The 56,305-nt window shown below is 56.3% G+C and carries 57 protein-coding genes and 1 tRNA gene (1 of these 58 cut by a window edge); 36 read left to right on the top strand and 22 right to left on the bottom strand.

Annotated elements, in window-relative coordinates:
• From AAC076_RS01300 to AAC076_RS01275, 6 genes are all read right to left on the bottom strand, one after another.
• A protein-coding gene (locus AAC076_RS01300; protein WP_339842543.1) for a phosphonate dehydrogenase crosses the window boundary here: on the bottom strand, positions 1–533 show its 5' portion. Its footprint begins 487 nt before the window's first position; only the first 533 of its 1,020 coding nucleotides appear in the window; it begins with the start codon at positions 531–533; its stop codon lies off the left edge, out of view.
• Between the two features lie 9 nt (positions 534–542).
• Complete coding sequence (gene phnE, locus AAC076_RS01295; protein WP_339842645.1) at positions 543–1,343, bottom strand: phosphonate ABC transporter, permease protein PhnE; 801 nt, start codon at positions 1,341–1,343, stop codon at positions 543–545.
• A 40-nt stretch (positions 1,344–1,383) separates the two neighbouring features.
• Positions 1,384–2,244: a phosphate/phosphite/phosphonate ABC transporter substrate-binding protein gene (phnD, locus tag AAC076_RS01290; RefSeq protein WP_339842542.1), complete on the bottom strand. Its 861-nt coding sequence runs from the start codon at positions 2,242–2,244 to the stop codon at positions 1,384–1,386.
• Positions 2,241–3,095, bottom strand: coding sequence for a phosphonate ABC transporter ATP-binding protein (phnC, locus tag AAC076_RS01285; protein ID WP_339842541.1), 855 nt, complete (start codon positions 3,093–3,095; stop codon positions 2,241–2,243). The genes phnD and phnC overlap by 4 nt, the downstream gene beginning before the upstream one ends.
• Before the next feature lie 292 nt (positions 3,096–3,387).
• Positions 3,388–4,833, bottom strand: coding sequence for an EAL domain-containing protein (locus tag AAC076_RS01280; protein WP_339842540.1), 1,446 nt, complete (start codon positions 4,831–4,833; stop codon positions 3,388–3,390).
• 97 nt (positions 4,834–4,930) lie between these two features.
• On the bottom strand, positions 4,931–5,686 hold the full coding sequence (locus AAC076_RS01275) for an alpha/beta hydrolase (RefSeq protein ID WP_339842539.1): 756 nt from the start codon (positions 5,684–5,686) through the stop codon (positions 4,931–4,933).
• A 257-nt stretch (positions 5,687–5,943) separates the two neighbouring features.
• Between AAC076_RS01275 and AAC076_RS01270 the strand changes: the two genes are divergently transcribed.
• From AAC076_RS01270 to AAC076_RS01250, 5 genes are all read left to right on the top strand, one after another.
• Positions 5,944–6,750 (top strand): enoyl-CoA hydratase-related protein, encoded by an 807-nt coding sequence (locus AAC076_RS01270; protein ID WP_339842538.1) that lies wholly within the window; start codon positions 5,944–5,946, stop codon positions 6,748–6,750.
• Between the two features lie 86 nt (positions 6,751–6,836).
• The gene (locus AAC076_RS01265) at positions 6,837–8,564 is read left to right on the top strand and encodes a diguanylate cyclase (protein WP_339842537.1); all 1,728 of its coding nucleotides are present in this window, start codon (positions 6,837–6,839) and stop codon (positions 8,562–8,564) included.
• Between the two features lie 213 nt (positions 8,565–8,777).
• Positions 8,778–9,707, top strand: coding sequence for a dienelactone hydrolase family protein (locus AAC076_RS01260; protein WP_339842536.1), 930 nt, complete (start codon positions 8,778–8,780; stop codon positions 9,705–9,707).
• Between the two features lie 187 nt (positions 9,708–9,894).
• Positions 9,895–10,677: an SDR family oxidoreductase gene (locus AAC076_RS01255; RefSeq protein WP_339842535.1), complete on the top strand. Its 783-nt coding sequence runs from the start codon at positions 9,895–9,897 to the stop codon at positions 10,675–10,677.
• Positions 10,678–10,822: 145 nt separating this feature from the next.
• A complete protein-coding gene (locus AAC076_RS01250) occupies positions 10,823–12,094 on the top strand; it encodes a cation:proton antiporter (RefSeq protein ID WP_339842534.1) in 1,272 nt (423 codons plus the stop codon).
• A gap of 47 nt (positions 12,095–12,141) precedes the next feature.
• Here the strand turns inward: AAC076_RS01250 and AAC076_RS01245 are convergent, their stop codons facing one another.
• On the bottom strand, positions 12,142–12,537 hold the full coding sequence (locus AAC076_RS01245; RefSeq protein ID WP_339842533.1) for a hypothetical protein: 396 nt from the start codon (positions 12,535–12,537) through the stop codon (positions 12,142–12,144).
• A gap of 97 nt (positions 12,538–12,634) precedes the next feature.
• The gene (gene ppnN, locus AAC076_RS01240) at positions 12,635–14,002 is read right to left on the bottom strand and encodes a nucleotide 5'-monophosphate nucleosidase PpnN (RefSeq protein WP_339842532.1); all 1,368 of its coding nucleotides are present in this window, start codon (positions 14,000–14,002) and stop codon (positions 12,635–12,637) included.
• A gap of 365 nt (positions 14,003–14,367) precedes the next feature.
• On the opposite strand from ppnN, the gene AAC076_RS01235 reads away from it, so the two are divergent.
• Positions 14,368–14,916, top strand: coding sequence for a PRC-barrel domain-containing protein (locus AAC076_RS01235; RefSeq protein ID WP_339842531.1), 549 nt, complete (start codon positions 14,368–14,370; stop codon positions 14,914–14,916).
• A 148-nt stretch (positions 14,917–15,064) separates the two neighbouring features.
• A complete protein-coding gene (locus AAC076_RS01230; RefSeq protein WP_339842530.1) occupies positions 15,065–16,474 on the top strand; it encodes a dihydrolipoyl dehydrogenase in 1,410 nt (469 codons plus the stop codon).
• A gap of 18 nt (positions 16,475–16,492) precedes the next feature.
• Here AAC076_RS01230 and arsJ read toward each other — a convergent pair whose 3' ends face one another.
• From arsJ to AAC076_RS01205, 5 genes are all read right to left on the bottom strand, one after another.
• A complete protein-coding gene (gene arsJ / locus AAC076_RS01225) occupies positions 16,493–17,719 on the bottom strand; it encodes an organoarsenical effux MFS transporter ArsJ (RefSeq protein WP_339842644.1) in 1,227 nt (408 codons plus the stop codon).
• 20 nt (positions 17,720–17,739) lie between these two features.
• Entirely contained in the window at positions 17,740–18,744 is a 1,005-nt protein-coding gene (locus AAC076_RS01220; RefSeq protein WP_339842529.1) for an ArsJ-associated glyceraldehyde-3-phosphate dehydrogenase, read from the bottom strand.
• Between the two features lie 35 nt (positions 18,745–18,779).
• Positions 18,780–19,175: a metalloregulator ArsR/SmtB family transcription factor gene (locus AAC076_RS01215; protein ID WP_339842528.1), complete on the bottom strand. Its 396-nt coding sequence runs from the start codon at positions 19,173–19,175 to the stop codon at positions 18,780–18,782.
• A gap of 67 nt (positions 19,176–19,242) precedes the next feature.
• A complete protein-coding gene (locus AAC076_RS01210) occupies positions 19,243–20,151 on the bottom strand; it encodes a CHAD domain-containing protein (protein ID WP_339842527.1) in 909 nt (302 codons plus the stop codon).
• 258 nt (positions 20,152–20,409) lie between these two features.
• Positions 20,410–20,685, bottom strand: coding sequence for a hypothetical protein (locus AAC076_RS01205; protein WP_339842526.1), 276 nt, complete (start codon positions 20,683–20,685; stop codon positions 20,410–20,412).
• A gap of 105 nt (positions 20,686–20,790) precedes the next feature.
• Between AAC076_RS01205 and AAC076_RS01200 the strand changes: the two genes are divergently transcribed.
• Entirely contained in the window at positions 20,791–21,072 is a 282-nt protein-coding gene (locus tag AAC076_RS01200; protein ID WP_339842525.1) for a peptidylprolyl isomerase, read from the top strand.
• Between the two features lie 35 nt (positions 21,073–21,107).
• Here AAC076_RS01200 and AAC076_RS01195 read toward each other — a convergent pair whose 3' ends face one another.
• From AAC076_RS01195 to AAC076_RS01185, 3 genes are all read right to left on the bottom strand, one after another.
• A complete protein-coding gene (locus AAC076_RS01195; RefSeq protein ID WP_339842524.1) occupies positions 21,108–22,013 on the bottom strand; it encodes a CAP domain-containing protein in 906 nt (301 codons plus the stop codon).
• 136 nt (positions 22,014–22,149) lie between these two features.
• Positions 22,150–23,040 carry an EamA family transporter gene (locus tag AAC076_RS01190; protein WP_339842523.1) on the bottom strand — a complete coding sequence of 297 codons (891 nt, stop codon included), beginning with the start codon at positions 23,038–23,040 and terminating at the stop codon, positions 22,150–22,152.
• A gap of 147 nt (positions 23,041–23,187) precedes the next feature.
• Positions 23,188–23,379, bottom strand: coding sequence for a CsbD family protein (locus AAC076_RS01185; protein ID WP_335605343.1), 192 nt, complete (start codon positions 23,377–23,379; stop codon positions 23,188–23,190).
• Between the two features lie 168 nt (positions 23,380–23,547).
• Here AAC076_RS01185 and AAC076_RS01180 point away from each other — a divergent pair, with 168 nt between their 5' ends.
• A complete protein-coding gene (locus tag AAC076_RS01180) occupies positions 23,548–23,775 on the top strand; it encodes a hypothetical protein (RefSeq protein WP_335605342.1) in 228 nt (75 codons plus the stop codon).
• Between the two features lie 11 nt (positions 23,776–23,786).
• Here the strand turns inward: AAC076_RS01180 and AAC076_RS01175 are convergent, their stop codons facing one another.
• Positions 23,787–24,215 (bottom strand): universal stress protein, encoded by a 429-nt coding sequence (locus AAC076_RS01175; RefSeq protein ID WP_335605341.1) that lies wholly within the window; start codon positions 24,213–24,215, stop codon positions 23,787–23,789.
• A 181-nt stretch (positions 24,216–24,396) separates the two neighbouring features.
• On the opposite strand from AAC076_RS01175, the gene AAC076_RS01170 reads away from it, so the two are divergent.
• Positions 24,397–24,726, top strand: coding sequence for a GNAT family N-acetyltransferase (locus tag AAC076_RS01170; RefSeq protein WP_335605340.1), 330 nt, complete (start codon positions 24,397–24,399; stop codon positions 24,724–24,726).
• A gap of 252 nt (positions 24,727–24,978) precedes the next feature.
• Positions 24,979–25,683, top strand: coding sequence for a TorF family putative porin (locus AAC076_RS01165; protein WP_335605339.1), 705 nt, complete (start codon positions 24,979–24,981; stop codon positions 25,681–25,683).
• Between the two features lie 187 nt (positions 25,684–25,870).
• Here the strand turns inward: AAC076_RS01165 and dcd are convergent, their stop codons facing one another.
• Positions 25,871–26,437: a dCTP deaminase gene (gene dcd, locus AAC076_RS01160; RefSeq protein WP_339842522.1), complete on the bottom strand. Its 567-nt coding sequence runs from the start codon at positions 26,435–26,437 to the stop codon at positions 25,871–25,873.
• A gap of 97 nt (positions 26,438–26,534) precedes the next feature.
• Positions 26,535–27,629, bottom strand: coding sequence for an iron-sulfur cluster carrier protein ApbC (apbC, locus tag AAC076_RS01155; RefSeq protein ID WP_339842521.1), 1,095 nt, complete (start codon positions 27,627–27,629; stop codon positions 26,535–26,537).
• Between the two features lie 175 nt (positions 27,630–27,804).
• Here apbC and AAC076_RS01150 point away from each other — a divergent pair.
• Positions 27,805–27,899 (top strand) — tRNA-Sec (locus AAC076_RS01150).
• Between the two features lie 16 nt (positions 27,900–27,915).
• Here AAC076_RS01150 and dctP read toward each other — a convergent pair.
• Positions 27,916–29,070, bottom strand: coding sequence for a TRAP transporter substrate-binding protein DctP (gene dctP / locus AAC076_RS01145; RefSeq protein ID WP_339842520.1), 1,155 nt, complete (start codon positions 29,068–29,070; stop codon positions 27,916–27,918).
• An 86-nt stretch (positions 29,071–29,156) separates the two neighbouring features.
• Between dctP and AAC076_RS01140 the strand changes: the two genes are divergently transcribed.
• From AAC076_RS01140 to AAC076_RS01130, 3 genes are all read left to right on the top strand, one after another.
• Complete coding sequence (locus AAC076_RS01140; protein ID WP_339842519.1) at positions 29,157–29,903, top strand: TRAP transporter small permease; 747 nt, start codon at positions 29,157–29,159, stop codon at positions 29,901–29,903.
• A 30-nt stretch (positions 29,904–29,933) separates the two neighbouring features.
• Positions 29,934–31,214 (top strand): TRAP transporter large permease, encoded by a 1,281-nt coding sequence (locus AAC076_RS01135; RefSeq protein WP_339842518.1) that lies wholly within the window; start codon positions 29,934–29,936, stop codon positions 31,212–31,214.
• A gap of 207 nt (positions 31,215–31,421) precedes the next feature.
• Positions 31,422–33,140 carry a methyl-accepting chemotaxis protein gene (locus AAC076_RS01130; protein ID WP_339842517.1) on the top strand — a complete coding sequence of 573 codons (1,719 nt, stop codon included), beginning with the start codon at positions 31,422–31,424 and terminating at the stop codon, positions 33,138–33,140.
• Here AAC076_RS01130 and AAC076_RS01125 read toward each other — a convergent pair.
• Entirely contained in the window at positions 33,103–33,771 is a 669-nt protein-coding gene (locus AAC076_RS01125) for an alpha/beta fold hydrolase (RefSeq protein WP_339842516.1), read from the bottom strand. The two genes, AAC076_RS01130 and AAC076_RS01125, sit on opposite strands and share 38 nt — an antisense overlap.
• 366 nt (positions 33,772–34,137) lie before the next feature.
• On the opposite strand from AAC076_RS01125, the gene ccoN reads away from it, so the two are divergent.
• The 14 genes from ccoN to AAC076_RS01055 all read left to right on the top strand — a co-directional run bounded on the left by ccoN (position 34,138) and on the right by AAC076_RS01055 (position 47,123).
• Positions 34,138–35,565, top strand: coding sequence for a cytochrome-c oxidase, cbb3-type subunit I (gene ccoN, locus AAC076_RS01120; protein WP_339842515.1), 1,428 nt, complete (start codon positions 34,138–34,140; stop codon positions 35,563–35,565).
• Between the two features lie 11 nt (positions 35,566–35,576).
• Positions 35,577–36,185, top strand: a complete 609-nt coding sequence (gene ccoO, locus AAC076_RS01115; RefSeq protein ID WP_339842514.1) for a cytochrome-c oxidase, cbb3-type subunit II — start codon at positions 35,577–35,579, stop codon at positions 36,183–36,185.
• Positions 36,186–36,190: 5 nt separating this feature from the next.
• Entirely contained in the window at positions 36,191–36,400 is a 210-nt protein-coding gene (locus AAC076_RS01110; RefSeq protein ID WP_339842513.1) for a cbb3-type cytochrome c oxidase subunit 3, read from the top strand.
• The gene (gene ccoP / locus AAC076_RS01105) at positions 36,397–37,296 is read left to right on the top strand and encodes a cytochrome-c oxidase, cbb3-type subunit III (protein ID WP_339842512.1); all 900 of its coding nucleotides are present in this window, start codon (positions 36,397–36,399) and stop codon (positions 37,294–37,296) included. The genes AAC076_RS01110 and ccoP overlap by 4 nt, the downstream gene beginning before the upstream one ends.
• Positions 37,297–37,432: 136 nt before the next feature.
• Positions 37,433–38,845 (top strand): cytochrome c oxidase accessory protein CcoG, encoded by a 1,413-nt coding sequence (ccoG, locus tag AAC076_RS01100; protein WP_339842511.1) that lies wholly within the window; start codon positions 37,433–37,435, stop codon positions 38,843–38,845.
• A 6-nt stretch (positions 38,846–38,851) separates the two neighbouring features.
• Positions 38,852–39,367 (top strand): FixH family protein, encoded by a 516-nt coding sequence (locus AAC076_RS01095; protein WP_339842510.1) that lies wholly within the window; start codon positions 38,852–38,854, stop codon positions 39,365–39,367.
• 3 nt (positions 39,368–39,370) lie between these two features.
• A complete protein-coding gene (locus tag AAC076_RS01090) occupies positions 39,371–41,821 on the top strand; it encodes a heavy metal translocating P-type ATPase (protein WP_339842509.1) in 2,451 nt (816 codons plus the stop codon).
• Positions 41,818–42,072, top strand: coding sequence for a cbb3-type cytochrome oxidase assembly protein CcoS (ccoS, locus tag AAC076_RS01085; protein ID WP_339842508.1), 255 nt, complete (start codon positions 41,818–41,820; stop codon positions 42,070–42,072). The genes AAC076_RS01090 and ccoS overlap by 4 nt, the downstream gene beginning before the upstream one ends.
• Positions 42,069–42,815 (top strand): sulfite exporter TauE/SafE family protein, encoded by a 747-nt coding sequence (locus tag AAC076_RS01080; protein ID WP_339842507.1) that lies wholly within the window; start codon positions 42,069–42,071, stop codon positions 42,813–42,815. Before ccoS ends, AAC076_RS01080 begins: the two co-directional genes overlap by 4 nt.
• Before the next feature lie 106 nt (positions 42,816–42,921).
• Positions 42,922–43,653, top strand: a complete 732-nt coding sequence (fnr, locus tag AAC076_RS01075; RefSeq protein ID WP_339842506.1) for a fumarate/nitrate reduction transcriptional regulator Fnr — start codon at positions 42,922–42,924, stop codon at positions 43,651–43,653.
• Positions 43,654–43,675: 22 nt separating this feature from the next.
• A complete protein-coding gene (locus tag AAC076_RS01070; RefSeq protein WP_339842505.1) occupies positions 43,676–44,221 on the top strand; it encodes an adenine phosphoribosyltransferase in 546 nt (181 codons plus the stop codon).
• 64 nt (positions 44,222–44,285) lie between these two features.
• Complete coding sequence (locus AAC076_RS01065; RefSeq protein ID WP_339842504.1) at positions 44,286–45,161, top strand: ion transporter; 876 nt, start codon at positions 44,286–44,288, stop codon at positions 45,159–45,161.
• A complete protein-coding gene (locus AAC076_RS01060) occupies positions 45,151–46,344 on the top strand; it encodes an MFS transporter (protein ID WP_339842503.1) in 1,194 nt (397 codons plus the stop codon). Before AAC076_RS01065 ends, AAC076_RS01060 begins: the two co-directional genes overlap by 11 nt.
• Before the next feature lie 134 nt (positions 46,345–46,478).
• The gene (locus tag AAC076_RS01055) at positions 46,479–47,123 is read left to right on the top strand and encodes a response regulator transcription factor (protein WP_339842502.1); all 645 of its coding nucleotides are present in this window, start codon (positions 46,479–46,481) and stop codon (positions 47,121–47,123) included.
• On the opposite strand, the gene AAC076_RS01050 is transcribed toward AAC076_RS01055, so the two are convergent.
• A complete protein-coding gene (locus AAC076_RS01050; protein WP_339842501.1) occupies positions 47,120–48,922 on the bottom strand; it encodes a hybrid sensor histidine kinase/response regulator in 1,803 nt (600 codons plus the stop codon). The genes AAC076_RS01055 and AAC076_RS01050 overlap by 4 nt on opposite strands.
• A 165-nt stretch (positions 48,923–49,087) precedes the next feature.
• Here AAC076_RS01050 and AAC076_RS01045 point away from each other — a divergent pair, with 165 nt between their 5' ends.
• The 7 genes from AAC076_RS01045 to AAC076_RS01015 all read left to right on the top strand — a co-directional run.
• The gene (locus AAC076_RS01045; RefSeq protein ID WP_339842499.1) at positions 49,088–49,645 is read left to right on the top strand and encodes a hypothetical protein; all 558 of its coding nucleotides are present in this window, start codon (positions 49,088–49,090) and stop codon (positions 49,643–49,645) included.
• A gap of 147 nt (positions 49,646–49,792) precedes the next feature.
• Complete coding sequence (locus AAC076_RS01040) at positions 49,793–50,830, top strand: NADP-dependent oxidoreductase (RefSeq protein WP_339842498.1); 1,038 nt, start codon at positions 49,793–49,795, stop codon at positions 50,828–50,830.
• A gap of 78 nt (positions 50,831–50,908) precedes the next feature.
• The gene (gene ybaK / locus AAC076_RS01035; protein WP_339842497.1) at positions 50,909–51,412 is read left to right on the top strand and encodes a Cys-tRNA(Pro) deacylase; all 504 of its coding nucleotides are present in this window, start codon (positions 50,909–50,911) and stop codon (positions 51,410–51,412) included.
• A 30-nt stretch (positions 51,413–51,442) separates the two neighbouring features.
• Complete coding sequence (glpK, locus tag AAC076_RS01030; RefSeq protein WP_339842496.1) at positions 51,443–52,924, top strand: glycerol kinase GlpK; 1,482 nt, start codon at positions 51,443–51,445, stop codon at positions 52,922–52,924.
• 138 nt (positions 52,925–53,062) lie between these two features.
• Positions 53,063–54,175, top strand: a complete 1,113-nt coding sequence (locus AAC076_RS01025) for a GTPase (RefSeq protein ID WP_339842495.1) — start codon at positions 53,063–53,065, stop codon at positions 54,173–54,175.
• Complete coding sequence (locus AAC076_RS01020; protein WP_339842494.1) at positions 54,153–55,703, top strand: GTPase; 1,551 nt, start codon at positions 54,153–54,155, stop codon at positions 55,701–55,703. The genes AAC076_RS01025 and AAC076_RS01020 overlap by 23 nt, the downstream gene beginning before the upstream one ends.
• A 391-nt stretch (positions 55,704–56,094) precedes the next feature.
• On the top strand, positions 56,095–56,305 hold a 211-nt coding region (locus tag AAC076_RS01015), incomplete at its 3' end, for a hypothetical protein (RefSeq protein WP_339842493.1).

Here is a 56,305-nt window from a genome sequence, read left to right as displayed (position 1 = left end):
GGGATATGCTCGGTATAGATGACCTTGGCTCCCCATCCCTGTAGCCGCTTGGCTACCGCTCTGCCGATGGCGCCCATACCAAGAATACCGATGGTCGAACCCTCGATCCCAGTACCGTAGAAGCGCGGCTGCCAGCCCTGAAATTCCCCAGAGCGAACAAAGTGATCAGCCTCGAGCACGTTACGCATCAAACCTATGGTCAGCCCGACAGTAAGCTCCGCAGTGGGAACTGTTAAGAGATCGGGAACAAAGGTCAGCCACACCCCATGACGAGTACAAGCCTGGACATCAAAATTGTCGAAGCCCTTGAGCGCGGCTCCCACGACCCGAAGTCTGGGACATTGGGCAAGGAAGTTTTCGCTTACACGATCGGGCATAAAGGCCATCATGGCATCAGCCCCTGAGACCCGCTCAAGCACCTCGGCTTCGTCAAGCGTGCGTGATGTCTGATTGGTGACCAGTTCGCAGTGAGGCGCCAGCAGCTCTAGCACCTCCTCGTGCACGGGGTGAGTTAGGACCACAGTTGGTTTCATCATCAATCCTTATTTAAAACGTTTACGCAGCCGTCCGCTGAGCGCATCGACCAGCGTGACCATGACCAGAATAACTATGAGAATCGCGCTGACTTCCTGGTACTGCATGATGCGCAATGAGCCCATCAGCTCGAAACCTATCCCACCCGCGCCGACCATGCCCATGACAGTGGAAGCACGAAAGTTGTATTCCCAGCGGTAAATGGCGACGTCAGCGAATTGCGGCAGCACCTGTGGGAAAACTGCGTGGTAGAGCACCTGCAGCCGCGTCGCACCAGCGGCGGTGGCAGCCTCTACCGGAGCTTCATCCACATGCTCGATGGCTTCGGCGAAGAACTTGCCTACCATCCCTATGGAATGCAGCCCGAGGGCCAGCACACCAGGCAATGCGCCAAAGCCCACTGCGGCCACAAAGATGATCCCCATGATCAGCTCCGGGACCGAGCGCAGGGCGTTCAAGGTGGTGCGGGTCAGGTGATATACCACGGGGTGTGGAGAGGTGTTGCGGGCCGCGAGAAACGCCAGCGGCACAGAAGCTATAACCGCAATGGCAGTACCCGCAATACTCATGGCCAGGGTATCGAGCAACGGATAGACCCAGTCCATTATGTTGCGAAAATCCGGTGGGAAGGATTCCGCCATCAGAGTGCCAATCGCCGGAATACCGTTAGCCAGCGTTCGGAAATCCAGTAGGTTGACGTACCAACTGGCCACCAGAATGACCGCAAACAACCCCAGAGTCTGAAACAGTTTGCGGCGCCAGGCGTGACTGTATTGATCGAGCATCGCCTGACGCGATAACGGCGGCATGATAGCCGCCTCTCCTGTGCGCATCTTCATGGGGTATCCCTTACAGCTTGGAGAAGTCGAGGTTGAGCAGACCGCCCATATCCCGGATAACGTCGTAGGCTGAATCATCTATCTCGACGAAACCTTCTGCCTTGAGGTTTTTCAGAATTTCCTTGTCGTCGATGGCAACAAAGCTCGCCTGGATCTTCTTCTTCAGTTCCGGGTCGAGGTTGGAACGCATGGCCCAGGGGTACTGCGGGAATTCGTTGCTGTAGCCAAGCACGCGTACCTTGTCACGGTCGATCAAGCCGCGATCCATCACGTGCTTGAAAATCACTTCCGACAGCCCGCCTGCATCTGCATTGCCGTTGGCGACGTTTACCGCTACCGCATCGTGGGTACCTACAAAGTGTGCTTCATAGTCCTCGCCAGCAGTCAGGTTGGCCTGCTCGAGCAGCACGGTTTTCGGGATCAGGTGGCTTGAGGTGGATGCGCGATCGCCATAGGCCATTTTCTTCCCGCGGATGTCGGCATAGGACTCTACACCCGACTCGACATTCGCTATCAGAATGGACCGATAGGTGGGTTTGCCATCCACCAGCATGGCGGCGAAAGGCTCTATGTCAGTCTTGCTCTTGGCCATGACATAGGACAAGGGGCCGAAATAGGCCAGATCGATCCGGCCAAAGCGCATGGCCTCGATCATCGAAGAGTAATCGGTGGTCACAATCAGTTCGATATCCTTGCCGAGGGCATCGGCCAGATAATCCTTGAGGGGCTGGTTACGCTTGATCAGCTCGGAGGCATTCTCATCGGGTAGTAGCGCAATTTTCAGAGTGTCGGGATCACTGTCAGCAGCCAGTGCGAAGCTGGTGGTAAGCATCAGGCCGAGGGCCAGCATCAGAGAGGTCAGACGTTTCATTGGGCTATCTCCAGTTTGGTGGTGGTCAAGCGATCAGGCGTGGTCCGCTCCGAAGTCTTGCTCTGTGACTCGGCAGCGGAATGGGTGTGCAGCGGGGTGTCGCGGTAGATCCGGGAGATCTCGGTTTCCGTCAGCTCCTGAGGAGCGGCGTCAAACACGATTTCAGCATTGGCCAGGCCGACAATGCGGTCGGCGAAATGTTTGGCATAGTCGAGTTGATGGAGGGAAACAACGGCAGCAATTCCATCCTCACGACAGATATCTCGAAGCAGGGTCAGCACCCGCTCGGACGTCGCGGGGTCCAGACTGGCAACGGGCTCATCTGCCAGGATCAGAGAGGGCTCCTGGGCTAACGCACGGGCTATGCCCACGCGCTGTTGCTGGCCGCCGGAAAGCTGATCGACGCGCGTCAGTGCCTTGTCCGCCAGCCCGACCCTTTCGAGGCAATGCATGGCCAGTTCCAGGTCTCGCCTGGGCAGAGGGAACAGACTACGCAAGGTATGGTGATAGGCCAGACGCCCTATCATGGCGTTCTCGAGGGCGGTGTGCCGCTCAATCAACTGATGATGCTGAAACACCATGGCGGTCTTGCGTCGGTGCTGACGTAAATTGGATGGGGATTTCAGATTGCCAAACTCCGCCGACATGACACGGCCGACAGACGGCGTTACCAAGTGGTTCAGGGCTCGCAGCAGCGTGGACTTGCCCGCCCCGGACAGACCGAGCAGCACAGTAAACTGGCCCCGATCGAAGGCAATGGCCGTGGGCTTCAGGGCCAGCACGGCGCCGGGGTAGGTTACCCCGAGCCCCTCGGTCCACAACATTGCTGATTCTCTGGGTGAAGATGCCATAGCATCACCTTTTGCAATTCAAGTATTCGCTGAATTACGAATCTCAATGCAAACGGTAGGCTTCCAACGTGACATGACCATGGCGGATATATGACCAGCAGATGAATTGTCGGTTTATCCAAAACATCAATAGAGGATTACTGTCCGACGTATACAGTACTGCGGATGGCTATTACCTGCTCTTCACTAGTCCGGCTAGCGAAGCTGAAATGCAAGCGTAGGTTGCCGGGATATTTGTTGCGAACAGCAAGATCTGGATTTTGCGGCGAAGGCTAAGACCAAGAACTCGCATTCAGGCGGTTTTAGCGCAGGCCAGTTTGCCCACAAAGTCCTTCGCAGGAAGTGGATGTCCTAACAGGTAGCCCTGAAGCACATCACAATTCATCGACGCCAGGAACGACCTCTGCTCTGGTGTTTCGATGCCCTCGGCCACAATGCGCAAACCCAGAGCCTGCCCAAATTGAACCAGCGCCGAGATGACCGCCCTGTCACGTGGGCCATGTTGCAGTCCATTGACGAAGCCGCGCGCCGTCTTCAGTTCTTTGACCGGCAGGTCTTTCAGATGCAACAGGCTTGACTGACCAGAACCAAAATCATCAAGAGACACATCCACGCCCAAGTCAGCAAGGGCATGCAGGACGTCGATGTTGGCGCCGAGCTCACGCAGGGCCATGATCTCGGTTATTTCGATGATCAGGCTCCCCGCCGGCAGGGCATTGTCTTCCAAAGCCGATTTTACGCTATCGACAAACCCCACCTGCGAAAGCTGCATCGCCGATACATTCACAGCGATGCACCAGTCGGTATAGCCTTCGGAGCGCCAGATTCCCATCTGCTCACACGCTTGCTGCAGCACCCATCTGTCGATCTCGACAATCAGGCCCGACTGTTCGGCCAGACTGATAAAAACGCTTGGCGCAAGCAGTCCGCGGGCGGGGTGATGCCAGCGCAGCAGCGCCTCGGCGCCCACCACGTGCCCGCCCCTGCCAGCAAATTTAGGCTGATAATACAGCTCGAACTGCTCTTGCTGCAGCGCACGCCGCAGGTCCTGCAATAAATGCAGTTGATCAACTGCTTCAGCGTTCATGGCGGAGTCGAAAAAGCTGAATGCATTTTTGCCATTGACCTTGGCGTGATACATCGCTGCATCAGCGTTGGTCAGCAACGTCTGTTGATCAGAACCGTCAGTTGGATACATGGCGATACCCAGGCTGGTCGTCAGATGCAACGCGTGTTCGAAAACCTGAAAGGGGCTCCTGATGAGCTTGGCGGTCAACTCAGCAATGCCCGCTGCGTCATCAACACTATCCACCTGTGCAAGCAGCACAAACTCATCACCCCCAACCCGTGCGACTGTATCGGAGGTGCGCAGGCGCTTGGTCAAACGCTGTCCGACCTGCCTGAGGAGCTCATCCCCAACACGGTGACCAAAGCGATCATTGATTGCTTTGAATCCGTCCAGATCGAGGAACATCAGAGTGAACATCCCATTCAGGCGGCTGCTTTTGTTGATGCTTTGCTCGATTCGATCTTCAAGCAGCAGGCGATTTGGCAATTTGGTCAGGGTGTCATGCAGCGCCAGGTGCGTAAGCTCTTTGGTGGACCGCCTCATGGCACCGCCAAGCAGTTCCTGATCAGAGCTGACGCTTTTATCAAGTAGCGTAGTAACCACTGCTATGCCCAGGGTAAACAGGGCCAGAACCAGTAACGCGGTGGTCAGATCGTAGCTACCAATCAAAATGATTCCTCGGTCAGTGTAAAGTCGGTATGAGCCCTTTAATTACTTCGGTAGGTTTAATCGCCACATCACCGAAACCCTGACCACGCCTAGTTAACTAGTTAATAAAATCCACAATTGCGTTCTGGAAACTCGGCTTGATCAGTACAGTGCTGTGATCGCCAGAGACAATCTTAAGTTCCGCACCATTTATCGCCTTTTGCAGCTTACCCGGCTGTTTGGCGAAAGGATCCTTGTCACCTGCGACAATCAGCGTCGGCGCGGTAATCTGCTCCAGCGGGATCTGCTTTGAGTGGAACGCGAGGGCCTGCGCGGCCATTGCCTTGCGGTCAGCCAGTACCATATCAGCCAATAGTCGAAAGCCTGCCAGTGTGGGGTTGCGAATACCCCAGCGGCTGCCCAACATGGCCCCAGCCAATGCTTTTTTCCCTTGGTTACGACTCGGACTATCGAGATGCAGGATATCGCCACCCACACCACCGGCAACCAACCGATGAATCCGCGACTCCTGAGTCGCGGCCAATAGCGCGACCGTCGCGCCCATTGAGTAGCCAACAAGATCGACCTGATGCAGACCCAGCTCATCCAGCAGACACGCCAGATCCTTGACCATCAGCGACTCACCGTATGCATTGGGATCATGGGGCTTACCTGACCGACCATGCCCCCTGGCGTCAAAGGTGATCACATACCTTCCGGACCGGGTCAGACGCCGGACGATACCGGGAATGACCCAGTTCACCCGCGAGTTGGCCACGTAGCCATGATGCAGCACTACCGGCGGCTGATCCGATTGGCGCCCCCATGTCTGGTAGTAGATATCTACCCCATCAAACGTCTTGAATCTGCCCATAAGATCCTCCGCTGGAGTGTTTGGAATATCGGTTCCAGTATTCAGCTGTGACAACCCTGATTCAAATTAGTTTTGTGTGTTTTTTTGATACAGAGATAACTTATGGATCGGAGACCACCCCATGAACGCTATCGAACTTCTCAAGGCAAAGGCTTGATCTGCAACCGGCCTGACCTGCTGTTGGCATGTGCCGGGGCGGATGCCATGCGGGGTGGGAGCTTGTATATTAAGGCCATGTTTTCTAACAAGGATTTTCCATGACCACCCCAAGCTCCAACGGCATCGTTCTGGCCGAAACATATGGCGCCACCCGCGTTTTGACACTTAACCGGCCAGATAAACGCAACGCGCTGGAAACAGCCACCTACATTCTGATGGAAAAATATATAGACGAGGGGCTGGCTGATCCGCAGATTGCGAACTTTGTTCTTAGGGGTGCGGGGGAGTTCTTTTGTTCAGGTGGCGACTTGCGCTCCCTTGAAACCCGCGCCGCTTTGCCTGTCGAGGAGCGGGCTGCGCTGATCCAGCGCCTGCATGACCTGGTCATCAAGCTCAAGTTCTGCCCAAAACCTGTAATCGCGGCAATCGAGGGCGGGGCAGCTGGGGCTGGGGCCTCACTGGCATTTGCCGCTGATATGATCGTCGCCGCGCAGGGAAGCTATATATCAATGGCTTACGTCAAGGCTGGCCTGGTGCCCGATGGTGGAGGCTCGGCGTTCCTCGCGCTATCACTGCCACACCAGTTGGCCGCGGAGATGGCCTTGCTCGGCGGTCGATTGCCAGTGGAACGCTTTGCCCAGGCGGGCGTGGTAAATCGTGTCGTGAAACCGGGTACCGCTCTCGAAATTGCATTGGAGCTGGGTAAACAAATGGCTGAGGTCGCACGCGAATCGCAAAGCGCTATCCTGCAGCTACTTGATGGCCCTGACCGGGAAACATTCGAGCGCCAACTGGATCGAGAGAAAGCCCTCATGGCAAAGGCCCTTGGCGCTCCGGAAGCTGCGGAGGGCATAGCTGCGTTCAAGGAAAAACGCGCGCCGGCCTTTACGCAAAATGCTGACTAAATAGTCTCAGACCAAGCCATTGAGCTTGGTCTTGGACGGCTTCTTGGTTACCATGCAGTAGCTTTCAACACTCTAGCGGCACGTAGATGGATCTACATTACAGACAATTATTCCTCCTGCTGGTGTTTCTGCTCCACGCAACCGGCGTCCTGGCGGAGTCACGCGTCGTAATTGACCAGCCTGACGTCAGCCTCACCGACTTCCGCATGGGCTATTTGATTGATGACGCCCAGTCACTGACGTACACCGACGTACGTAATGAATCTTTTACCGAGACCGGTAACCGTACCACCTTGGGTACCAGTGCCAGAGTGACCTGGTTCAAGGTCATTCTTGATAATACGTCAGCCCAGGAACGGGAACTCTACGTTCATCTGCCCCATGCCTATCACGTCAAATCAGTCGGGTTCTTTGAAGAACGCAATGGTCAGCTGACAAACAGTCAGAAACTGGATATGGACCATGCTGACGAAGACGGTCTGATGTACCGTGGCATTGGGGTTTATCCCATCAGCCTTTCGGCTGGGGAAGTCGCAACGCTTTACTTACGCAGCCATTCCTTTTCCCACCAATGGTTTGCCGTCGAGGTCCTTGATCTTGAGGCATCCAGGCGCGCGTTGATCAGTATCAATACCGACATTGCGTTGCTGGTTGGAATGATGCTTGCTCTGGGCTTCTACAACGGCCTGTTGTATTTCGCTTCAAGCAAGAAAGAGAACATCTTTTACTCGTTTTATCTGCTTTCCGGACTGGTCTGGATTGCATTGTCCTACGGTCTGATCGCGAGCGTATTTGATGTATACGGCACCGCGGTGTTCAAACTGAATATCTCATTGATCACCATGCCGATCTTTCTGATGCTGTTCATGATGGCGGTCTTCGAAACACGCAAGTTCTACCCCACCGAACACCGGATTCTCCAGATACTGCTGGCTGTGCTGATCGGTGTGCTGGTCTGGGGCATGTTCGATATCTCCGCCGCGCTGAAACCCGCGAGCACGCTGGCTGCGATAATGATGGCAGTAACCTATTCGGTGAGTATTTCGTTGTATCGCAAGGGTAACCCGCTGGTGAAGTACTTCCTGGTGGGGCACACCTTCTTTGTGGTGTTCAACGGTTTTGCGGTGCTGTTCTACAAAGGACTTGTGGAACCCAGTTATCTCAGCAGCCATGGTGTAGGCATCGGCATAATGCTCGAGGCGCTGACCCTGGCGTTCATCATCTCCTACCGGATAAAGATACTGGAGGATATTCGAGCCTCTCAGGACGAACTCAAGAAACAGGCAGCAACGGATCCGCTTACCCGCTTGTACAATCGCCGGTTCTTTGTCTCCGAGGCCGATTATCTGCTTGAATTGGCCAAAAGCAGCAACACGCCCCTTTCCGTGATGGTGATCGATATAGATCACTTCAAGCGGGTGAATGATACCCATGGTCACGGAGTTGGTGATCTGGTCATCGTCAGCATGGCTCAGACACTGAAAAAATTCAGTCGCTCCAAGGATCTCGTTGCGCGTTTCGGAGGCGAAGAGTTTGTCATGTTGTTGCCCGAAACGGCTCTGGAGGAGGCAACCGGCTGTGCTGAGCGCATCCGCGTAGCAATCGAAAACCTCCAGACCCCCTTTGAAGGCGGGGAAATCAATTGCACCATCAGCCTGGGAGTCGCCGCGATAGATGTTCGCAACGAAAGCATCGAGTCTGCCCTCAACCGGGCCGACAAAGCGCTTTATCAGGCCAAAAATACCGGTCGAAATCGCATATGTACTCACCAACAGAACGGCGACATCCATGGAGTGCCGGTCGTTTCAACCTGACCTCAACCGTACTAAGTGACATTATTCGAAAATATCTCGCAATCGCCCAAAAAGGTGTAATGGCTCTTTCTGTGGGCGATTTCTTATTTTAGAGCACAAATGGTTTCAACCATGACGGGCAAGGATTAAAACATGTCCGGTCAGTTGTCCTGCCCCCCCAAGCAGGCCGCTGCTCCATAGCTCTTAATAAGAATTTGCAAACCTGGAGTCACAATGAAGACAAAAACCTTCTCCCAGTCCGCCCTGTCGCTATTGGCCGCCGGTGCGTTAATGCTCTCCGCCAGCGCGATGGCGATGAATCCGACCCCTCCACCACCGACCAACCCTGGCCCTACGCCCGGTGAGCCCAGCCCTTTCCAGCGCGGCCCGAACCCAAGCGTTTCGTTTATTGAAGCATCCAGTGGTCCTTATTCGGTCCGCACCAGGAACGTGTCCAGCTTTTCCAGCGGGTTTGGTGGTGGCACTATCCATTACCCCACAGGCACCTCAGGCACCATGGCCGCAATTGTTGTGATTCCTGGTTTTGTGTCAGCTGAGTCGTCGATTGACTGGTGGGGTCCCAAGCTCGCCTCCCACGGTTTCGTAGTAATGACTATCGATACCAACACTGGCTTCGATCAGCCACCGAGCCGTGCACGTCAGATCAATAACGCTATGGACTACCTGCTCAATCAGAACAGCTCGCGCTTCAGCCCCGTCAGAGGCATGATCGACGAATCGCGCCTGGGTGTGATTGGCTGGTCGATGGGCGGCGGCGGCACTCTGCGTGTAGCAGAAGAAGGTCGTCTTGATGCTGCCATAGGGCTGGCACCATGGGACACCACCAACTTCCGTGATGTACGCACCCCAGCTCTGATCTTCGCCTGTGAATCAGATGTTATTGCGCCAGTATTTCAACACGCATCACCCTTCTATAATGAAATCCCGAACAGTACGCCCAAGGCGTTTGTCGAGATCAATGGCGGTAGCCACTACTGCGCCAACGGTGGCGGCGTCAATAACGACGTGCTGAGCCGATTCGGGGTGTCCTGGATGAAACTCCACCTGGATCAGGACGAACGCTACAGACAATTCCTGTGCGGCCCGAACCACGAGTCAGATCGCGACATCTCCGAGTATCGTGGCAACTGCTCCAACTACTAAGTAACACGTAACAGGCATCAGCCTCTGAATGCCGGATCCGGAAACGGGTCCGGCATTTTGCTGTCTGGCCTGCCAATACTGGTCATAACCGCAACCACGGTAATCTGATCAGCGTTTGTGACAGTGGCGGACAACCAGGTTCCAACGCGCTAGCCTGCAGCTTCTATCACAGCATTCGAGGCACAACATGACTCAGGCAGCAGGCAGGCAATCGATTTTTATCACCGGAGCGGCTTCAGGTATGGGCCGTGAGACGGCACGGCTTTTCTCCCAGCAAGGTTGGTTTGTCGGCGCAATGGATGTCGATGAGGCAGGCCTTGATGCATTGCAGGCAGAGCTGGGCACGGCCAATTGCCTGGTACATAAACTCGATGTAAGCGACAAGGTTCAGTTCGAAGCCGCGGTTACTGCGTTCTCTGACGCCACTGACGGCCGCATGGATATCCTGTTCAACAATGCTGGTATCGCCATGCGTGGCTTTTTCGATGAAATGCCCCTTGAGGATCAGCTGCGTATGATCCAGGTAAACCTTGTGGGCGTGCTCAACGGTATCTACACCGCGCTTCCTCTGCTCAAAGCCACGCCGAATGCGCTCTGTTTTACTACCTCGTCGTCCTCCGCCACCATGGGTATGCCACTGATTGCCGTATATGCCGCCACCAAGCACGCTGTGAAAGGTTTGACCGAAGCGCTTTCGAACGAGTTTCGCCGTTTCGACGTGCGCTGCGCCGACGTGTTACCCGGCCTGATCCGCACGGGCATGCCCTCTGACGACCTGCTGGAAAGCGCGCCACCCACCGGCGCCTTCAGGGTAATCGAAGCCATCGAAATCGCGCGCACAGTCTGGGAGGCGTATAGCTCTGAGACCCTGCACTGGTTCGTTCCGGCGGAACTGGCGGACCTGGACAAGGCTGCCGGCAACACTCCGGAGATCCTGCGCGACAAGCTGGGCAAACACATGCAGGTGTAGCGCGTCGACGCCTGTGCAGAGCGGCCATGAAAACAGGGTTTATTGCGCAGGGTCTGCACAGGCTTTACGGTGGAGTGTTAAACCCTGATCCTGGGGTCAATCGCATCTATTCGAATTTAATAGGTTAGCCACCAGATGTCCCCATATGCAGCAACTTGATATCGTATTCACCGTCATGGGACTCACCGTGGTGGGGATTGCCCTGATATCTTCGTTTGTTCACCGTAACCCCCTATCCGAAATTATGCTCGCAACCGCCGTTGGGGTTGCGGTAGGACCGTTCGGCCTCGCCTGGCTGGACCTCGCAAGCTGGGGCAAAGACTCCACAATATTAGAGCAAAGCTCGCGTCTGGCATTGGCTATAGGTCTGATGGGTGTAGCACTGAGAATCAAGCCCGCAAGCGTGACTGCATTGCTGCGCCCCGTCATGGTTATGATCACTCTTGGCATGCTGGGTATGTGGCTGGTGTCATCGGCGCTGGCAGGCTGGATTCTTGGTTTACCGTTATGGACAGCACTCCTTTTGGGAGCAGTGATAACGCCGACTGATCCCGTAGTAGCCAGTTCGATTGTCTCCGGCAACTTTGCCAACAGACACCTGCCCCTGAGGCTGCGCGACGGCTTGTCATTGGAGTCAGGAGCGAATGACGGGCTTGCATACCTGCTAGTCATGCTGCCTGTACTCATGCTCGGCCAGACATCGGATCAGGCCTGGTCGAGCTGGTGGATGGAGTCGCTGCTGATGGGCGTGGTATTGGCCGCCATAGCAGGCTGGCTTATTGGGCTCGCGGCAGCCAAACTTCTCAAGCTGGCCGAACACTACGAATTGGTCGAAACCACTTCGCTCCTGGGTTATACGCTGGCTTTCTCCATATTTACGCTGGGCGCTGTCACATTGCTGGGAGCCGATGCCATCGTTTCGGTCTTTGTTGCCGGACTGACCTTTAACGTTTGCAGTGATCGTAGAGAGGAACACGAAGAGGAAAAAATTCAGGAAGGTGTAGCAAAGCTGTTTACGTTACCCATGTTCGTTATCTTTGGTATCGCTTTGCCATTCGGGGACTGGGCAGCCCTTGGCTGGCCACTTTTAGCCCTGGCCACAGCGATTCTGATACTGCGTCGTGTGCCTGTGCTGTTGCTACTCTTCCCTCTCTTGCGGCCCTATTGGAACCGCCCTGATGCAAGTTTTCTGGGTTGGTTTGGGCCTATCGGAATTGCCGCAATCTATTACGCCAGTCTGGCAGAGAAACAAACTGGCGATCCGCTTTACTGGCATGTCACCAGCGCGCTGATACTAGCATCGGTGATATCCCACGGAGTCAGCGCCGCACCGCTGACTCGGTTGTATGGTCGGAACCTGAGCACATCTCCAACCAAAACACGTGGACTGCAAGGGAAAGTGGAGAAGAAAAAATAAAGAGTTGCCCGCCCGAAAATTGGAGCCAAAGAGCTTCACTTGCAAGCTTAGCTGCTGCTCTTCCCCTGATTTCCGGACCCGATTTCTGATTGCCGATCCGCCCGGGCCTCGTTACCCATTTGCGTGGAGTCTGGCATGCTTACATCTTGGCCTTCGAAGTCAGAGCTGTGAACCTCCGAGTCCATTGGCATATGGCTGTAACGTTCAATGTCGATGTGCACGCGGTCTTCATGCTCAACAGGCTCCGCCAATGTTTTCTTGAGTTCACATCGACCACTTGCACCCCGCGCCAGCACCATGGCACCAGCAGCAAACTGGAGGATGCCAAGCAGGCCGCCACGACGGACACCCTTGCCCAGAAGGACAAGGCCGCCCGCGACTGATGCGAATCGCTCAAAACCTTCGACGTTCAGTGGCTGATCGGACTTGGATGATTGCTGCATGGATACCTCTCCGTTTTTGTGTTCATGGTAAATGGACCCAATCCCACGCCAGGTGTTCCCGATACAGCCACATAGCCGCTGAGAACCTGCAAATTTTCTAGGCAACAACCCGGTAACAGGGTACGTATTCTGCGCCACCGGGTAATTTCATCCGGTGCTGCGCGACAAAGGCTTCCAGTAACTTGCCCAGGGGCTCGGTGATGGCCACATCACCATGTATTTGGTAGACGCCCTGCTCCTCGATCCGGCGAATGCCCTTGTCCTTCACATTCCCAGCCACGATACCCGAGAAGGCCCGGCGCAGATGGGCGGCCAGTTCGTGGGGCGGTAGATCGCGGCGCAGCTCCAGACTGGCCATATTGGCGTGTGTGGGATCGAACGGATACTGAAATCCTTCGTCGATCTTCAGCAACCAATTGAAGTGGTAGGCGTCATTTTGCGCACGTCTGAAGTCGGTGACCGTACGTAGGCCTTGCGCCATGGTGCGCGCGACGGACGACGGGTCATCGATAATGATTTCGTAGCGCTGCTGGGCCTGCTCACCAAGGGTAGCGCCTACGAAGGCATGCAGTTGCTGAAAATACGCCTCGGCGCTCCTTGGCCCGGTGAGAACCACAGGAAATGGCAGCGACTGGTTGTCTGGGTGCAATAGAATCCCCAGAAGATAAAGAAATTCCTCCGCGGTGCCGACGCCACCGGGAAAGATGATGATGCCGTGACCGACGCGCACGAAGGCCTCCAGACGCTTTTCTATATCCGGCAGAATAACCAGTTCGTTGACGATCGGGTTGGGTGCTTCAGCGGCGATAATGCCGGGCTCAGTCAATCCCAGGTAGCGTCCATTGTTGATTCGCTGCTTGGCATGAGCAATCGCAGCGCCCTTCATGGGCCCCTTCATGACTCCCGGGCCACACCCTGTGCATATATCCAGACTGCGAAGCCCAAGCTCATGCCCAACCTTCTTGGTGTATTTGTATTCTTCGGTACTGATCGAGTGACCGCCCCAGCAAACAACCATTTTTGGTTCCAGTCCCGGTTGCAGGGTCCGTGCGTTGCGCAGGAGGTGGAACACATAGTCGGTGATGCCCTGAGAGTTGGTCAGGTCAATGCGCGGACTACCCAGCTCACTCTCGGTATAAACCACGTCGCGCAAGGCACTGAACAGCATCTCGCGGGTGCTGGCAATCATCTCACCGTCAACAAATGCATCGGCAGGCGCGTTGATCAATTCAAGCCTGACCCCCCGCTCCTGCTGATGAATCTTGACGTCGAAATCCTCATAGGCCTCAAGAATGGCCTTGGCGTTGTCGATCTGGACACCGGTATTGAGAATCGCCAATGCGCATTGGCGGAACAACTGATATGTGCTCCCTGAGCCCGCTGCGCTCAGTTGCTGAACTTCGATCTGTGACAGTGTTTCAAGGGTGCCCTTGGGGCTGACTGATACGTTTATTACGTTGCGCATTCGTGATTCCGACCTATGAATATGAACCCCATCTTAGCAGTCCGGTGGGACTCGCGGGAAAACCCCATGAGAGCGGGTTATGGGATCCCCAGGAGTCTTTCCCCTCGCTCCTGCAGAAGGGTACATATGAAATCCAATGGAATTTTTTCGTTCAGATGCCGTCACAGTGTTGCCGTTATGTGAATTCCGGTATGGCTTCAGGATCAGAACTGCTCCTTGTGAGCGTGACCTGATTCCACTGACAACATAGGGTTTGAATGAGCGGCGCTTGGAGGTTCGTTCACCATACAGGTTGAACCACAAGCACAGATCGCAGTCCCAACTGAGGCTGAAGATCATTATAAAAGCAATTGAGGAGACTATTTATGACTACACATACAATGCGCAAACTGGGTATTCCACTGTTGGCTGGCGCCATGGGCCTTAGCTTTTCGGCCATCGCCGATGACCACAACATGAACGCACAGGGCCTCTACTCCTCGAAAGACCTCCTCGGGGCTGAAGTGTTTGACGCCAATGGCGACGAAGTAGGTAATGTCGAAGATATTCTGTTGAGCAACGATATGGGCCTGTACTCCATTGTCGTACAAACCAACGAATTTCTAGGTATCGGCGAGCGCGACGTAATCGTTCAGCGCGGCAATTTCACCGTTCGCTCAGTTGACGAGAGCCCGATGTTTGGCAACGTCAATTATAACGTCCATGTGACCTCAGCTGGTGAAGAGCTGAAGGGCTTCTCCGAATACAGTGAAGAGTGGTGGAACGAGACCCAGACTGAATTGAACCAGGCCTGGGAAAGCACCAAGGATACAACTGAAAGCGCTTGGGAGAGCACCAAGCAGGCCACTGCCTCAGCCTGGTACCAGACCAAGCAGGCAGTGCAAATGGAAGACGATATGGCCGACGAAGAGTGATCGCGCCATCTGAGCGATAATACTGTCCCGCGGGGCAGTATCCTATGCGCTCGACAAGCCGCTTGCCGGACACGTCCGCTGGCGGTTTTTTTGTGCCTGGGATTCACAGATCGCCTAGGATGGAAGAAATACCTTTCCTGGAGGACGCATGGCTGCACATTGGGATGTCATTATTATCGGGGCCGGCACAGCCGGGCTGGCGGCGCTACGCGAAGTATCCAAAGAGACCGACAAGGTACTCATGATCAACGCCGGTGCCTACGGCACCACCTGCGCGCGGGTAGGCTGTATGCCGTCAAAAGTACTGATAGAGTCAGCAAGAGCGCTGAATGCCTGCAACAAGCTGCAGGGTTTTGGTATTCGCGGGGGGCAGCATGTGGCTGCTGATATTCCAGCCATGCTGCAACATGTGAGAGAGCTTCGTGATCACTTTGTCAGTGGCACCCTGAAAGCCACAGATAATCTGGGCAAGCGCAGCATTCCGGGCCTGGCCCGACTGGTTGGACCACAAACGGTGGAGGTTGAGGGTGAGACGCACCATGCCGAGCGCATCATCCTGGCCACAGGCTCACGTCCGGTTATGCCTGAATCCTGGAAGGCGCTAGGTGACCGGGTTTTGACTACAGACACTTTTTTCGAGCAGGTCAGTCTTCCCCAGCGCATGGCCGTTATTGGCCTGGGCCCAATCGGGCTGGAAATGGCACAAGCCATGGCCTATCTGGGCATCGAAGTACATGCCTTTGACAGAAACGCCAGCCTGGCCGGGATAAGTGATCCCGAAGTGAACAAGACACTGAGGGCAGCCCTTGAGAAGGATTTCAGTATTCACACCGGTGAGGATGTAGCCTTGCATTCCGATGGCGATGGGGTGCGCGTCGAAGCGGGAGAGTTCAGTGTCGTTGTGGACCGTGTGCTGGTGGCCGTCGGCCGGCAACCTAACATCGACAGTCTCAATCTGGCATCCCTTGGCGTCCCCCTCGATGACCACGGCATGCCCCCTTTTGACGCCACCACAACGCAAATCAGCGATCTACCAGTCTATATAGCTGGAGACGCCAACCATCATGCGCCGATCCTGCACGAAGCTGCCGATGAGGGTTACATCGCAGCGCATAACGCGATGGCTGAAAAGCCAACGGCGTTTCCACGGCGCACGCCGATGGGAATGGTATTCATCGAACCTGGAGTGGCCTTCGTTGGACAAAGATTTGCGGAGCTGGATGCAGATGCAATTATCGGTGAAGCGAGTTTCGCTCATCAGGGCCGTGCCGTGGCGGCGCAACGCAACCAGGGGCTGATGCGCGTTTACGCCAGTGGAAAGGACGCAGTACTGGTGGGTGCCGAAATGTGCGTTCCGGCTGCAGAACATATGGCGCACCTTCTGGCCTTGGCAATCAGTGAGAAGCTTACGGTGCAACAGGTGCTGCGCATGCCCTTCTACCACCCCGTGCTGGAAGAGGGCCTGCGCAGCGCCCTGCGGGCAATTGCCAAACAGGTGCCCTGCAACGACGCCGACCTCGCCAAATGCGGGGAGTTCAGAATCCAGGCTCTGGATTGATCTGCAACAAAGGCGGCTTTAATGCCTGATCAGTTCATGGGATCGGGGCAGGCCCATGGAAATCAGCGCAGCCACTGCCACAAAGGCGCTGGACACCCAAAGACAGGCCTGCAGTCCGTAGGCCTGATACACCCAACCCGACAGCACAGTGCCTATCAGACGACCCATCGCATTGGACATGTAGTAAAAGCCGACATCCAGCGAGACACCGTCAGCCTTGGCGTAGCTGACGATCAAGTAGCTGTGCAGTGATGAATTGACAGCAAACACCACGCCGAACACCAGCAGACCAATGACGACGACCGCCTGTGTCGGCCATTGGGTATCCATGCCCAGAGCGATCGCAGCAGGCAGACCGGCAAGCAAAAGAGCCCAGAACATCGCAACACGTCCATCCGGTACACGACCGTCCTTGCGGCGGGTAATCAATGGCGCCGCCGATTGCACAATGCCGTAGCCGATGACCCATGTGGCCATAAAGCCGCCAACCAGCCAGAAACTCCAGCCAAAGGTGCTGCTCAAGTAGACCGGCAAGGCGATAACGAACCAGACGTCTCGGGCGCCAAACAGAAACATGCGGGCGGCAGACAGGATATTGATCGCCCGACTCTTGGACAGTAATTCGCGAAATTTCGGCTTGGCACTGGCCTTGCCCAGATCTTTTTTGAGCATGATGATGCTGAACAACCAGATACACGCCAACGCTCCGGCCATGATCAACATAGCCCCGCGGAATCCTGCAGTCGCCAGCAGCAGTCCACCGAGGAAAAAACCAACACCCTTGAGCGCATTCTTGGAGCCGGTCAGTATCGCAACCCACTTGTACAGAGTGCCCTGCTGATTACCCGGCACCAGTAGCTTGATGGAGCTCTTCGCCGACATCTTGTTCAGATCCTTGGCAACCCCCGATAAAGCCTGGGCGCCCATGACCAGAGGAATACTCAGCCAGGCGGAAGGCACAGTCAGCAAGACAAGCGCAATAACCTGGATCGCCAAGCCGATATTCATCGTTCGGTTAAGCCCTACCCTGGCCCCCAGATACCCGCCTATCAGATTGGTGATAACACCGAATATCTCGTAAAACAGAAACAGCGCAGCAATCTCCAGCGGCGCGTAACCCAGGGTATGAAAATGCAGCACCACGAGCATGCGCAATGCGCCATCGGTCAGAGTGAATGCCCAATAGTTTCCCGTGACCAGCAGGTACTGACGTACCTGGGGACTGAGTGCCGCCAATACTTTAATCACTTCCCGGCTCCTGCGTGTCAGTTGGCAGAGCCCACCAGCCTGGCCAGTTCAACAGTACGATTGGCGTAACCCCACTCATTGTCATACCAGGCATAAATTTTCACCTGGGTACCATTGATGACCATGGTTGACAGCGCGTCGACAATCGAAGAACGCGGATCGGTTCGGTAATCGATCGATACCAGAGGACGCTCCTCGTAGCCGAGAATACCCTTGAGCGGACCAGAGGCAGCAGTCTTGAAAAGTTGATTGACCTCTTCCACTGTTGTTGCCTGCTCGACTTCGAATACGCAATCGGTCAGCGAGGCGTTAGCCAAGGGCACACGCACCGCATGACCATTGATGCGTCCCTTTAGCTCAGGAAAGATCTCGGCGATAGCCGAAGCTGAGCCGGTCGACGTCGGAATCAGGCTCATTCCGCAGGCCCGCGCCCGGCGAAGGTCCTTGTGCGGCTGGTCGAGAATACTTTGCGTATTGGTAACGTCGTGAATAGTGGTGATGGAGCCATGCCGAATCTTCAGGTTCTCGTGAATCACCTTGACTACCGGCGCCAGACAATTGGTGGTACAGGAAGCGGCGGTAACAATACGATGTTTACTTGCATCGAACAGGTGCTCATTGACGCCGATGACCACGTTCAACGCACCAGCCTCTTTGACCGGAGCACTGACCACTACGCGCTTGACCCCCTGATCCAGGTAGGCCTGCAGCACGGCAATTGTTTTCATCTTGCCACTGGCTTCAATGACCACATCACAACCAGACCAGTCAGTATCTGCGATGGTCCTATTGGCCGTCAGCTTCAGACGTTGGCCATCCACCAATAGATCATTGCCGTCGCTACTCGCTTCATGCAGCCAGCGCCCATGGACGGAATCGAAATTGAGCAGATGGGCGTGTGTCGCAGCGTCGCCGGCCGGATCGTTTATTTGCACGAACTCCAGTTCAGGCCAATCCCATGCTGCCCGTAATGCCAGGCGACCGATGCGACCAAAACCGTTAATACCTACCTTGATGCTCATATTGATTCCTCCGGGTGAACGGGGTCAGAAATAGTTCAGCAGCCGCGAATAGCACAGACGTCTGCACGGTCGGGACGGCCGGCCATCTTCGCCAGACGCCTGCTGTTCTCCTCCAGCCACTGCTGGTTTGCTTCCATGACGGGGATCAACATGGCCAGTACCCACTCCGGCAAATCAGGATGGAGACGGTAGTACACCCACTGTCCGCGCCGCTCATCCTCCAGCACACCGCAGGTGCGGAGTTGAGCGAGATGACGGGATATTTTCGGCTGACTCTCGTTCAAGGCTGCGGTGAGCTCACATACGCACAGTTCGCCCTCACGGGCGATCAGCAATGCCATTCTGGCCCGAATATCGTCGGCCAGGCACTTGAATAAAATCGTGGGAGTGAGCCCCTCGCTGACATCTGCAAGCGCCATTTTCTCTGACATGCTAGCTATCCATTAATATATGCGTTTTTCTGAATATACGGTAAATCATATATTAAATAAACTGCGCTCACCCCTTTTCTTTTCGTGCCAGCTCCCAATAGCGGCCCCACCGTTTGCACAGCGCAGCGGGTGACTCTGCGTATAAACGTTGCCCAAGCCTGAATGCCTCACGCTGCAGGTGATCGCGCCGTTGGCCGACGATTGTCAGTAGCTCGTCGCGCTGACTGGCTGAGCCAAAAAGCGTTGGCTCCTTATTCAGCAAGGTTTGCAGAATAGAAAGGTCGTGATCCTGGCCCAGCAGGTCAGCCAGATCCTCTAGCAATGCTGTTCTGACCTCCATTGCTGCCGGCCAGGCGGAGGTCAGTAACCGAGTGTGATACCAGTGATCCTTTACGCGCTTACGCCAGTCATGCAGTTGTACATCCGAGACAGCACCGCAGGCTGCATGCAGCATTTTGCGGCCATCCGCAGCAGTATCTGTCAGGCCCTTGGCAATAAGAGCAAATGCCTTGCCGGTCAGAGGCCAAGCTCTGACCGCATCCTCCGCCTGTGCCAGATCCTCAATGACTTCGTTGATAATCTGATGCGCCGCCTCGACCGTCTCGCCGCCATCTTGCCCACGGATAACCAGGCGTTCACGCACCTCGCGCTTTTCCTGCGTGGCGAAGCGCTCTGGCTCGGCCGCGGCAAGGACATCCCATATTTCGATCAGAGCGCCGGCGTCGCGCATGCCCGACAATTTACGATTGATGTCGCGTAACCGACGATCTTCCCGCTTGAATGCCTTGCCGAGCGGTTCGCGCACCAGCCGCACCAGCGCTCGAACTTCCTTGAGGCGCTTGCGTGCCTGGTGGATTCCGCGGGCGCGCTCTTCCAACGGTAGCAATAGCGACTTGCGCGCCTTGTGCAAACGTTCCAACGCCACATCGCGGACTTGCTTGCTCGCTGACTTGTGGGGCTTGATCCGATAGGCCATAAACAATACCTGAGGGGTGCTGAACAGTAGCGACGCAAACAGCCGCCGCGTTGCTTTATGAAAGGCGCCCTTACCTCGACGAGCCAGGAAAGCCTGACACTTGAAATATAGCTTATAAGCTCAACGGGGCGCGACAGATGGCCTGGGTAAATTCATGCTGAATTACTGCAAGCCAGCAACCCAGGACCTGAACGAAAAGTCCGTGAAGCCATCATTCTCCCTTTCGCCAGGCGCTGCTCAGCGCGTTGAGTCGAGTGATTACTGACGCCGCTGGAGCTTGTCATACCCTGGGCGTGTGATAAGCACCAGATTGACGGTAGTGGCATATATCTGGCCACTGGCTTTCAGGGATTCGATCAGACGCGGATGCTCTGCAGCCGGTAAATAGACGTAATCATGCCCCTCCTCCAACTCATGACGGCCGGCCTTGAAAAGCCTGAAGGCAGTGCCCTTGGGGAACTGGTTGAGATTATCGATCTGACAGAAACTCAGGGTTTCGATACCGGCATGAACAATAGGGTCGTTACGGGACATGCATCCCTCGATAGCAGTGTGAACCTGTGGTTATGATCTTCAGTGCTTCCGGGCAACGGCCAATTGCGGTAACCTCCCGCCCTTCAATCACAGGAGCACATACCCATGCCCAAAGCCAGCGCACGCCACATTCTCGTAGCTAGTGAAGACAAGTGCAACGAACTCAAGAGCGCCATTGAAGGCGGAGCCGATTTTGCAAAAGTTGCGAAGGACAACTCCACTTGCCCATCAGGCCGCCAGGGCGGTGACCTAGGTACTTTCGGACCAGGCCAGATGGTCAAGGAATTCGATACAGTGGTGTTCAGCGCACCCATCAATGTTGTACAGGGACCGGTGAAGACCCAGTTCGGGTATCACCTGCTGGAAGTAACCAGCCGTCAGGATTGATCCTGCTGCCCGGCCTTCGATGGCCGGGCACAGTTCTAGCGCTCGCTACCAAACACCTGTGTCCAGAATATAGAGCTCTGAGGCCTGGTCTCAAATGCAGCCCCCATGTCGGTAAACTCGGGATTCATGATGTTTGCGCAGTGACCCGGGCTGTTTAGCCAGGCTGCAACGACCTGCTGCGGTGAACTTTGCCCGACCGCGACGTTTTCGCCCAGTTTTCTCCACTCATAGTTCACTTCATCCACACGCGCCTGCACCTGTTCTCCGGCAGGCCCGGCATGACTCAGTACGTCGTTTTCCGCCATATAGCCACTATGCTCGTATGCGGCGCGCGCGAGGCGTGCATCCCAGGTCAGGGGATTGGCTGCAGCAAATGTCTGATCGCCACATGTACGCGATTCCCTGCGAGCAAGATTGACCTCGGACAATACCTCCTGTCCTACGTCCATCCAGTTGCGGTCCATGAACTCTCTCGAGACCAGCGGGCTGGCCAGGACTATCTGCCATTCGTTATTCGAATGTGACACACCTATTTCAGCATACTGCTCACTGCGCAGTACCTGACAAAACCTGCCCTGAATCGCTTCCATGGCCTGCTGGGCATCGGCCGGACCTGACAATTTGACAAGTTGGGCTGCGGAAGCCTGATACCCTGATTCCTGCAGGGCTGTCTGCCATTCCGATGACGACAGGTCGACCTCGGCAAGCGTGGGATTCGGCGCCAAAGGACCGACGCCTGTCATCTTCTGCCCTTCACACTGGGTAGAAGAGTCACGGTATTCATTGATCAGATTGACCAGCTCGTAATTTTGCTGGGCTGCCACTCCGGGGGCCCAAGCCAGTCCCGCACATACGAGAACACTGCCTGCCAGGAGCGAGAACGGCCGCTGGACATAAGCATAGGCAACTGGGTTACGTGGGTCGGAGAAAGAGTGGGACATAAATAAACCTCAGGTTCCATGTGCCGGGTCCTGGAGCCAGCCAGACTGTGCCAGCACGAATGGTTTGTGAACGGATTCACTCCAGTGGACAGTGCCCGGTCGGTCACAGTTCCGCCAGTGCCGACAAAAGAGAGCCTCAGGAGCCAACCGCAGGCGTGCGAAACCGGCCGATCACCCATGCTCCACAGACGTTGATCAGCAAACCCAGCATAACCAGGAGTGCGCCGGCCATTTGCCACCCCCCTAGCCGGTCTCCGAGCAACAAGGATGCCGAGGTGAGACCCACCACTGGCACCAATAACGAAAAAGGCGCCACCTGACTAGCCGGATAGCGGGACAGCAGGCGCCCCCAGATGCTGTAACCCAGGAGCGTCGCACCAAAGGCAAGATAGGCCAGTACCAGAGCTGACTCCAGGCTGAATGTGGCGAGCGCTGAACTGATCACTTCCGGACCTTCAAGCCAATAGGAAAGCGCAAGAAAAGGTATCGGTGGTACCAGGTTGCCCCAGACAACCAGCCCAACTAGATTCACTTTACCAATGCGCCGGGTGACTACGTTACCCATCGCCCACATCGAAGCCGCAACAATCGTCAATAGAAAACCGGCCAGGGTCATTGCACGATCAACCTGCATCCCGATAAGAGTAAGCCCAGCCGCGGCGACCACCAACCCGACAATGTTGGATGTACGTACCCGTTCACCGATAAACACGGCGGCAAATATCAGGGTGAAAAATGCCTGTGACTGGAGGACGAGCGATGCCAGGCCGGCAGGCATGCCTACTGCCATGGCGGAAAACAGAAAAGCAAACTGGCCCAGGGATATGGTCAGACCGTAGGCCAGTAACCAACGCCATGGAACCTGGGGACGTTTGATGAAAAGGATGGCCGGAAAAACTACCAGCATGAAGCGCAAGGCGCCCATCAACAAAGGTGGCAAGCTGTTCAAGCCGGTCATGATGACGACAAAATTGAGGCCCCATACCACGATGACCACCAGCGCCAGCAGCAGATCCCGGGTAGTCATTGCGTGCTCCTGCACTATGTGGGCTGCCAGTAGGCCAGCTTGCAGACAGCCCCGCCATATACAGTCAGCGGCAATAGCATCAGGACAGTTGGCCACAAAAAAGCCGGCAATACGAATTGCCGGCCTTGGTAACCCTCGAGATCAGTATCAGGCGTTGTCTACACCCTTCTTGATCTTTTCCTTGGCTTCGCCCTTCACGCCCTGGGCCTTGCCCTTGGTCTCCTGCAGATCACCCTCGGCTTTAAGGTCTTCGTTGTCGGTTGCTTCACCAACGCCCTGCTTACCTTTACCGATAGCTTCGTTGGTCTTGCCTTTCAACTTGTCTTCCTTATCGCTCATGGTCCACCTCGTTTGTAAATGGCTTACATGGGGTTGACCCGGCTCGGATAGCATAAGTTCCAACCGATTCCCTGCAAATGGAGCGGGCGATCCCCGGGGAAACAGGTATACTCGCGCGCGATTGCATCGCTGTTTCCACCGTTATCCCCTTTCCAAGGACTGTGCGCCATGACCGAGCATCTGCCCAACCAGGATCTGGCCCCTGAACACGCCGACCCGATCGTAACCTCCACCAGAGCCAGCGTGCCTGCGTTCAAGTTTCCCTTCTCACCTGCCAACTTTGCACCACGCCAGCCCGCTACGCCGTCCTGGCAGCACAAGGGCGGTCATTCCCGTCACGAGAAGAAGATCGGCATGGCTCCCAATGGCACCCGCCGCTCAATGGGCAAACGCTGAGCCTCGGACCTCTATTTGACCAGCAACACCGGCAGTGGAGCCTCGTGGACCACATGGCTGGCCACTGACCCCAGCACCAGGCTGCCCAGACTGCCCATACCCCGGGTGCCCATGACGATCAGCGTGCACCCGAGCTTGCGCGCGGCTTCGACCAGCTCACTGACTACCTCGCCGACAATCTCATGGGTCTGCACCTGCACATTGGCGGCACGGAGCTTGTCGGCAGCCTTGATGTTGGTCTCGGCGGCATAATCGAGGGCCCCGGCATGCAGCTGCTCGAGCATTTCCGGGGAGAGATAGCCGCCGAACAATTTGGGTTCAACCTGAACGTTGACGACATGTACGGTAACCTCCCCAAGGGTGGCCGAAAAATCGATCAGGTAATCCACGGCGCGCATGGCGCTTTCCGAACCATCGAAGGGTAGCAGTATCGTATGCATTCTCATCTCTCCCTGGTATGGGTTGCAGGTCTCATTGCAGGTACATTGTGGCAGGCAATCCGTGACGACGCTTGACCCACATCAAGTCCGGGGCCCATCGCTCTACGCTGCTCGGTGTGCTGTGCTGGCCGCCGACGACAGGCATCTGGCAGACCGCTTCTACAGGGCCCATGGCAGTCGGATGAAAACCCGCGCCGAGCACATCATATGGACACTGAACACTGACCGCATGCTCGCGGCTCTCTGCCTGCAAGCGGTAGCGCAGGGCCATTGGCTGACCAGCCTGTTCGTCGATCCGGGCTACCGCCGGGCGGGATTGGCCAGCACGCTGCTGGACGCTGCCTGCACATCGGTGGAGGGACCGGTATGGCTGTTCTGCCAGCCACAGCTTGAGCCCCTGTACCGTCAGCAGGGCTTTACCCGCAGCACTTGCCTGCCAGAATCACTCGCCGGAAAGCTGCAGCACTACCAGCGCAGCAAGGATCTCATGGCGATGACGCGGGGCGAATGATGACCCATTCTCTGCGCTAGCGACAGCTTCCACGGTTAACGCACCAGCTTCAACACCTGGCCATCAGCACGGCACCATTTCGGTGCGACGGTTCCGGATCCATCTCTCCCCAAAGCACTTCACCTCTTATAAAAACCTTGTAAGCCTATGTTTTTGTTCATATTCATAAAACATGGCAAGCAAAATGCTATGTGTCCCATGCCAACGCTTTTTGGACGACATCAGTAATCACAACACATGGGGTACACGAGAATGATGAAAAAATTGACCGCCGCCATCGCCACAGTCAGCACCCTCGGCTTTGCCAACATGGCCCACGCCGAAACCTTCGACACCTTTATCGGTGAAATCGATGCGAGCATGACTGCTACTGTAGCGACCGATTACATCTGGCGTGGCCAGTCGCAGACCGACGGCAAAGGTGCTTTCCAAGCCAGTCTGGACTTCGCCCATGAAAGTGGTGTGTACGTCGGCACCTGGGGCTCCAACGTCGATGACGAGGACTTTGGCGGCGCCGCCATCGAGATCGACTATTACGTCGGTTACGGTGGCGCGATCACCGAAGAATTCACCTATGATCTCGCATGGGCCAACTACACCTGGCCCGGCAACAGCTCGATTGACGTGTACGAATGGCTTGCCAGCGTAAGCGCATACGGCATCACAGTGGGTGTCAAGGATACCTACAACAATGCCGACAACCAGTACTACTACATCGGCTACGGTGTAGAGCTGCCCTACGAATTCGGCCTGGGCCTGCATTATGGCGACAGCAATGACGGCACGGGTACCGGTTTCGATTACAACGATTGGGCTGTGACCGTAAGCAAGGAAGCTCTGGGTCTGGGCTGGTCTGTCATGTACAGCGACACCGACATCAGCGATGCCGATTGTGGCTACGGCAGCACCGACTCCTGCGGCTCCAACGTGACTTTGGCAGTATCCAAGAGCTTCTGAGGCAGCACCGGCGCCGTGGCGGCGCCGGTACTCTCACAACTCGGCTTGATTGGGCCCCATGGCAACTCGGGGCCTTTTTTTGTTCAGGATTCGGCCGCGTGGCCACTAATGCCCGGATCGATCTTCATGCAGATCTCCGAGGTGAACGGAAAAGCGATACCCAACGCCGCTCGGCCGCCCGTGCGGCTCAGGCGCGAGGCAGGGTAACGCCCCGTTGGCCCTGGTATTTGCCACCGCGATCGCGGTAGGACACCTCACAGGGCTCGTCAGATTCAAAAAACAGCATCTGCGCTACACCCTCGTTCGCGTAGATCTTGGCAGGCAACGTCGTGGTGTTGGAAAATTCCAGCGTTACATGACCTTCCCACTCGGGCTCCAGTGGAGTCACGTTGACGATGATGCCGCAGCGCGCATAGGTGCTCTTGCCCAGGCAGATAGTCAGAACGTTACGGGGAATCCGGAAGTACTCGACAGTTCGAGCCAGCGCAAAGGAATTCGGCGGGATGATACACACGTCGCTGGTTATATCGACAAAGCTATTCTCGTCGAAATTCTTGGGATCGACTGTGGCCGAGTGGATGTTGGTGAACACCTTGAACTCGTTGGAACAGCGCACATCGTAGCCGTAGCTGGACACTCCGTAGGAGATGACCCGACTACCCTCCTCCCCGCGTACCTGGCGCTCAACGTAGGGCTCGATCATTCCCTGTTCCTGGGACATGCGACGTATCCAACGGTCAGACTTGATGCTCATGATGTGCCCTGCGATGTGCCGAAAAGAGACAGCATGTTACCGGGTAATGCCGGCGGGAAAAAGCCCCGCCCGCAGTACCCGCCCTGCCTGGTAAAACTCAATCATCGCTTATACTGATGTCGGGCATCGCAACACCCATCCTGGCTCGCTCGGCGATACGCGCGCCGACGTGCCGGGCCATGTCCTGGTATAGCATGCTGATCTGACATTCTGGCTCGGCAACAACCGTTGGAACACCTCCATCGGTCTGCTCACGGATCATCATCGACAGGGGCATGGAGGCCAGCAGATCAACACCGTAATCATTGGCCAGTCGCTCGCCCCCGCCCTCACCGAACAGATGCTCTGAATGGCCGCAGTTAGAGCAGATATGAATTGCCATATTCTCCACAATCCCGAGTACCGGAATATTGACCTTGGCAAACATTTCCATACCCTTTTTCGCATCCAGAAGAGCCAGATCCTGCGGAGTAGTCACTATAACGGCGCCGGTCACTGGCACTTTCTGCGCCAGGGTGAGCTGAATATCACCCGTGCCTGGGGGCATATCCACCACCAGATAATCGAGATCGTCCCAGGCTGTCTGTGTTAACAGCTGCATGAGCGCACCTGACACCATCGGGCCACGCCAGACCATAGGTGTTTTGTCATCCACCAGAAAGGCCATGGACATTACCTGGATACCATGCGCTCGCAACGGAACAAAAAACTTCTGATCCTTGACCTCCGGCCGCGTACCCTCTGGCAGCCCCAACATCAACCCCATGCTTGGTCCGTAGATATCTGCATCAAGAACCCCAACCCTGGCTCCCTCACGGGCCAGCGCCAGCGCAAGATTGACTGCAGTGGTAGATTTGCCCACACCTCCCTTGCCTGATGCTACCGCGACGATATTCTTGACGTTATCCAGGGACGCTATTGCACCCTGGGCAGGAGCGCCCAGGACGTTGCAGCTCACAGAAACACGCGCCGAACCCACTCCATCGAGGTTTTGCAGTGCTACCTGGAGCATCTGCTCGATACCACTTTTGATACCCGCAGCCGCATAGCCAAGCACGAATTCGACCTGAACATCTGATCCACTGATCTCGAGACTGCGCAGGCACCCCGCAGTGATGAGGTCCGTTTTAAGATAAGGGTCCTGATACTGGGCCAGGGCATTTTCTACAGCAGAGCGCGATATGTCGGTCATAATTCATCCGGGAGAACAAGAATATGGGTGTATCGTACTGGCGGACTCCGAAGCATGAAAGGTCGGGCTTGATCCAAGTCGCCACAGCAGGGCGACATTCCAGCGGCAAACAGACATAAAAAAAGACGACAGACTCTGAGCCTGTCGCCTTCTCTATGCTAGCCTAGCGGCCAACGGAAGGGCATCGTCCCCGGTGGGGCGCCCGGATTTCAAACCCGGTGAGATGCGCTAGGCGCGTCTGGTAGGTTCGACTCCTATTCCCTTCCGCCAATCAGGCTTGCCAGCATTACTCCGCCATTTCTTCCATTTCGGCTTCTTCGGTCATTTCAGCCGCATCAGTCTCGGCCATATCGGCGCTCTCGTCAGCCGGCTCCGCTTCAGTTTCTGCTTCATCGACCAGGTCGATCAATACCGTCATCAGACGAGCACCGCGCTCACCAACCATTTCAGCAAAAGTGTCGCGTACAGGCAGACTCAATTCCCTGAAAGCTTCACGCTCTTCTGGAGTGAGGTATACCAGCTCGATGTCACTATTTTCGGTGATTGTTTTCAGACGATCTTCATTCAGACGGGTCTGTACATCGTGGATGTAGGGAATCAGCTCCACGACAGTCTCGTCGACGGCTTCCTTGTAGTCATCCGACAGACCTTCATACCAGTTCTGATTGGCCATGAAGGTGGCGATGAACTGCGCCTGATTGGCAAAGACCAAATAGTCCTGGACCTGGTAAAAATCCATCTCCTGGTGTGCGAAGACTGGTTGGATGTTGCCATCCAGCTGGCCCAACTGCATGCCACTGAACAACTCACCATATTCCATGGTAGTAGGATCGGCGCCATAGGCACTGTAGGTTTCCCGCAGCAGGCGATTATCCATGGTCCGGATGGCCATGCCATCAAAATCTGCTGGCGTGCGGACCGCCTTGTTGGCACTCCATACCTGCCAGCCCTCAGGCACAATGGCCAGGGGATGCAAGTCACGCTCGTTGAAGGCTTCGACCAGATCAGGGTGCTGGCGGAAAGCTGGATCGTTGAGAATTTGAGTATTCTTCATTTCGTCGTCAGTAAGGACGAAATTGAGGCTGAAAAGCTGGGACTCGGGGACCGTACCACCCAGAAAGCCAGATCCAAACGCTAATTCGATTGCGCCGGCCTGCACCTGATCGTAGATATCGGTCAGTCCGCCTAACTGCCCATAGGGAAACAGCTTCACTTCAACTTCGCCGTCTGTCTTCTCGTTGATGAGTTCGGCGAATTTGGCGCCATATTCGTACTGCACGCTACCTTCAATTTCTTCCAGACCAATGCGCCAGGTCTGCACCGTTGTTTCCGCAGGTTCGGGCGCCGCTGCTGTTTCCGGGGCAGTGGTTTCTGGTTCATCGCCTCCACACGCAGCTAACGCTAACGCTGCCATACCTATAAATCCATTACGCAATTTCATGGAACGCTCCTTATGAATTGTTCTGGTTAACTTCTAAACCATAACACATGACTAGAGGTTGTCCATTCTGTGCAAAGACAATCCAGATGCGCTATGTTGAAAAGGAACATTACCGTGCCAGAGCGATCCGCTTGGGTGCACACAATGAAATAGCCCGTGGTCATACCAAGCCGGGGGCTGGTCTGGATCTTGTCCCGCACCTTGGAGCGAAACAAGATTTGAGCACAGCAAAGGACAGACACATGCCCGGGAGCCCTGACCCCTCCGCCGCTGATTCGCTGAAGCGCAAAGCCAAAAAGGTTTTCTCCGTACTTGATCGACTGGCCGAATATATCGAGGAAGGTATTCTCGGTTTTACCGTACTTTTTGTTGCTGGCATGTTGATTGTCCATGTAATCGGCAGACAACTGTTCAGTACGGGGGTGACCGGCCAGGTCGAACTTACCCAGATGAGCATGGTGATCATCACCTTCGCAGGTCTGGGCTATGGTGTGCGCAAGGCCAGGCACATCTGCATGTCGGCCCTCTATGACCAACTCAATGGATTGCCGCGCAAGGCAGCGCTGGTGACGATCAGCCTTCTGACCGGCGCATTGATGTTCTATTTCTGCTGGCACGCCTGGGATTATGTTGAAGCGATTCAGTCGCGTGGCCGCAACTCCTCCGCACTGCAGATTCCCCTCTGGATCCCCTACATGGTCGCCCCTATCGGCTTCGCACTGGCGGGCATCCAGTACTGGTTAACAGCCGTGCGCAATCTGATCTCCAAGGACATCTACCGCTCCTTCAACGAAAAGGAACGTTATGAGGAGGTGGACGTTGAGCACATCTAAGCTGAGCAAATTTGAACAGGGGATTTTCCCATGCTGACCTTCATCATCATAACGATGATAGTGCTGCTGCTGCTGGGCTTTCCCATGATGGTTCCATTACTCATAGCCAGCCTCATGTTGCTGTTTCTGGTCCTGGACATGAGCAATGTCGGATTACTGATGGGGCAGATGATCAGCGGCGTGCAATCCTGGGCGCTGGCAGCGGTACCTTTGTTTATCTTTGCTGCCGATTTGATGACCCGCGGACATACAGCCAATCGCCTGCTGGATCTGGTACAGACCTTTGTGGGCCACTTGCGTGGCGGCCTACCCATCACTACTGCAGCAGGTTGCACGCTGTTTGGCGCTGTCTCAGGCTCAACACAGGCCACCGTCGTCGCGATGGGCGGCCCGATGCGCCCGAAGCTACTACAGAAAGGCTACTCGGATGCGTTCAGCATCGCTTTGATCATCAACGCCAGCGACATCGCCCTGTTGATTCCGCCGAGCATCGGCATGATCATCTACGGCGTGGTGTCGGGCGCCTCCATCGGCGATCTCTTCATAGCCGGCATTCTCCCAGGCTTTCTGATCCTCATAATGTTTTCGATCTACTGCTGGATTGGCTCGATCCGCATGGGAATCGAGCCAGAGGAACGTGCCAGCTGGCTGATGCGCTGGGAAGCGTTGAAAAAGGCTCTGTTACCGCTTGGTTTTCCGGTGGTTGTGGTCGGCGGTATTTACGGTGGCCTGTTCAGCCCGACCGAAGCAGCCGCCATCGCGGTGCTGTATGCCCTGGTGCTCGAGGTGGTCATACTGCGCTCGGTAAAGGTCCGCGAACTTTGGGATATCGCGCTGTCAACAGGACTGATAACCGGCGTCGTATTCATTCTCGTCGCCGCAGGCAATGCCTTTACCTACACCATCTCCTTTGCCGGGATACCTCAGGCGATCCTCGGGCCGGTAATCGAATCCATAGGTGATAGCCAGACATTGGTACTGGGGCTGATCGCTATCTCGTTTTTTGTCGGGTGTATGTTCGTTGATCCGATTGTGGTGATCCTGATCCTGACACCGCTGTTCAAGCCTGCTGTCGAGGTTGCCGGGCTTGACCCCATACATGTGGGGGTCATCGTCACCCTGCAGGCAGCCATTGGCTCGGCAACACCGCCATTCGGTTGCGACATATTTACCGCAATGGCGGTATTCCGCAGACCCTACTTTGACGTTATCAAGGGCACACCACCCTTTATCATGATCCTGCTGCTGGCAACGGTGCTACTGATCATGTTCCCGTCCATCTCGCTCTGGCTGCCTTCTCTGGCCAATTAATGCGGCGCGCGACCGGTTCTGCCGGTCGCCGCAGCAAATATGCGCCAATTTTGCCTTCGAAAATGGCCGAATTACCGCTAATTGATCTGCTCAGCGTGCCGATAACATCGGTACGGAGAAGCTCTTCTCGCTTTATACTCCGCACAGGTGTCCAGTAACGGGCACCGAAAAACAAAAAAATTGCTGTATACCTGCGTTGGGGAAGACATGAAAAACCAAGCCGCTTCAAGAACGGAGCAGACTGCTGGCGATGCGCCCGTATCGCCACCAATTCCTGCCGTTGTTCCTTTTATAATCCTGATGGCTTGCCAGATAGTTTTTATCGCTATTTTACTGTGGCAGACCTCGGGTCTCTTATTCGGCCTGGTTCTGGTTCTGGCGCCGGTCGCTGTGTTGTTGACCTGGTACAGCCGCCGTGGCGAGTCTGATCACGGTCCGGTCATGCAGCGCTTGAAGGCGATGAATGGTGAGACCCTGAACCTGTCAGCCGGCAGCTCAGAGCGCTCAACTGCCTCCACCGGAATGCAGCAGATCGACGTAATCACGGATCGGCTGCGTGACATGATGGTCAATTTGCAGCAGCAATGCGTACGCATCGCTTTTACCTCAGCGCAAAGTCGTTTGCTGGCCGATCAGGCTGCACTGGATGCAAAAAAACAGCAGAGTCTTTCCGAACTTATTTTCCAGGCCACCGAGCAGACCACTAGCGCCTTGCAGGACGTCACCGGCCGGACCTCGGACATTACCCACATGAACTCCCGCAATCTGGATGTAGCCCGCCAATCCAGCGAACAGCTGGGTACGGCGAGAACTCAGATGCAACAGATCAGCCAGTCTATGGCGGGTTTCAAGGAAAACATCACGGCCCTGGGCAATACATCCGGCCAGATCCGACAGATTCTCAAGACCGTCCAGGATTTTTCTGCCCAGACCAATATGCTGGCACTGAACGCGGCGATCGAGGCAGCGCGTGCAGGCGAGCAAGGCCGGGGCTTCGCCGTGGTAGCAGACGAAGTGCGTAATCTGTCAATCAAGGTGGGCAGCGCGGCGGACCAGATCGGTCAGCTCATGGAACAGATGCTCACCGCCATGTCCGGAGCGGACCAGCAAACCCACATCATGCAGGAACAGTCTGACCATGCGGGAACTGCCGTAAGCACTGCGGCAGATCAGTTCGAAAACATGGTTTCTGACTTTCAGAAGGCCAATGACGACCTGCTCATGGTCAGCAGCGCACTTGAACAGCTGACCGTGACCAACGGTGAAACCCACGAGCACGGCACTGCGATTCGTGATTTGAGCCTGACAATCAGCAAAGGCATGGTCGATAGCTTGAAGCAGACTGATATCCAGCGGGAAAATACCAATCAGATCTTGCAGGTGCTGTGCCGCTTCAGACTTGGCCAGGGCAACCTGGAAGCGGCCACCGACAAGCTTATGGAGCGTCGCCGTACGATCGAAGGCGAGCTCGCAGACTTGCTGAGCCAGGGCGTCAATGTATTCGACCGCCACTATACCCCTATTGCCGGTACCAACCCCCCCAAGCACAATGTCAGTTGGGCTGATGCCTACCGCAAGCGCGTGCAGCCGCTGTTTGACCAGTGGGACTCACAGGGCCAGGACGGCGTAATCTACATAGTGGCAACAGACGACCACGGTTACCTGGGGGCCAGTCGTACTGTTACTTCACAGGAGCCTACCGGGGACCCGAGAGTGGACGCGGCCAAGAGCATGCACAAGCGCTTCGTGGTCGCCAAGGGCTGGGAACTGGACAATCTCAACAGAGTGCAGCATCTAGGGATGGGAAGTTTCGTTTTACCGGGAAGCACCACGATCGTATTTGTACTCTACGTCCCGCTTGAGGTTAATGGTCGTCGCTGGGGAACCCTCAGCGCCGGTGTATTGCCCCAGGCGCTCGGTGTCTGAGCAACCCCTCGCAAAACAGGCCTGCCGTCCGGGCGGCCTGTTGAATCATGTCAGTCTGATTCTGCGCACTGCTTTTGAGGGGCTTGAAGTCATGATCTGCAGTTTCAAGCCAATACAATTGAACTGCCGGGGATAGCGCGTACCTCGCCACTTCGTCTGGCTTACCAAACGCATCGCGGGTGCCTTGCACCATTAGCGCCGGCGTTATCAACTCCGCCAGGTGTTCGACTCGGGTTTTCTCTGGTTTACCTGGCGGGTGGAACGGATAGCCGAAACAGACCAGACCCGAAGCCCCCAGCTCGTCGGCAAGCATGCTGGCTACCCTGCCGCCCATGGATTTTCCGCCCAGGAGCAATGGACCGCTCTGAGTCTGGCTAACCTGTCTCCACTGTTCACGGAAGGTATCGAGCAACCTCGGCATGGGGTTGGGCGGAGAGCGCTTGCCGCTAGCCCGGCGCGCCTGCATATAGGGAAACTCGAACCGCACCACGGCGATACCCTGGCCGCTGAGCGCCACAGCCAATTGCTGCATGAACTCGCTGTCCATCGGTGCGCCGGCGCCATGGGCGAGCAACAATGTCCCAAGACGTTGATCGGCGGGGGGTATGTCAATGATTGGGGTCGTTAGCACGATGGAGACCTGTTAAAGCTGCGACAAGATGCCGCGTATTCATTAAGGGTATTCGCTTCACTTATGGCCATATGACCACTAAGCTTTCCTTAGCCCTCTCCTCGTCCGTCCGACAGGGATGGATGGAAAGGGACCGACCATACAACTATATATTCGTGTCGGTTACCAGTCTTGCGCAATGCAGGCGAATGTGGAGCTCCGGTTTCCCATCGTCATCGTCATGAAACAGATAGGCCTCTGATGGCCGGCCAGAGCGGTCGCAACCAGCTGATACCTTGACCTGTGTCATTGCAATGACGGGCACCTTTGCTCATACTTGCCGCCGCTTCAGAACCCATAAACCCATTGCTATCCGTGGAATCTCGCATGAGCACAGCTACCACTTCGACAGCCTATAACTACAAGGTAGTACGCCAGTTTGCCGTCATGACGGTCATCTGGGGTATTGTTGGTATGGCCTTAGGTGTCTTTCTTGCCGCCCAGCTAGTCTGGCCAGCCCTCAACTTTGATTTGCCTTGGACAAGTTTTGGTCGCCTGCGTCCGCTTCACACCAATGCCGTAATTTTCGCTTTTGGTGGCTGCGCGCTCATGGGCACATCGCTTTACATTGTTCAGCGCACATCGCAGGCCAGACTGATGTCTGACGGATTGGCTGCCTTTGTGTTCTGGGGATGGCAAGCCGTTATCGTGCTTGCGGCCATCACTTTGCCCCTGGGCTTGACGTCAACCAAGGAATACGCAGAGCTCGAATGGCCGATCGATATTCTGATTGCCATAGTCTGGGTTTCCTACGCCCTGCTGTTCTTCGGAACGGTCATGAAGCGCAAGATGAAGCACATCTATGTAGGTAACTGGTTCTTCGGCGCATTTATCATCACTGTTGCGGTACTGCATATCGTCAACAGCATGGCTATGCCGGTCAGCCTGTTCAAATCCTACTCGATATATGCCGGCGCGACTGACGCGATGATTCAGTGGTGGTACGGGCACAACGCAGTAGGCTTTTATCTGACTGCAGGCTTCCTGGGCATGATGTATTACTTCGTACCCAAGCAAGCCGGTCGCCCGATCTACTCCTATCGATTGTCGATCGTGCACTTCTGGGCACTGATCGCCATCTATATCTGGGCCGGCCCTCACCACCTGCACTACACCGCTCTGCCTGACTGGGCCCAGTCCCTTGGCATGGTAATGTCACTGATCCTGTTGGCGCCCAGCTGGGGCGGCATGATCAACGGCATGATGACTCTGTCGGGTGCCTGGCACAAATTGCGCACCGATCCGATCCTGCGCTTCCTGGTGGTTTCCCTAGCGTTCTACGGCATGTCCACGTTTGAAGGCCCGATGATGGCTATCAAGACGGTGAACGCCCTGTCGCATTACACAGACTGGACCATCGGCCACGTTCACGCTGGTGCTCTGGGCTGGGTTGCGATGATCTCCATCGGCGCCATGTATCACATGATCCCGAAGGTCTTTGGCCGCGAGGAGATGCACAGCGTTGGGCTTATCAATGTGCACTTCTGGCTCGCTACCGTGGGCACAGTGCTGTACATCGTTTCCATGTGGGTTAACGGCATCACCCAGGGCCTGATGTGGCGCGCAGTGAACGTCGACGGCACCTTGACCTACAGCTTTGTTGAGGCACTGGAAGCCAGTCATCCTGGCTACATCGTCCGCATGATTGGCGGTGCATTCTTCCTGTTTGGCATGTTGCTAATGGCATATAACGTCTGGCGCACTATTCGCGCCCATCAGCCGGCTGAAGCACAAGCCGCTGCGCAAATGGCCTGAGGAGCATATCGATGAAGCATGAATTGGTAGAAAAGAACCTGGGCCTGCTGGTCGTGCTGATCGTGATCGCGATCAGCTTCGGTGGCCTTACCCAAATCGTTCCGCTGTTTTTCCAACAGGAAACCACACAGCCGGTTGAGGGTCTGCGGCCCTATACCGCTCTGGAACTGGAAGGTCGGGATATCTATATCCGCGAGGGCTGCGTGGGTTGCCACTCGCAGATGGTCCGCCCCTTCCGTTCGGAGACCGAGCGTTATGGTCACTACTCGGTAGCCGGTGAAAGCGTCTGGGAGCACCCCTTCCTGTGGGGCTCCAAGCGCACCGGCCCGGATCTGGCACGCGTTGGTCAACGCTACTCGGACGATTGGCACCGCGCTCACCTGATCAATCCTCGTGATGTGGTTCCGGAGTCCAAGATGCCTGGGTACCCATGGCTCCAGGAAAATGTTCTCAGCGGCAAGGATACCGAAGCCAAGCTACGTGCCATGCAGCGCTTGGGCGTGCCTTACACCGATGAGGACATCGCCGGCGCGCAGGAAATGGTTGAGGGTGTGCCTGAGATGGACGCGCTGATCGCCTACCTGCAACACCTGGGCACCGTACTCTCGGATCGTCGGTAATCATTATGGATATCAACACTTTGCGCGGTATTGCCACCATCTTAGCGATGCTGGCGTTTATTGGTGTCACCGTATGGGCCTATAGCTCCTACAAGAAAAAGGATTTCGACGAGGCGGCACAACTGCCCTTCGCCGATGAGCCTGATGAAGCCGAAAAGCCTTATAACGAAAAGAAGTCCAGTGAGAAGAACGACGCTAGGAGTAGCAAGCAATGAGTAATTTCTGGAGCGGATACATCATTGTCCTCACCCTGATCATGATTGGCCTGACGCTGTGGCTGCTGTTTGCCACGCGCAAGGGGCAGCGACCAGAGGAAACAGAGGAGACGCTCGGCCACTCTTTTGATGGTATTGAAGAGTATGACAACCCCCTGCCACGCTGGTGGTTCATGCTGTTCCTGGCGACGATCGTATTCGCCGTTATCTACCTGATTCTCTATCCTGGTATGGGTAAGTTTCCTGGCGTACTGGGCTGGACGCAGGTAGGACAATACCAAGAGGAAGTTGCCGACGCTCGCGAGCAGTATGCGCCCATCTTCGCAAACTACGCGGATATGTCGGTAGAAGATGTAGCCAAGGACCCGGATGCCCTGCGCATTGGTCAGCGTCTGTTCGCGATCAACTGCTCGGTTTGCCACGGATCGGACGCCCGCGGTGCATTCGGCTTTCCAAACCTGACCGACAATGACTGGATCTGGGGCGGCAAGCCGGACCAGATCAGGACAACATTGAATCAGGGGCGCCAAGCCGCAATGCCGGCCTGGTTGGCTGTCATCGGTGAGGATGGCGTGCGCAGCACCGCCGCTTATGTCCGTGAAATGGCTGGTCTCGAGACTGACGGCGTTGACACCACACTGGGTTCCAAGGTTTTCGCTACCAACTGCGTGGCCTGTCACGGTCCCGAGGGCAAGGGTAACGAACTTATCGGTTCGCCAAACCTGACTGACGATATCTGGCTGTATGGTTCCAGCTTGCTGCAGATTCAGCAGACCCTGCGCTATGGCCGCAACGGTAACATGCCTTCCCAGGCTCACCTGGGGGATGACAAGCTCCATATGCTTACCGCCTACGTTTACAGCCTGTCACAAACCAACACCGAGGCTGAGCAGTAATTATCAGAGCGCCTTCCGCGACGCCCTGTCGCATGGCGTAACCTCATCAGCCACCCTATCCTTGAGTGGCTGAGTAAGACCAGTCCCGGCCGGAATACCGGCCGGGCCCCTCCTGCACAGACCAGGACAGATTCCCATGAGCGAAAAGATCCCCGTCAAGAACGTCACCCCGGGTGATGCTCAAACCATTGAGCTCTATGCCAAGCGCGACAAGATACATCCGCGCTCCTACAAAGGCCTCTTCCGCAATATCCGCCTGCTCGGAGTAGGTTTTCTATTCCTGCTCTACTTTGGCACCGCCTGGCTGCAATGGGGCGACCGCCAGGCTGTGCTGTTCGATCTGCCGGCGCGACAGTTCCACGTATTTGGTGCAACCATCCAGCCGGAAGATTTTTTCCTGCTCTCCTTCCTGCTGATTATCTGTGCCTTCGGCCTGTTCTTCATCACCGTATTCGCTGGACGGGTGTGGTGCGGTTATACCTGCCCACAAACAGTCTGGACCTGGATTTTCATGTGGGCCGAGCGGGTTACCGAAGGCGAGCGCAACGCGCGTATCAAGCTCGACAAGGCGCGAATGGACGCCAACAAACTGGCCAGACGCAGTGCCAAACATGCAATCTGGATAGCGGTCTCACTGGTTACGGCCTTGACGTTTGTCGGCTATTTCACACCCATCCGGGAATTGGTACCCGACACCTTTGCCTTCGCCATTGACGGCTGGACGCTGTTCTGGGTGTTCTTCTTCACCATGGCTACCTACATCAACGCGGGCTGGATGCGTGAACAGGTGTGCTTCTACATGTGCCCCTATGGCCGTTTTCAGAGCGTGATGTTCGACAAGGACACCCTCATCATTGCCTATGACCCACGTCGCGGCGAAGCACGTGGACCACGCAAGAAGGGCGTGGATCCGGCAGAAGCCGGCCTCGGTGACTGCATCGACTGCACCATGTGTGTACAGGTGTGCCCAACTGGTATCGATATTCGCGACGGGCTGCAATACGAGTGCATAGGCTGCGCCGCCTGCGTTGATGCCTGCGACGAGATCATGGACAAGATGGAATACCCTCGTGGCCTGATCAGCTACACCACTGAGCACAATCTCAGTGGCGAGAAGACGCACATGTTGCGCCCTCGCCTGCTGGGTTACGGCGCACTACTGGCAATCATGATGGGGCTGTTCGCGGTGACCGTCACCAGTCTGTCGAAAGTATCGCTAGACGTTGCACGGGACCGGAACGTGCTGTTCCGCGAAGCCAATGGTGGCAATATAGAAAACGTTTACATCATTCGCATATTCAACAAAAGCCAGGAACCGCGCAGCTTTACGCTGTCCGTCGACGGCCACCCCGAATTGCGTATGGACCTGCAGGATGATCGTTTGAGTCTGGATGCCAACGAGCACCTGCAGCTACCGGTCAACGTTCAGCTTGATCCACAATTCATGACCAGCACCAATATGCCGGTTGAATTCAAGATCATAGCCGTGGACGACCCGGATATTTCAGCCGAAGCGGAAAGCCGCTTCATGGGCCCCAGACTCAGGTAACAAGTTATGCACGACGAGAGCAACATCCCACCCTGGTACAAACAGTTCTGGCCGTGGTTCCTGATCGGCATCCTGGTTTTCGCGGTCGTTATCGGCCTGGGATTGTTGTTCATATCCATCGCATATCAGGACAGCATGGTACGTGACAATTACTACAAGGAAGGTCGCGCCATCAACATGCACCTGGGCCGGGACAAGATGGCCCGTGACCTCGAGCTGGCGGCCACATTTGCCATAGATGATACGACCGGCGAAGTCAGTCTGACGCTGACCGGCGATCTTCAGGAGCAGCCGCCAACACTGCAGTTTGATCTGATTTCACCGTCCCACTCCAACCGGGACCGGGTCATCATGTTAAACCGGGTTGCCGAAAATGCCTACGCGGGTCAGATGCCCGAGCGAATCGAAGGTCGTCACTATGTCGACCTGAGTGATCCGGCGCGCCCTGGGGATGCTGGCTGGAGACTGACCGACGAGGTCTTTCTGGCTAGCGACCGCACCTACCAGCTCAACACTAGATGATCCATGGCCGAGCCTTGCTACCACTGCGGTGAACCGGTTCCTGCCGGTTCCAACTGGCAATGTCGCATTCTGGGCGAGACTCGCCCGATGTGCTGCCCAGGCTGCCAGGCGGTAGCAGACGCGATTGTGGCCGGCGGCCTGGACTCCTATTATCGCCACCGCACCGAAATTTCGGCCAACCCCCAGGCACTCCCTAAAGTAGTCCAAGAAGAGCTTGAGCTTCTTGATCGGCCGGATGTTCAGGCACGCTATGTACAAACCGATGGACCCGAGCAGCAAATCCAGTTGCTCATTGATGGCATCAGCTGTGCAGCCTGTGGCTGGCTGATTGAAAAACGGCTGATCCAGCTGCCCGGTGTGGCTGAAGCCACGTTGAACCTGGGCAACCATCGCTTGACTCTGCGCTGGGAATCCTCACAAACCCGGCTTTCCACCCTGCTCGCAGAAATCAAGCGTATCGGTTACGCAGCCCAACCCTGGGAGCAGAACAAGGCCAGCGAGCAGATAGCAGCGGAAAATCGCCGCTATTTGCGCCGGCTTGGACTGGCGGGTCTGATGTTCATGCAGGTAATGATGGCTACCATGGCCCTCTATGAGGAGTTCAACCAGGACCTAACCGAAGATATGGCCATTATTCTTCGCTGGGTAAGCCTCCTGATGACCACTCCTGTGGTCTTCTACAGCTGCGTGCCCTTCTTCCAGGGTGCCTGGCGGGACCTGAGCAATCACCGCCTGAGCATGGATGTTTCGGTATCCCTGGCTATCGGCGGTGCTTACCTGGCAGGTATCTGGGCTACCGTGACCAACACCGGGGAGATCTATTTCGACTCGGTTACCATGTTTGCGTTCTTTCTGCTTGCCGGTCGCTATCTGGAGCGCCGCGCTCGCCAGCGCACGGTTGAAAGTACCGCCAGACTGGTAAGCCTGCTGCCCCCAAGCGCAGTGCGTATAGACGGTGCTGGCCAGCCAGAGCGCATCATGCTCGATGAAGTTCGCCCGGGGGATCTGCTCGATGTGCGACCCGGCGACAGCATTCCGGCTGATGGCATTATCGTCGATGGCATCAGCAGTATCGACGAGTCGGCGCTCTCCGGTGAATACATGCCGCTGGCGAAAAAACCGGGTGATAACGTTACCGCAGGAACGCTCAACGTGGAGAGCCCCCTGCGCATCCGTGTCGATGCAGTCGGCGACAAAACCCGACTATCAGCGATAGTACAACTGCTCGAGCGCGCTCAATCCGACAAGCCTCGGCTGGGTCGCCTTGCCGATCAGGTAGCCCAGTACTTTCTCCTTACGGTGCTCAGCGCGGCGGTCGTTGTCGGCGGTCTGTGGTGGTGGAATGTCAATGGCGAAACCGCTTTCTGGATCGTACTTGCGATGTTGGTAGCCACATGCCCTTGCGCGCTGTCCCTGGCCACTCCGACCGCGCTGACGACAGCAACGGGAAGCCTGCAGAAGCTTGGTCTATTGATCACCCGGGGTCACGTACTCGAAGGCCTGACCCGTATAGACACCGTGGTGCTCGACAAAACCGGGACCCTCACCGAGGGCTGCATGACGCTGGAGCGCATCGAGCCCTTTCCCGGCGAGACAACCGAAAGCGCGCTGGAACTGGCGCAGCGACTCGAAGGACGCTCGGAACACCCCATTGCCCGGGCTTTTGGCCGCACGACAGGCCAGGCAGAGGCCATCGTCAGCCATCCTGGCCGAGGATTGGAAGGTCGCTGTGACGGGCGTCTACTGCGTATCGGCAAGCCCGATTACGTGGCCGAAATCAGTGCTCAGCTACCGCCGCAACTACCTGATCAGCCAGGGCAATGGCTACTGCTTGGCGATACAAACGGACCGCTGGCATGGTTTGTTCTAAATGACCGCGTACGACACGATGCGCCGCAACTTATTCGCAGTCTGCGCGACCGGGGAATGCGCGTAATACTGCTGTCGGGCGACTATCCCCATGTGGTTGATGCCATGGCGGAACGTCTGGGCATCCCCGAAGCTATCGGCAACGCCAGCCCCGCAGACAAGCTAGCTTTCGTGCAGGACTTGCAGGCTGGTGGGGCGCGCCTTTTGATGCTCGGCGACGGAGTGAATGACGTGCCGGTCCTGGCCAGTGCCGACATCTCCATCGCCATGGGCGAAGCATCCGACCTGGCCAAGACCAGTGCCGACGCCGTGCTGCTCAGCAGCCAGTTGGGCGTGTTGCTTCGCTCGATGGATATGGCCCGACGTACGCGCCGCATCATGCTACAGAACCTGTTCTGGGCAAGCGCCTACAATGCCAGCATTCTGCCCCTCGCCGCGCTGGGCATGGTGACGCCCGCGTGGGCAGCCATTGGCATGTCTGCAAGCTCGTTGCTGGTGGTACTTAATGCGTTACGCCTCACACGCATAAAGGCGATGCCACCAGCCAGGCCAGACGCACCCCGCATGCAGGAGTCTCTGGCATGACCGTACTCTACATTCTGATTCCGATCGCCATAGTGCTGGTCATCATAGCGATCTGGGTATTTACCTGGGCGGTGAATACCGGCCAGTACGACGATCTGGATGGGCCAGCCCACAGCATTCTTTTTGACGACGAGGACCCGGCTCACCTGGAAGCCCGCAAGCAGATCCAGGAGGCGGGAGAAGACAGCTCCGCAGACCTGAGCGACGACCAGAAGGAAACACGGGATAACCCATCGGAGCCGCGCTCTTGAGCGTCGAGTTACTACCTCTGTTTCTGACCGCCCTGGCGCTGGGCCTACTCGGAGGTGGTCACTGCATCGGTATGTGTGGCGGTCTGATGGGTGCGCTAACGATGAGCATCCCGGTTCAACAGCGCAAAGGCTGGACCCTTTGGCGAATTCTGCTTGGCTATAACGCAGGCCGCATCATCAGTTATGCCACGGCAGGTGCGCTGGTAGGAAGCCTGGGCTGGCTGGCACAGGACCTGGGATTGGGGATGATTCTGCGAACTATCGCAGGATTGCTGATGATCGCCATGGGGCTGTACCTGGCCAACTGGTGGGCCGGACTCACCCAGATAGAGCGCGTCGGTCGTGGCCTTTGGCGCCACATCGAGCCACACGCACGCAAACTGCTGCCGGTCAGCAGTGCTCCTCGAGCATTGGCCCTCGGCACCCTTTGGGGCTGGCTGCCCTGCGGCCTGGTCTATAGCACTCTGATATGGGCAAGCAGCCATGGCGACGGCTTGCTTTCAGCTATGCTGATGTTGACATTCGGCCTGGGCACATTGCCTACCCTTCTGGCCACCGGCCTCATGGCTGAGCGCATGCTGGCTTTTCTGCGTAACCGCAGTGTGCGAGTCACGGCAGCCATACTGGTCATCCTGTTCGGTATCTGGACCCTACCCGGCCCCCACAAGGCCTGGTTAATGGGGCATGGCGGAACGCCAAGTCTGTCTCAAGATGCTCCCGAGGCCAACGGGCACCATCACTGAGAACCAGATACAAGTAACAGGCTGACTGATTTGGCACAGCTAACATGGAACATGCCGCACCCATGATGTAATCTTGGGAATCGTTTTTGGCCAATCAGGTGTTGATATGAGCAATCCCATCCGCCTTCGCGCCCTACCCGAGGCACACTGCAAGGACTGTTCTCTGTCCAGCATGTGCCTGCCCCTGGCTCTGCAGACCGATGAGATGGATACCCTCGACGCAATAGTCAAGCGAGGCCGGCCGCTGAAGAAGGGCGAGATGCTGTTCCGTCAGGGAGAGCCTTTTTCATCCATCTATGCTCTTCGCTCCGGTGCAGTCAAGACCTTCAGTCTGTCCGATACCGGCGAGGAACAAATTACCGGCTTCCATCTGGCCAGTGAAATGATTGGCCTTTCAGGCATGGACGATCAGCATTACCCGGTTTCTGCCGTTGCGATGGAGACCACCTCGGTTTGTGAGATCCCTTTCGAAAGACTGGATGATCTTACGGCGGTCATGCCTCAGTTACGCAAGCAGGTCATGCGCTTGATGAGTCGGGAAATACGTGAAGATCAGCAAATGATGCTGCTGCTCTCCAAGAAAACAGCCGATGAGCGGATTGCCACCCTGTTGATCAATCTGTCTGCACGCTTTCGCGCCCGGGGATACTCGGCTCGTGCATTTCGGCTAGCCATGTCGCGCAACGAAATTGGTAATTACCTGGGCCTGGCAGTCGAAACGGTGTCCCGAGTATTCACTCGTTTTCAGCAGCAAGGTTTGATCGCTGCGGAAGGCAAGAACATTGAAATTCTTGAACATACCGAACTTTGCGCGCTGGCAGGCGGCAACCTCGAGTAGGCTACGAATCAGGATAATCCGCATGATTTTTGACGAGTACACCATCAAGTCCCTAGTGCGGCCAGTGCCTGACTTTCCAAAGCCGGGTGTGACTTTCCGCGACATTACGCCGCTTTACCGTTCACCACGGGCAATGCGCATGGTCGCCGACAGCCTTATCCAACGTTATGTGGAATCGCCCATTACGCATATCGGTGCGATCGATGCCCGCGGCTTTCTGGTCGGTGCCGTCCTGGCGTACGAGCTGAACAAACCTCTGGTTTTATTTCGCAAGGTTGGCAAGCTGCCCGGCGATACACTGAAGGATGTCTATAAAACCGAATACAGCGAGGCAGAGCTGGAAGTGCAGCGTGACGCATTCCAGGGTGGCGAACAGGTACTCCTGCTTGACGACCTCATTGCCACTGGTGGCACCTTCATGGCTGCCGCGCGCCTGGTTCACCAGCTGGGCGCCTCGGTCTACGAAGCAGCCGCCATAATCGACTTACCGGATCTGGGCGGTTCGCGCAAAATGCAGGATGCTGACATTCCAACCTATACCCTGTGCGCCTTCGGCATCGACGAATAAGCCGCACCGAACCCGACCAACCCGTGATCCTGACCGCGTCCTGCGGTCAGCAGTGTGAGCAAGCATGAACACCGCAACCCTTGAAACCTCCCTGCCCTGGCGTCAGCGCCTGGCCGAAAGGCTTGAGCACCGCCGTTTCCAGTTTCTCGTGATGGCACTGATTCTGATCAACGCCGTGATTCTAGGCCTGGAAACCTCTGCCACCATGATGCAGCACTGGGGCGACCTGCTGAAGGCGCTGGATCGGATCATTCTCGCCATGTTCGTGGTCGAAATCGGGTTGCGATTCGTTGCCCATGGCTGGCGCTTACTGAAAGATCCTTGGGGTTTGTTTGATACGCTGGTGATCGCCATTGCGCTGGTTCCGGCCAGTGGACCCCTGGCCGTTCTGCGTGCGCTGCGGGTGTTGCGAGTGCTGCGTCTGGTATCGATGGTGCCGAGCATGAAGATCGTTGTTCAGTCTCTGCTCTCGGCGTTACCGGGCATGGGCAGTATCGTTGCACTTCTGAGCCTGGTGTTCTATGTGGCCGCAGTCATTGCCACGCAATTGTTTGGCGAGGCTTTCCCGGACTGGTTCGGCACGCTGGGCGCCAGCCTGTATACCCTGTTCCAGATCATGACGCTGGAGAGCTGGTCGATGGGTATCGTACGTCCGGTCATGGAAGTGTACCCCTTCGCCTGGCTGTACTTTGTGCCCTTCATTCTGATTGCCACTTTCATGATGCTGAACCTGTTTATCGCCGTGATCGTCGATGCCATACAGAACCAGCGCGAGCGAATCGCTGCAGCCAAAGCACTGAAGTCCGGCGTTACCGAGGAGCTGCATCCAGAGCACCACGCCAGCACGCTGTCTGGCATACATCAGGAACTCCTGCTGGATGAAGTGCGCCAGCTGCGCGAAGATCTCAGCGCTTTGCGCAGCGAACTGCGTGAGCGCTGAAGGACTGATCGAGTCAGGCACGCCCGCATTTCGCCGCGCATGCCTGGGATTGATTCTGGCTTCGCTGGTCGTTTTCGCCAACCTGTATGCGATTCACCCTTTACTGCCGCTGATCGCCGAGACTTATCAGGTGACCACCCTGCAGGCCAGCAGCGCCTTCACCCTGACCAACCTGACCCTGGCCTGCTCTCTGTTGCTGCATGGGCCGCTATCGGATGCGATTGGTCGTAAGGGTCCGTTGCTTATGGGTATCGCTCTTACGTTGCTACTCACCGTCATAATGGCCTTTACAACCGGCTTTACCACCCTTCTCTGGTTGCGAGCAGCAATGGGTATCTGCATGGGTGTATTACCAGCAGTGGCGGTTGCCTATCTGGGCGATAGCATGGGTCACAGGGCGTTGGTTGCCGCAGTGGGACTGTATATTGCCGGTAATGCGCTGGGCGGTGCGGGCGGGCGTCTGCTGGGCGGCTTTATTGGTCAACACCTGGGTCTGCAAGCAGTCTTCCTGACCATGGCAGGCTTTACTCTGATCGGACTGATCGGTGTTGCATTACTGTTGCCTCGCCCGGCCGCCTTCCATCCCAAACCCCTATCACTGTTCGGCAGCTTCAGAGATTTTGCCGACCATCTGCGCAACCCACGATTACTACCCGCTTTTCTTCTGGGTGGCTGCAATTTCATGATTTTCATCAACCTCTATACCTATCTGACCTTTCGCCTCAGCGCGGCACCCTGGCGACTCGGCGCAGATGCACTGGGTCTGTTGTTTCTGACCTATCTGGCAGGTACCTTTTCGGCAACCCTGTCAGGGCGTTTCCAGAACGGTGGCGGTCTACCCGGCATGGCCCTTGGCGTACTACTACTGCTTGCCGGATGCCTTCTGACGCTGTCAGGGCAGCTGTGGCTGATAGTCGCCGGTTTGGTGTGTGGCGCTTTCGGATTTTTCCTCGCGCACTCGCTAGCCAATGCCTGGATCAATCAGCATGCCACGCACAGCAAGGCCAGCGCATCTTCACTGTACTCTGTGTTCTATTACCTGGGCTCTGCCCTGGGCGTCTATTACCTGGAACCCTTCTGGCGACTGGCAGAATGGCCCGGAGTGATCGTCGGCTGTTTATTGATCCTGATTTTCAATCTGGGATTGATCGTTTACTTGCGACGGCCCCAGATTACGGCCTGACCTGCGCCAACAGCCCATTCGTTTACACACTCCACGGCTAGACCTTGGGTGCAAGGTTGCTTATTATCGCCTTACAACAAAAAATTCAATGACGCCTGCTCGCCTCAAGCGGTGCATTGCCTAGGAATAATTCCATGCTGGCACCCACGCTCCCGCCCGACACCCGTGTCCTGCTCATAGATGATCATCAGATCTATCTTGATGGCCTGACATTGACTCTGCAGAACCTGTGTTCCGGTGTCATTCTCGACCACGCCCATACCGCTGCAGAAGCTGAAAAGCAGGTACTGGCTAATCCCTACGATCTGGTACTGCTGGACTTGCAACTGCCCGATAGCAGCGGTCTGGCGCTATTGCAAAAGCTTCGCAAACTAGACTCCCTGGTTCCCATAGCGATCCTTACCGCCAGCAATAGCCCGAGCGATCTGGATGCCGCCATGCACCTTGGAGCCGCCGGCTTCATAAGCAAGACGGCGGACGGCACCATGCTTCTCGAGGCCGTAACACGGTTGCTGTTCGGTGAGCAGGTAGTGATCGGCAATGGAACCCAGCCCCTGGACCGCCAAGGCTCGGCAAGGGAGGTAGGCGTCACGCCAAGACAGCTGGAGATTCTCGACCTGCTTGCCGAAGGCCTACCAAACAAGGTGATCTGTCAGCGACTGAATTTGTCGGAAGACACCGTCAAGACCCATCTCAAGGCTCTTTTCAACTCCCTGGGCTGCCATAACCGGACCGAGTGCGTGAGCACTGCACGCAAACTCGGGCTGGTCAGTTTCTAGCGCCCGGCGTCAGGCTGGATCGACTGCAATAACTGCTGAATCGTGCGGCGCAGGCGCGCCGGGAGCACCGGTTTGTTGATCACTTCGATGTCAGACAACCTGGCCTGCTCGGTCACTTCATCGCTGGTGTCTGCCGTCACCAGCAATGCTGGGCCGTTATGACAGTGAGACGCGCGAAGCTCCCGAATCAAGGCTATGCCGTCACGTTCGCCCTCCAACCGATAATCGCTGATCAATAGATCCAGACTCTGGGGCTGTATATTCTCCAGCGCCTGTTCTGCACTGTCATAGCTGGTGATCTCACAGCCCCACTGGCTGAGCAGCGTTTCCATTGCCTCGCGATTGATAAGATCGTTTTCTACCAGTGCAATTCGCCCACCAAGCTTTTCCTGCAAGGCCCGGTTGGGCGTTATTACATCCTCCATCCAGTCACCGGTCGGCACTTCGATCCAGAAGTTGGCTCCCATGCCGGGTGCCGAGCGCAGCCCCGATGGATACTCCAACAGATGAATCAGCTGGCGGCATATCGACAACCCAAGACCTACGCCTTTTTCCAGCGTACGAGCCGGATTACGAAGCTGGGTAAACTCCTCAAAGATCCGTTCCTGCTCTGTTTCGTTCATGCCGCGGCCATTGTCTACCACCGCTAAACGTATCCGGTCCTCAACCCGAAATACCTGAATCTTCACCTCAGTAGCATCGGAGTGGAGCAAGGCATTATTGAGGAAATTGCGTACCAGTCGTTCCAATAGCAACGGATCACTGGTCACGGCGATACGGGGCGGGCAATCAAGATCGATAGTGATTCCTCGTTCCTCGGCGCTCACTTCAAGCGTGCCAAGAATGCGCTGCAACCATGGATACAGATTGAATGCGCGCAACTGCGGCCTGACCATACCGACACTGAGCCGGGAGATATCCAGAAGAGAATTGAGCATTGCCTGGAGTAGATGGGTCGAATCTGCCAGACGCTTGACGGTAAGCCGCACCGGTGGTTCCGTGACGCGTTCGTCCAGATGCTGAATAAACAGCGACATGGCGTGCAGTGGTTGGCGCAGGTCGTGGCTCGCCGTGGCGAGAAAGCGGGTTTTGCTCTGGCTCTCCCGCTCGGCACGGGTCCTTGCTGCGTCAAGCAATCGCTCATTGAGAAACGCGCTGCGCATCATGTATTCGTATATGTAGGCACCCAGGCTGCCGATAAGCGCAAAGCAAGTCAGAAACAACCCATTACCAATGATGAGGACACGACCACTGTCTACCATGTATTCGCCCCACAGGTATCCGAACACGATCGCCCAGCAGGAAAACACTGCATGACGGGCCGGTAAGCCCAGCAGAAAAAAGCCTGACAACAACACCAGGTAGAGGCCATCATGGGTCACAGGCACGCTTAACTGCGCAAGGCGGCTCACAACGATAATCATCGCAACCATCCAGCCCGCACAGACAAGACCCACACAGGCAACTATAAAGGCATTGCGAGTGGGCACCCTCCCTGCCCGGTTTGAATACCAGAGGCAGAACAAGACAACCAGTACCACGAACAGTCTCACCGGCACCGTATAACGGTGCACGTAGGGGGGCAGAAAGTGAAAGTCAATCCAGACGAACATCAGCATGAAGCCGATACTGGAAAACCCCACCAACCAGACCCGGCGGCACATCTTCTCGTGGAGGTAGGCCTGAAATGCGGGCTCGAACTGCTGACTGAACCGCAAACTCGCGAAACGCCGTTGCTGGGCGAGCAACGCGGGCTCATCGATTGGCGCACCGCTGCTTGTTGTAGAATCCGCTGCCATGTTGTTATCCGTTATGGGCACTGTTTGATGTCATTTTTATATCATTGGGCAATATAAGAACAAAATAGATAACTAAATCATTTTAAAAACAATACATTACTTTGAACTTTTACAGCTATGCTGGAAACAAGCCCCCGAACTGAAGGTGAATTTGTGACAGCGAGCATGACACTGACACATGAATGTATCACCCCGGCCGAGCAACCTGCGAGTCTCGGCAACACCATCAACATTCTGGCCCTTGCGCCACCTGCTCTCCTTCGAGAAGCGGTTATCCGGCCGACCCTGAGCTATCTCGGCGTCGTTTCGAGCTCCGCTGAAAATCTGCTACTGGGCACCCTGCTGGCGACCGCATCGCTGCCGGTCGATAAACAACCCCGGGGCGGAATCGGTCCATACGGCATATCCACCCAGCTACATACCCGGATCTGGGATGACTACCTGGCAACCAATGCAGACCAGGCTAGTCTGATTCGTGGTCTCGCCAGCCAGCGCTGCTTCTTGCAAAACCCCCATGCCGAGCTTGGCTACAATTTTGCCTATGCCACTGCAATTGCCTGGCTCATCTACCGCCAGCAGCTGGTTGAGCTGGAGGATGAAATGGACATTGATGAACTCGCTCAGCTCTGGCAAACCTGGTATCCGCACCGTGGAGCCTTGAGCAGCGATTTTATGACCAGTTGGGATCGAGCAGGCCACTGGGAAACGCATGCCTGGCCATGACTGCTGGCCCAGAAATTGGACGCGCATCTCACCCTGATCAATAACACGCCATCAGTTATCTGTACGCAGGTTGACCCTGACGCGGGTGCCACCCATTCTGTATCGCATAACGCTTTAATACAGAACAAGGCTCATAAGGAGACACCCATGCCCCAGTCAGAAACAGTCAATCGTCAGATATTACTTGCCTCACGACCAGTCGGCGCGCCGGGACCGGACAATTTCAAGCTGGTTGAAACTCCTGTGCCGCAGCCCGCAGCTGGACAAGTGCTGCTCCGCGCCCTCTGGATGTCGCTTGACCCCTACATGCGTGGTCGGATGAGCGATGTGAAATCCTATGCCGACCCCGTACCCGTGGGCGGCGTAATGACCTGCGCATCAGTTTGCCGAGTGCAAGAGTCCCATCTCGATGGCTACAGCAAGGGCGATCTGGTGATGTCCTTTACCGCGGGTTGGCAGGATTACTCGGTGTCCGACGGCGCCATGGTATTCAAGCTCGACCCGAACATGAAGAACCCCTCCCAGGCACTTGGCGTACTGGGGATGCCCGGCTTCACTGGTTATATGGGCCTGATGGACATCGGTCAACCCAAGAAAGGCGAAACCGTCGTAGTCGCTGCGGCCACCGGTCCGGTCGGCACCGTGGTTGGGCAAGTCGCCAAGCTGCAGGGCTGCAGGGTGGTGGGGATCGCCGGGGGCGCCGACAAATGCGCCTATGCGGTTAATGAGCTCGGTTTTGATGCCTGCCTTGACCACAAGCAGGCAAATCTTGCCGATGAGCTAGCCAAGGCCTGCCCAGACGGGATCGACGTGTATTTCGAGAATGTCGGCGGCAAGGTCTTTGACGCGGTGATGCCATTGCTCAATGCCCATGCCCGCATCCCTGTCTGCGGCCTGATTGCCCAGTATAATGCGACCGAAGCGCCCAGCGGGCCGGACCGTATGCCCCAACTCATGCGCCTTCTGCTCAGCCAGCGCATCCGCATGCAGGGTTTCATCATCTTTGACAATTACGGTCCGCATTTCCCCGAATTCCTTCGGGTAATGACACCCTGGGTTGCAGAGGGCAAGGTCCGTGTCCGGGAAGACAAGGTCGACGGCCTGGAAAACGCCCCGGAGGCATTCATGGGTCTGCTTGAAGGCAAGAACTTCGGCAAGTTGGTGGTCAAGGTAGCCGATAGCTGAGCAACAGATAGTTGAGTACAGACTTGGCGAGCAAGCCGGGACTCATTACCCTGTAAGCACGCTCGCCAGGAATCAAACATGACCCCCGCAACCAAAGCCCTGGACAAAGCCGGTATTGAATACCGGCTGCACCGCTACGATCACGATCCAGCAGCACAATCCTACGGTACCGAAGCCGCTGACAAGCTCGGCCTTGATCCCGCGCGCGTGTTCAAAACGCTTCTGGCCAGCACAGAGAACGGCGAATTACTGGTCGCAGTGGTACCCGTCACCGGCAGCCTTGACCTCAAAGCTCTGGCCAGCGCAGCCGGGGTGAAGAAAACGGCCATGGCCGACCCCGCAGCGGCCCAACGCACGACCGGCTACCTGCTGGGCGGCATCAGCCCACTGGGCCAGAAGAAACGCCTGCGTACCTTTATCGACAATAGCGCAGAGCAATGGCCTACTGTGTACGTGAGTGGCGGCAGGCGCGGCCTTGAAATCGAGATAGCCACGCAGCACCTGACCCTGCAGACCCAGGCGCAGATGTTGCCACTTGCCCGCATGGCAAACAGGGCCGACAGCATTCCCCCACAACCATAACAACCGCACAAGAACGGGAGCACCGCATTCATGGGCCAGCATATCCTCGCCATCGACCAGGGCACCACGAGCAGCCGTGCAATCATCTTCAACGATCAGGGCCAGCCCGAAACAATCGTCCAGACCGAGTTCAAACAGTACTTCCCGCAGGATGGCTGGGTGGAACACGACGGCGAAGAAATCTGGTCAAGCACTCTGGATGTATGTCGGCAGGTACTGGAGAAAGCGGGTTTGCGCGCGCAGGATATCAGCGCCATAGGTATCACCAACCAGCGTGAGACCACCCTGTTGTGGGACGCCGAAAGCGGACAGCTCCTGCACCACGCGATAGTCTGGCAGGACCGTCGTACCGCCAACTTCTGCCGCGAGCTCAAGGAAGCCGGTCACGAACCCATGGTGACAGAGCGCACCGGGCTGATCATTGATCCATATTTTTCCGGCACCAAACTGCGCTGGCTACTGGACAATGTTGAAGGTGCCCGCGCCCGTGCACAGGCAGGCGCGCTACGTTTTGGCACCGTTGACAGCTTTCTGCTCTGGCGCCTGACCGGCGGAAAGGTACATCGCACCGACGCCAGCAATGCCTCCCGGACCCTGATGTTCAATATCCATACCCAGCAATGGGATCCGGAGATGCTGGCATTGCTGGATATTCCGGCCAGCCTGCTGCCCGAAGTGATGGACTGCGCAGCGGATTTTGGTCATACCGAAGCTGATCTGCTGGGCGCCAGCATTCCGGTAGCAGGCATGGCCGGTGACCAGCAGGCGGCGCTGATCGGTCAGGCCTGCTTCGAACCCGGCATGGTTAAAAGCACCTATGGCACCGGTTGTTTCATGATCATGAACACCGGGGATAAACCGGTGACGTCCCGCAATCGATTGCTGACAACAGTGGGTTATCGCATACGAGGTAAAACCACCTACGCCCTGGAGGGCAGCATCTTTGTCGCTGGTGCAGCCGTGCAGTGGCTTCGGGATGGCCTGAAACTGATACAGCATGCGGGCGAAACCGAAGCCATGGCAGAGGAGACCGGCGACCAGTGCGGCGTTTACCTGGTTCCGGCCTTCACCGGCCTTGGGGCCCCTTACTGGGACCCAAAGGCTCGCGGCGCGATATTCGGCCTGACCCGGGATACCGGAATTGCCGAGATCGTCACAGCAGGTCTGCAGTCCGTCTGCTTCCAGACACGCGACCTCCTTGATGCCATGACCGCTGATGGGGCCAACAGCACAGCAGCCCTGCGGGTAGATGGTGGGATGGTGGTCAATAACTGGGTGGTTCAGGCCCTGGCCAACATTCTCGGTGTCCCCGTGGATCGGCCCCAGGTCACAGAAACCACCGCACTGGGTGTAGCCTATCTGGCCGGATTACAAATTGGCACCTACCAGAGCCTGGATGAGATTGCCGAGCATTGGCAATGCGAGCGGGCTTTTTCACCGGCCATGCCCGAAGCAAAACGCAACGAGCTCTACCGGGGCTGGCTGGATGCGATTCGTCGGGTACGCGAGTGAGATAAACAAGGCTCGCCTGCACGTCGGCAAGCAGGCTACATGCGGGGACCCAGGCCCATGACCTACACTGTAGGTAAATCGCCGATCTGGTCCGCAGCGCGCCAGCAATTTCGCCCACCGACTCAAGCAGGACCGTCAATGAGTTATTTCCAGCGAATCTATCGCACGCTCAACCCAGCCAAGAAGGCCGATCTGGAACTGGCATTCAGGCACAACGCCGAGCATCTGCCGACACTCTGGCTTATCGGCAAGACCGGAGCCGGCAAATCCACCTTGATTCAGACCGTCACCGGGCTCAGTGACATTGAGGTAGGCCGCGGTTTTCGGCCCTGCACCAAAACGGCTACCCGCTATGACTTTCCCACTACCACCCCGGTACTGACTTTTATCGATACCCGTGGCCTAGCCGAAGCCGGTTACGATCCCACAGAAGATATTAAAACCTGTGAAGGCAACAGCCACGCACTGGTAGTGGTCATGAGGGCAGATGATCCGGAGCAATCAGAATTGCTCGCAGCTCTGAAAAAAATCCGACAGTCCGGCAAGATCCGCAACGCGCTGCTGGTGCATACGGGCATCGATCTGCTCGACAACACCAGAGAAAGGGACAAATGCATTGCGCTCAATCAGGGCGCTGTCGAAAAGGTGTGGGGCGCGATTGAAAGCGCTCCGGTCGACCTTGTGGGCAGCGAGGGTCACCCCGTCGGCGTGGACGGCCTGGTCGAAAAGCTCGCTCAGTTTTTGCCTATCGTCGCCGAATTGTTCGAGCGCCGTGACAAGCAGTCCACTGAGGAGGCCAATTTCCGCAAGCTGAAGACCGAAATCATGTGGTACGCAGGCGCGGCCGGGGCCACTAACGCGGTGCCCATCGTGGGCCTGGTTTCAGTGCCCGCGATACAGACGAAAATGTTGCATAGCCTGGCTAACCAATACGGCCTGCAATGGAATAAACGTCTACTGACCGAACTGGGAAGCACCCTGGGAATGGGTTTTGGCGTGCAGTATGCCTCCCGCCTGGGACTGCAGCAGCTGGTCAAGCTGATTCCGGTGTATGGTCAGACCATCGGCGCGGCCTCTGCAGCCGTCACTAGTTATGGCGTGACCTATGCCCTGGGCCGCGTCGGCTGCATCTATTTCTTCAACAAGGCTTGCGGCAAGTCCACCTCACCAGAAGAGCTCAAGGCAACCTACCGTCAGGCCTTCGAACACATCATGCCAGTGGCCAAAGATGAAGCTGAAAACAACCTTTAACGCCTGGCGCGCAGCAGTCAGCTTTTCCGACCGGCTCAAGCCATTCGTGCTGATTGTTGTAATGCCACCGCTATTATTGCTGGCGTGCTTCGGGCTGTACGCCGTCATACGCTACAACTATATCCTGACCTTTGTGGGACTGCTGGGGCTGCTTACCCTGGCCGCAATGCTGCCGCTGATCTTCATACGCAGACGCAAGAAAAAATCTACGCCACCGGTTGATCAGACGCTGATCCAGGCAATGGAAACGCCCGACTACTGGACCCCACAGGATCGTGAGGCACAACTGGAACTGCTGCCGATGGTCAGCGAACTCGCGGATAAAAACCCGAATTGGCGCGCCATGTATGATGTTTCGTTTGAGCTTGCCCAGGGTGTGGCTACCCACTACGGGCAGGGCAAACGCCATGCCGAATGGGCCTTCTCACCCGTAGCCCTCCTGGCCATTGCTGAACGACTTACCCAGCGCTACAGGCGCACACTCAAGGAAAACGTGCCCGGCATAGACCACCTGAAGATCTCTCACATGCTCTGGCTGGAAGAAAAAGGCGATCAGTTCGCCCCTGCATTGAAGCTGGTGAACATCTACCGCAAGGTCCGCCTGCTCACACCAGAGGGGCTGCTCGCCGAACTGGGTAGCCAGGCCATTGGCCAGTCATTCGAGGGCCTGAGTGACGAGATGCAGTTGAGACTTAAACGCCTGCTGTTACTTGAGGTACTACGCGCAGCTATCGATCTCTATGGGGGCCATTTCCGCTTCGAGGACGACGAACTGTCGGTCAGCGCGTCTACATTGAAAGATGACTCCCGTACCGCAGAAAAACCGGAACCCATTCGTATCTGTCTGCTTGGCCAGGTGGGCGCAGGCAAGTCCTCAGTGATCAATGCCCTGACCGAAGGCTGGCAGGCGGAAACCAGTGCCTTACCCTCCACCGACCGCGGCTTGGTTTACGAGTGCAAGGTGGACGGCATTCCCTTCCTGCGACTACTCGACTTGCCAGGACTGAACGGCGATCCGAAAAACGAGAAAATCCTGTTCGAAGAGATGGTGCAGTCGGACATGGTGCTCTGGGTGCTCCGTGCCAATCAGCCTGCACGCAAGCTGGACCAGGCCTTTGGTGATCATTTTCAGGCATGGCAGAGCAAGCATCTCGATTATCAGGCGCCCACCACCATCGGCCTACTCAATCAGGTCGATCGCCTCGGCAATATCAACGACTGGACACCGCCCTACGACCTGACCGAGGACAGCGAGAAGGCTACGCTGATTCGCGAGGCGCTCGCATTCAATCGGGAGGTACTTAACCTCGAAGAGATCATACCCCTGTCTGTTTCGCCCGACCGCGAGCAATACAACGTCGACGCCCTGCGCGACCTCCTCAAGGAGAGGTACGGCAAGGCGCTCAATGTCCAGCTCAATCGCAGGCGTCGAGAAACCAGCAGCTTTTCTGCATCGAGGGAATGGAGGCGCGTACGTCAGGCTGCCGGAGCGCTGTTTGCATTGATGGGCAAGGATCGTGAACGTTAGGCCTGCGACCGGAGTCAATCGTTCCATGACCTTTTCCGCAAGTTACCATTATGTACTCAATGAGATTTCTCACGTTCCGCCTCCCCTCGAGGTCACCTCAGCGTGAGGCTTCAAAGCGTTCATAAATCCGAGGCAACTCTCTGATCATGACCTGCACTTGATCCCGGCTGGAATCATCAGCCCTAGTCGGACCTAGTCACATCATCGCCGTTTAATGCTCAAAGCAATCCCTCTATTCGGGGCTGAAGGTCCTGAAAATCGCATCAGCCTAAAATATTGAATGCGATTGACAATGATTATCTTCTGTCTTTAGAATCCCGCCTCGTTACTCCAGCTCGAATCTTAGTCGCGGTTCAAGCCAAGACGTAAAGTCCAACCCCAGGAAGATGAGATGACGCCAACACCACTATTCCAACGCCAAAACCTCGCTATTGCAGTCGCCTTTGCCCTGCTGCCTATCAGCGCAAGCGCCAAGAACCAGAACGCCTTCCGGTTGCCGACAATGGAAGTGGTCGGCTCTGAACAGACAGCCGTTTCCCGGCAAACCGGCGCGGTGGTTATTGTCGATCGCGAACAGATCGAACGCATTCAGCCCAAATCGA

This window comes from uncultured Halopseudomonas sp. (assembly GCF_963977355.1).
Classification (GTDB): domain Bacteria; phylum Pseudomonadota; class Gammaproteobacteria; order Pseudomonadales; family Pseudomonadaceae; genus Halopseudomonas.
The sequence above is the reverse complement of the archived record's forward strand: the minus strand, read 5'-3'. Positions and strand labels throughout refer to the sequence as shown.

Excerpts from the sequence above, each read along its gene's own strand:
- AAC076_RS01020 (WP_339842494.1), top strand. The coding sequence starts at position 54,153 with ATGAAGCTGAAAACAACCTTTAACGCCTGGCGCGCAGCAGTCAGCTTT.
- AAC076_RS01245 (WP_339842533.1), bottom strand. The coding sequence starts at position 12,537 with ATGCAGCAATCATCCAAGTCCGATCAGCCACTGAACGTCGAAGGTTTT.
- AAC076_RS01065 (WP_339842504.1), top strand. The coding sequence starts at position 44,286 with ATGAACACCGCAACCCTTGAAACCTCCCTGCCCTGGCGTCAGCGCCTG.
- AAC076_RS01230 (WP_339842530.1), top strand. The coding sequence starts at position 15,065 with ATGGCTGCACATTGGGATGTCATTATTATCGGGGCCGGCACAGCCGGG.
- AAC076_RS01205 (WP_339842526.1), bottom strand. The coding sequence starts at position 20,685 with ATGTCCCGTAACGACCCTATTGTTCATGCCGGTATCGAAACCCTGAGT.
- dcd (WP_339842522.1), bottom strand. The coding sequence starts at position 26,437 with ATGAGCATCAAGTCTGACCGTTGGATACGTCGCATGTCCCAGGAACAG.
- AAC076_RS01270 (WP_339842538.1), top strand. The coding sequence starts at position 5,944 with ATGACCACCCCAAGCTCCAACGGCATCGTTCTGGCCGAAACATATGGC.
- ccoN (WP_339842515.1), top strand. The coding sequence starts at position 34,138 with ATGAGCACAGCTACCACTTCGACAGCCTATAACTACAAGGTAGTACGC.
- AAC076_RS01185 (WP_335605343.1), bottom strand. The coding sequence starts at position 23,379 with ATGAGCGATAAGGAAGACAAGTTGAAAGGCAAGACCAACGAAGCTATC.
- AAC076_RS01025 (WP_339842495.1), top strand. The coding sequence starts at position 53,063 with ATGAGTTATTTCCAGCGAATCTATCGCACGCTCAACCCAGCCAAGAAG.
- AAC076_RS01130 (WP_339842517.1), top strand. The coding sequence starts at position 31,422 with ATGAAAAACCAAGCCGCTTCAAGAACGGAGCAGACTGCTGGCGATGCG.
- AAC076_RS01140 (WP_339842519.1), top strand. The coding sequence starts at position 29,157 with ATGCGCTATGTTGAAAAGGAACATTACCGTGCCAGAGCGATCCGCTTG.
- ybaK (WP_339842497.1), top strand. The coding sequence starts at position 50,909 with ATGACCCCCGCAACCAAAGCCCTGGACAAAGCCGGTATTGAATACCGG.
- AAC076_RS01040 (WP_339842498.1), top strand. The coding sequence starts at position 49,793 with ATGCCCCAGTCAGAAACAGTCAATCGTCAGATATTACTTGCCTCACGA.
- AAC076_RS01220 (WP_339842529.1), bottom strand. The coding sequence starts at position 18,744 with ATGAGCATCAAGGTAGGTATTAACGGTTTTGGTCGCATCGGTCGCCTG.
- AAC076_RS01110 (WP_339842513.1), top strand. The coding sequence starts at position 36,191 with ATGGATATCAACACTTTGCGCGGTATTGCCACCATCTTAGCGATGCTG.
- ccoS (WP_339842508.1), top strand. The coding sequence starts at position 41,818 with ATGACCGTACTCTACATTCTGATTCCGATCGCCATAGTGCTGGTCATC.
- phnE (WP_339842645.1), bottom strand. The coding sequence starts at position 1,343 with ATGCCGCCGTTATCGCGTCAGGCGATGCTCGATCAATACAGTCACGCC.
- AAC076_RS01070 (WP_339842505.1), top strand. The coding sequence starts at position 43,676 with ATGATTTTTGACGAGTACACCATCAAGTCCCTAGTGCGGCCAGTGCCT.
- ccoG (WP_339842511.1), top strand. The coding sequence starts at position 37,433 with ATGAGCGAAAAGATCCCCGTCAAGAACGTCACCCCGGGTGATGCTCAA.
- glpK (WP_339842496.1), top strand. The coding sequence starts at position 51,443 with ATGGGCCAGCATATCCTCGCCATCGACCAGGGCACCACGAGCAGCCGT.
- AAC076_RS01045 (WP_339842499.1), top strand. The coding sequence starts at position 49,088 with ATGACACTGACACATGAATGTATCACCCCGGCCGAGCAACCTGCGAGT.
- AAC076_RS01055 (WP_339842502.1), top strand. The coding sequence starts at position 46,479 with ATGCTGGCACCCACGCTCCCGCCCGACACCCGTGTCCTGCTCATAGAT.
- AAC076_RS01255 (WP_339842535.1), top strand. The coding sequence starts at position 9,895 with ATGACTCAGGCAGCAGGCAGGCAATCGATTTTTATCACCGGAGCGGCT.
- AAC076_RS01170 (WP_335605340.1), top strand. The coding sequence starts at position 24,397 with ATGAAAACCCGCGCCGAGCACATCATATGGACACTGAACACTGACCGC.
- AAC076_RS01190 (WP_339842523.1), bottom strand. The coding sequence starts at position 23,040 with ATGACTACCCGGGATCTGCTGCTGGCGCTGGTGGTCATCGTGGTATGG.
- ccoO (WP_339842514.1), top strand. The coding sequence starts at position 35,577 with ATGAAGCATGAATTGGTAGAAAAGAACCTGGGCCTGCTGGTCGTGCTG.
- AAC076_RS01235 (WP_339842531.1), top strand. The coding sequence starts at position 14,368 with ATGACTACACATACAATGCGCAAACTGGGTATTCCACTGTTGGCTGGC.
- AAC076_RS01210 (WP_339842527.1), bottom strand. The coding sequence starts at position 20,151 with ATGGCCTATCGGATCAAGCCCCACAAGTCAGCGAGCAAGCAAGTCCGC.
- AAC076_RS01260 (WP_339842536.1), top strand. The coding sequence starts at position 8,778 with ATGAAGACAAAAACCTTCTCCCAGTCCGCCCTGTCGCTATTGGCCGCC.
- AAC076_RS01265 (WP_339842537.1), top strand. The coding sequence starts at position 6,837 with ATGGATCTACATTACAGACAATTATTCCTCCTGCTGGTGTTTCTGCTC.
- AAC076_RS01050 (WP_339842501.1), bottom strand. The coding sequence starts at position 48,922 with ATGGCAGCGGATTCTACAACAAGCAGCGGTGCGCCAATCGATGAGCCC.
- AAC076_RS01215 (WP_339842528.1), bottom strand. The coding sequence starts at position 19,175 with ATGTCAGAGAAAATGGCGCTTGCAGATGTCAGCGAGGGGCTCACTCCC.
- AAC076_RS01135 (WP_339842518.1), top strand. The coding sequence starts at position 29,934 with ATGCTGACCTTCATCATCATAACGATGATAGTGCTGCTGCTGCTGGGC.
- phnC (WP_339842541.1), bottom strand. The coding sequence starts at position 3,095 with ATGGCATCTTCACCCAGAGAATCAGCAATGTTGTGGACCGAGGGGCTC.
- AAC076_RS01195 (WP_339842524.1), bottom strand. The coding sequence starts at position 22,013 with ATGTCCCACTCTTTCTCCGACCCACGTAACCCAGTTGCCTATGCTTAT.
- AAC076_RS01175 (WP_335605341.1), bottom strand. The coding sequence starts at position 24,215 with ATGCATACGATACTGCTACCCTTCGATGGTTCGGAAAGCGCCATGCGC.
- AAC076_RS01250 (WP_339842534.1), top strand. The coding sequence starts at position 10,823 with ATGCAGCAACTTGATATCGTATTCACCGTCATGGGACTCACCGTGGTG.
- phnD (WP_339842542.1), bottom strand. The coding sequence starts at position 2,244 with ATGAAACGTCTGACCTCTCTGATGCTGGCCCTCGGCCTGATGCTTACC.
- AAC076_RS01095 (WP_339842510.1), top strand. The coding sequence starts at position 38,852 with ATGCACGACGAGAGCAACATCCCACCCTGGTACAAACAGTTCTGGCCG.
- apbC (WP_339842521.1), bottom strand. The coding sequence starts at position 27,629 with ATGACCGACATATCGCGCTCTGCTGTAGAAAATGCCCTGGCCCAGTAT.
- AAC076_RS01200 (WP_339842525.1), top strand. The coding sequence starts at position 20,791 with ATGCCCAAAGCCAGCGCACGCCACATTCTCGTAGCTAGTGAAGACAAG.
- AAC076_RS01275 (WP_339842539.1), bottom strand. The coding sequence starts at position 5,686 with ATGGGCAGATTCAAGACGTTTGATGGGGTAGATATCTACTACCAGACA.
- AAC076_RS01090 (WP_339842509.1), top strand. The coding sequence starts at position 39,371 with ATGGCCGAGCCTTGCTACCACTGCGGTGAACCGGTTCCTGCCGGTTCC.
- dctP (WP_339842520.1), bottom strand. The coding sequence starts at position 29,070 with ATGAAATTGCGTAATGGATTTATAGGTATGGCAGCGTTAGCGTTAGCT.
- AAC076_RS01180 (WP_335605342.1), top strand. The coding sequence starts at position 23,548 with ATGACCGAGCATCTGCCCAACCAGGATCTGGCCCCTGAACACGCCGAC.
- ppnN (WP_339842532.1), bottom strand. The coding sequence starts at position 14,002 with ATGCGCAACGTAATAAACGTATCAGTCAGCCCCAAGGGCACCCTTGAA.
- ccoP (WP_339842512.1), top strand. The coding sequence starts at position 36,397 with ATGAGTAATTTCTGGAGCGGATACATCATTGTCCTCACCCTGATCATG.
- AAC076_RS01165 (WP_335605339.1), top strand. The coding sequence starts at position 24,979 with ATGATGAAAAAATTGACCGCCGCCATCGCCACAGTCAGCACCCTCGGC.
- fnr (WP_339842506.1), top strand. The coding sequence starts at position 42,922 with ATGAGCAATCCCATCCGCCTTCGCGCCCTACCCGAGGCACACTGCAAG.